Genomic DNA, 57,671 nt, shown 5'->3' on the forward strand with positions numbered 1-57,671 from the left:
CTTGACGTACTATCTGTCGCAATTGCTGAATCAAGTGTATATGGGTCGCTACTAATATTTGTTACTAAGCGATCTCCTTTATCTGCACTTGCCTTTGACGCTTCTTTTTTACCGCAGCCGACAGAAGCAATCGCTAAAACTGTCATAATGGCAAAAAGTAAAAACTTCTTCATTCTACATTCTCCTTTAGCCTGAAATTTTTGGTGTCGATTCTAACAATGTTTTTGTATAAGAGTGTTGTGGATTACGAAATACTTCATCCGTATCTCCAAATTCAACAAGTTCTCCTTTGTATAAAACAGCTACTTTTTCACATAAATAATGAACCATCGGTAAATCGTGAGCGATAAATAAATATGTATAGCCCTGTTCTCTTTGAATTTGCTGCAAGAGATGAACAATTTGAATTTGTAAGGAAACATCCAATGCTGAAATTGGTTCATCTAGTATTAACACTTCAGGCTCACATATAAGCGCCCTAGCAATAGCAATCCGTTGACGTTGCCCGCCGCTAAATTCATGCGGATAGCGATCGATATACCCTCTATCTAATCCGACGCGTTCTAACGCATCACCAGCAACTCTATCCTTCTCCTTCTTATCGCCTAACCCAAATGAAATATATCCTTCTGTAACACTATCTCGAACTTTCCACCGCGGATTTAAAGCCGCGGTAGAATCTTGAAAAATAAATTGTACTTTTTGTAAAAAATCTCGCTTTTCTTTTCGATTCAGCGCATGGACAATTTGACCGTTATACGCAATCTCTCCTGATGAAGGTTTTTCAATACCAGCTATTAACTTACCAAGCGTTGTTTTCCCTGAACCACTTTCTCCAATAATGCCAAGTGTAGTTCCCTTTGGAATGGATAGTGATATATCTTTCAGCGCCGTAAGCTCCTTCTCCTTACTCCCATATGTTTTCGTCACCTGTTTTACTGTAATTAGCTCTGTCGTCATGAAGCGCTCACCTTCTCTTTCGCTTTCTCTTTACGCTGCTCAATAATATGTTTCCAGCAGAATGAACTATGTTCCGGCGAAAATACTGTTTTCTCTGGGAAGCGATGAACACATTCTTTCATCGCAACTGGGCAACGGTTCACAAACGGACATCCAATGCTATTTAATATTTCAAGCGATGGTGTTGTTCCATCGATCGCCCGCAATATCTTCTCTGAATCGTCCATATTCGGAATAGCTTGTAATAAACTTTTCGTATACGGATGCTTCGGTGACTCAATGACTTCTTGAATCGTTCCTTTTTCTACAACACGGCCGCCATACATCACAACAACCCGGTCAGCTACTTCACGCACAAGCGCAAGATCATGTGTAATTAATAGAATACTTGTATGTTGTTTTTCTTTTCTCTCTTTTAATAACCCCATAATTTGTTTTTGAATTGTTACATCCAGCGCTGTTGTCGGCTCATCCGCAATTACGAGCTTTGGGTGACAAGCGAACGCAATTGCTAAACAAATGCGCTGCCTCATACCGCCACTTAGTTGATACGGATATTGCTCGAAACGCTTTTCTGCTTCATGTATGCCTAAATCATTTAATAACTGAATCGCAATTGCTTTTGCTTCTTGCTTTGATTTCTTTTCATGCTGCAAGATCACTTCTGTAATTTGTTTTCCTACTTTCATTGTTGGATTTAATGAAGAAAGCGGGTCTTGAAATATAAAAGAAATATCTTTTCCCCGTATGTGATTCCATTCAGCTTCTTGCAAGTTTGTTAATTCGCTATTCTGAAAGGAAATTTTTCCTTCCTCAGTGCGAATTGACTCTTGATTTAAGCCAATAATCGATTGCGCTGTTACACTTTTTCCCGAACCACTTTCTCCTACAAGTGCAACAATTTCACCTTCATGAATGGAAAAAGAAACATGTTTTACAATCGCTTGTTTACGATCCTCTTTTTCAACGGCTAACGTTACGTTTTCTAAAGATAAGAGCTGTCCCATGTTTTTTCTCCTTCCGATTTTGTTTCACAATTTTTGGATCAATCGCATCCTGCAAACCATCTCCAATCGCATTAAAAGCAAACATAATTAATGCAATCAGTAACGCTGGGAAAAACAGTTGCCACCATTCCCCACTTAACAATGTTCCTAGTGCATCGTTTGTCATCGTTCCCCAACTTGCTGCTGGCGATTGTACACCCAATCCGATAAAACTTAAAAATGATTCTGAGAAAATAGCAGATGGAATCGTAAAAGATAAATTCACAATAATAATTCCAGTTAAATTCGGAATTAGGTGTTTATAAATAATTTTCATATGAGATGTTCCTAATCTCTCAGCGGCAATGACAAATTCTTTTTGTTTTAATGACAGCACTTGCGCTCGTACAAGTCGTGCCATTCCAATCCAACCTGTTAATGCAAGAGCAAGAATAATTGTAAAAAGTCCTGGCTTCATAACAATTAATAGTAAAATAACAATTAATAAATACGGTATACCATACATCACTTCGATTCCTCTTACAATCCACTCATCAATTAACGTACCGAGACGATTACGCCCTCTCACATATCCACTAAAACCACCAATCAGTACACCTAATCCGATATCAAGAGCTGCTGCGATCAATCCGACTGCTAATGAAATTTTCCCACCAGCCCATGTTCGTGCCCAAATATCCCTTCCTAAATCATCTGTACCAAACCAATGTTCACTACTTGGTTGGAGGTTTGTTGCTTCTTTTATTTGCTCATTTGCACTATATGGCGTTAAACTTTCTCCAATAAGAGAGAAAATAACGATTAAAAGTAAAGTGACTCCCCCTATCATTGCTATTGGGTTTGATATGAGTTTTTGAAATACTTCCTTTTTCCGACTAATCGTTTGCTGTTCTTTATTAGCTGTTAATGTTTTCTTATCTTCAGCCGTCAATAACTGATCATCAATTTCGTAAGCCCCCATTTTAATTTTCCTCCTCACGTAATAGAACGAATGCGCGGATCAATCATACGATGAATGATATCCGTAACGAAAATGCATATAATGAGCAGTGCACTATAAAAAATAGTGGTTCCCATGATAACTGGATAATCTCGGTTAAAAATACTATCTACAAAATATTTTCCTAACCCTGGAATGGAAAATATTTTCTCAATCACGAATGTTCCTGTTAACAAACCAGCCATAAGTGGTCCGACAAAAGTAAGAACCGGAACAATCGCATTTCGAAGCGCATGTCTTATAATAATTGCTCGAATCGGTATTCCTTTTGCACGTGCTAGTTTAATATACTCACTTTGTAAAACTTCAATCATATTCGAACGAACAAATCTTGTAATAACGGCAATCGGCCCAAGCGCTAACGCAAAGGAAGGTAATATAGTATGAGCAAATGTTCCCCAAGAGGCAACCGGAAGCAACTCAAGCTGAATTGCAAACAACTGAATAAATAACGGCGCTAAGATGAAACTTGGGATTGAGATCCCTAAAATCGCCAGTAGACTCACACTATAGTCAATTATTTTCCCATGATATAAAGCCGCAAACGTTCCAGCTGCAATTCCAACTAACAACGAAATAACAAATGCTTGTAATCCAATAACAGCAGATGGACCAAAGCCAGTTGTTATGATTTCTGCTACTCCTTGACCCGTGGACTGAACAGATTCTCCAAAGTCAAAATGAATAACCCCTTCCAAGTAAGCTACATATTGATTCCATAAAGGTTCATCGAGGTGATATTTAGCCCTCATATTTTGGACAACTTCCTCAGGAAAAATCTTTGCATCTGATGAAAACGGATCACCAGGTATAATATGCATAATTAAAAAAGTAGCTGTAATAATAACCCATAGTGTAAACACCATAACTGATAGTTTTTTTACAACATACACCAATATAACCCCCTAAACACATAAATTTACCTTGTTTTATTCGCAAATTTTTGCCAATTCCTCTCCTTATCCCGCAATATAAAAAGCCTTGATCTTAAAAAATAAGATCAAGGCTTTTTAATCTATTCTATGCCTATCACTTATCTTTCAAGCTTTGGTTGCTTGCTGGAATTAGCACGGTATTCTTCTTTCAGAACCCGCTGCTGAGGTTTCATAGGGCCAGTCCCTCTACCTCTCTGGATAAGTAAATTACTATATTATTCTGTAGTTCGAATTGTATATTTTGAATTATAATTCTGAAAAAACAAAAAGTCAATCCAAATGGATATTTTTAGAAAAATCAGTTTTTGCATTTTTACTTAATAGGAATATCTATCTTTCCATTCTATCGACGTTTCGACAAGAAATAATCTGCCATACACAAAACTAACCTTGCAATATGCAAGGTTAGTTTTGTGCTTCTTTTTGAAAACGTTTATAGTATGTAGAAGCTGTTGAAAAATGAACTTCTATATCACGAATTAATGATGAGTCTTCTTCTTTTGCTAATTGATCTAGCTTTTTCATCGCTTGTTCTGTTTCGTTTAAGAACCCTACATATAACTTATGCTCTTGTTCTTTTGACTTTGGTACGCGAATTTCTGTGCGAATATGCTCAATGTCTTCTAACATGCTCTTTGTTACTTTCTGAACATCTTCTTTAAATTGCTTGTTGGATATCGATTTCCCGCCTTTTTCCTTCGCTTGTCCCCATAATTGCAAAGATTGATTTAATTCCTTATTCATTTTCTCATCATACTTTTCATGTACACCTTGATATACCTTCATAGCTTCTTTTTCATCTGCTGATTGTTGCACATTTTCTTTTGTTTCCTTTGTATGTTGATTTCCACCGCACCCTGCTAAAAGCAGCATGCTCCCAAGTAAGGCTATGCCCCATATTTTCTTCATCTTTTACTCTCCTTTTATCTACCTGACAATCTTTCTATAGAAACTTACGTCATATCTCCACTTGTTATTATAACGAGAACACTTCACACTTTGCACTTTTGACCGTCATTTTCTATGCACATACCATCATTTTTGTCACAGTATCGTCACTTTATGCAGCCAATCTCACCATAGTTATCATGCGAAAAGAGGTGATTCAATTTATGTTTGAATCACCTCTTTTTTATGCGTCTATATCTTGTTTTTCCTGCAATACAAGTTTTCTTTCACTAGGCTTTGCCATGAGTAAATAACATAAAACGGCGCCTACTTCACATAACGCAATAACAACACCCATAGGAAACGCTGTATTACTTCCCCCGATACCTACTAAAGGTGCAACAAGTGCCCCGGAGATAAATTGTAGTAGACCAAGTAATGCAGAAGCTGTTCCAGCCGCTTGTTTTTGATTTCTCATCGCAAGCGAAAAACCTGTTGTTGATACAACGCCGACACTCGACACAACAAGAAATAAAGAACATAATACACCGATTAATCCGATTCCAAATACAATCGTAAGTAGTAAGGAAATGCCTCCAACAGCCGCAATTCCAATACCTACTACAAATAGTGTTTTTTCACTTAACTTTCCTGCCAAGCGGCCCGTAATTTGACTAGCAATAATAATACCGATTCCGTTAATCGCAAAAAATAAGCTAAATGCTTGTGGCGATGCTCCATATATATTTTGCAGCACAAACGGCGATCCAGAAATATAGGCAAACATCGCCGCTGAAACAAATCCCTGTGATACGGCATATCCCATAAATAAGCGGTCTTTCAATAACTTCCCATATATCGATAGCGTCCCTGCTAATCCGCCTGTTACTCTTTCTTCAAATGGCAGTGTCTCATGTAGTACAAAAACAGCTGATATTAACATACAGATACTGATTGCACCAAGAACAATAAACACACCATGCCACGAAGTAAATTGCAACAATTGTCCACCAATAATAGGTGCCAAAATCGGTGCTACTCCATTTACTAACATAAGCAATGAAAAGAACTTTGTCATCTCAGGACCTGCATACATATCACGTACCATCGCACGCGATATGACAATACCCGCTGAACCTGACGCTCCTTGTAGAAATCGTAACAGAACTAGAGTCCAAATAGATGGAGCAACCGCACAAAGTAAAGAAGATACAACATAAATAATAAGGGCAATAATTAAAGGTTTACGCCGTCCATAAATATCACTAATGGAGCCAACAAATAATTGCCCTACTGAAAGCCCCAGTAAACATGCTGTTAATGTAAGCTGAGCAAGGGAGGCACTCGTTTGCAAATCCCCCATTAATTTTGGCAATGAAGGCAAGTACATATCAATAGATAATGGGCCAATTGCTGTGAGTGTCCCTAAAACAATAATCATCCAAAACCTGTTTGTTTTTACAGGCTTATATACACCATGATTCATTTCATTCACTTGTAACATTCATCCTTTCTACTATAAATATAAGATAAAATTGATATATTTCAAACAAACGTAACAATTATAGTTACATCAATAAAGATACGTCAAGTATATGCTACTTTCCTTTTTATAACATAAAAAAGCGATAGAAAATCTATCGCTCTACTTTTTTAAATTTTCATTTGTGAATTTAGATACTGAAGACATCGTTTCCCCTGTGTCCAAATACGTCATTTTAATGGAATCTCCTACTTCAGTAAACATCGCATACGGGAAGTCTTTTGCAGAAACCATAAATACTTTGTTCTCATTTTCTAATAAGATGAAGACAAGCGTATTTTCTCCCGATTTCTCCTTATAAACACGCTGTACAATCCCTTCTTTTTGAGCTTCTTTCCCGCTAGAAGTCGGACGGAATGAACCTCCACTTCCAGTTAGCACACTCTTATATTTCTCTAGTGCTTCTTTTTGAGTGGAACCTGTCGCAAATATTTTTGCATTGGAAGCATAAATCACTGTATGTGCTCGCACTAAACCGCCATCATCAATAACAGGCACGATCCAAGAAGGCTTCCCATACACGTTATAAATAACCGGCATCGTTCCGTGCCATTTCTCTCTCTTAAAAGAATTATCTACTACCTCTGTCGCAGCTGAGCCATCCATAATTCCTTTTACTTCTTTTCCATTATAGTAATACAGCTTCCCTGTACGTGCATCTACTAAAGAATAACCTAAAGCAGAATCGACCCCTTCTTTTGGAGAAGTAAAATCAGTAAAGTAATATAATGTTCCGTCCTTCCCAAAGATTGGTGTTACTCCTTCTTTTGTTCCCCATTCAGTTGGAATCTTCACATCACTTTGAGAAAATTTCGTATTCCAAAAACCATGCACAAACTTACCGAAGTACGTATTTAATATGGATGCCGTTTCATGATTTAACACACCATCAATAAATTTAGGTGCTTTTCCTTTATCATATCGCTTTACATCACCTGTTTGTGCATCCACAACGACAACGCCTTTTACTTCAAATCCAGATCGCCCAGAAATAAATTCACCGTATGTCATTGTATAATACGGTTTTCCTTTATCATCTATTTCAAACTTCGGTTTCCCTTTAAAAATAAGATTTGGCTCTGCCTTTCGAACAACACGTTCTAAATGATTACCAAAAAACATACTTGGTACATATTTCATTTTATACCCAAGATGTAATTTCGCCTCCGCATCAGGATTTGTACCTGACATCGTCACGTAACCAGGAATCGTTCCTGCCTTACGTGCCTTAAAAAATCCTGAAACCTCAATTGGAGCCACATACAAAGCTTTCCCATCTACCATTTGTGGAGTAAGTTCTCCTAATTCAAAGTAGGCTACTTTTGGAATATCACCAAATACCTTCTTCATCTTATTTTCCGCTGTTTTCGGTGGAACGGTAAACGGCTGATCATTTTCTGTGAAAGGCTCTGAAATATCTTTTTCTACCTTTATAACAGAATCATATTTATTTTGTGAGATTACGATATCATGTACATAAGTAAAATAACCGTAAGCTAAAAGTAAAACTAGCATTACACTTGCTTTCACCTTAACTTCTAATCTCCCTCTTCTACCTTGCAACACGAGAACCATTCCAATGAGTACTGCAATAACAACCGTGTAATGCGTAAGAATCGAGTCTACACGGTCATCGATTAGCCAAAAATATTCATAGATTGCAATGCCAATCCAAAGAAAAACGGGAATGGCTAAAACAGGTGCAGCCTTCTTTTTTATAACTGTCTCAGAATCTTTTTTATCCACGGTACGAAGTGCTTTTCTCCCTCTTGTCCATGGAATTAAAAATAATGTAAGAATCACTAAAACTAAAAATTTAATCAAAGGCAATATCCCCTTTTCTTTTGTTATTCCTTTCAGTATAACAAATTAAGGAAATGTGAAAATCAAAACTTTAGATATATACAAAAAAAGACTGCCTATCAATGAATTTGATAGGCAGCCTCTTTTCATTTCTTATTTATAAAATTTTACGCGATTTTCTAATGGTTGGAATTCTTTTTCTCCAGCTGGTGCTACTGGTTTACCAAATGGCATTTGTGCAATGAGTTTCCAGCTTCCTGGAACATTCCATTCTTTTTTCACTTCATCATCAATTAATGGATTATAGTGCTGTAGTGTTGCACCGAATCCTTCGATTTCTAATGCTGTCCAAATGGCAAATTGTAACATACCTGATGATTGCTCAGACCATTTTGGGAAATTGTCTTTATATAATGCAAATTGTTCTTGAAGCCCTTCCACTACTTTGCTGTCTTCAAAGAATAAAACAGTTCCATAACCGCTTTTAAATGCGTTCATTTTTTCTTCAGTTGCTCCAAAATTGTTTTCAGGAACAATTTTTCGCAATGTTTCTTTTGTCAGATCCCATAATTTATCATGCTGTTCTCCTAGTAAAACAACAACACGTGCACTTTGAGAGTTAAAAGCTGAAGGTGTATGCTTTACAGCGTGCTGAATTACCTCTTGAATTTTTTCGTCAGAAACTACTTGTTCTTTACTAATTGCATAAACAGATCTTCTGTCTTCAATTGCTGTATAAAAATCTTTTGCCATCTTAAGTCCCTCCAATTTTTATCTTAAAGCTAAAAAATATGTAGATTAATACTAAAAATAAATTACTTATTAATAGTAAGTTTATAATTTAATTATATATACAAACAAAAATAAAATCAAGTTATAAAACCCATTCTTTTTGTCTATTTATTAAAATAACAAAACCCGTAGAGTAAAGAAATCATCTCTGCGGGCTTGTTATTTCAAGAGGATTGACCCTCTTTCATTTTTTATCCCACATTAACGGGCAGTAAGACTCCCACCTCAAGATTCAGAGAGAAGCAAAGAAGATAGGTGGGAGATTAACTGCCCGTAACAGCCCGATTGGTGAGGGCTCATAATCAGTGGGGGATGAAAAAAACCCCCACTGATTAAAGTTTCACTTTATAAATCAACCACGTCCAGCTTGGAATGATGGATATAGAGTCATTCCGCCATCAGCAAATAATGTAATTCCTGTTACATAGCTAGCTTGCTCGGAAGCTAACCACGCTGCAACCGCAGCAATTTCTTCTGATTCTCCAATATGTCCCATCGGAACCATGCTTTCAACATCTGCACGTTTTTCTGGATCTGCAAATTTTTCAGCATTAATTGGTGTATTGATTGCACCTGGACCAATAGCGTTTACACGAATTCCTTTTGGTGCATATTCTAAAGCTAGCGTTTCTGTCATTAACTTCACGCCACCTTTACTTGCTGCATAGTGTACAAATAATGGCCATGGAATTTGTTCATGAACACTAGACATGTTAATAACGCTACCCTTAATATCGTGCTCAACAAAATATTTAATTGCTTCTCGGCTTCCTAAGAAAGCACCTGTTAAATTCGTATCAATTACTCTCTGCCAATCGCTTAGCGGCATTTCATGGGAAGCCACTGGATTTTCAATACCAGCATTATTGATCATGATATTTAATGTTCCAAACTCTTTCACTGCTGCCTGAACCAGATGAATCATATCTGATTCCACTCTGACATCCCCTTGTACAGCAATAGCTTCTCCTCCTGCTTTTTTAACTGCCTCTACTACTTCATTTGCTTCTGCTTCATTTGAATAATAGTTAACGACAACTTTTGCTTTTTCCTCTCCAAAACGAATTGCCATCGCTCTTCCTAATCCTGTTGATGCACCTGTAATAACAACTACTTTTCCTTTTAAATCTGTATACATAATATATTCCTCCTTTTTATCCTTTCGCGATTCCTAACATAATTCCAGCTGCGACAATGAAAATAATTCCAATGATAATCGCAATGAATTGCTGTTTTGTTTTCTTCTCACCTAAAATGAAAATTCCACCTAAAGTTGAGATCACAATCCCCATTTGAGAAAGGGAAAAACTTGTCGCTACCCCTACCCGTGGCTGCGAAATAAATAAAAACATATTTCCAGCTGCCCAAATTAAACCAGGTATAATATTGCGAACTGCATATTTATTAAACGGTTTATGTTTGAATGTTAATACAATTCCGCCTAATACCATTCCTATTGCTTGCGGCAATAACGCGGACCATCCATCTACATTAAGTAAACGTATGATCACGACATATACTAAATAGCCAAATGTAGAAACGAGTAAAATCAAAATACCTTTTTTAAAATTCCCTGCTTGTTCTGCATTCTTTTCTTCTTTACTTGGTAACGATGTGAGAACGATTCCAACAATGATAGAAATAAGTGCAAGAACACCTAATATAACAGACATTGTTGTTGACCATTCATGGAATACAATCACCCCGAATAAAGTAGCTGACACCAATTGCAATCCTGTTGAAATAGGCATTGTTTTAGAAACTCCCATTAAATCAACACTTTTCAATTGATTCGCTTGTCCTAATGCCCAAAATAAACCTGATACAATTCCTACTCCAATCACCAAAGGTGTTAACGTAGGCTGAACAAAAATATAAATACCTATGGAGAAAATCAGTGCGCCAAGAGTCGTTCCAAGTATTTGACTATACGGCCCACCACCAAGTTTAACGTTAAATAGCACAATACTTCCCCAAAACAGCGCTGGTAAAATTGCTAACAAAATATCCATTGTTCCAAACCTTTCTAGATGAAGTTTCATCTTTGTTTTCTATACCTCATAAAAGAGGAGAGTTTAATTTTTCTATATAAAGAAAAATGCTAAAAACTTTTTTTCAATACTTTTTATCTCTTTATCTTGTTATTTGTGTCTCTTTGCAATTAGAAAGAGCGAGGAAATTTTTTCTTCACTGACTCCAAATAAGACAACGATGATCTGTTTCATTCCTCCCTTAAATAGAAAACATTTGTTTAAAACACTTCCTTATCATAATCTAAAAACAAATGTTTATCTAATAACTTTTTTATAGTTTAGTTACTTTATGTAACCAATAATAACTTTACGCGAATCCTTTGTCAATAAATATTTGGTGGTAATAAAATCCAAACCACATATAAAGTGTGCACATTCAAATCAAATGCCTATTTTCATTTCAGTCCTTTCTACTATATTGCTAAAACATATACTTTTTCTTCAAATAAAAAACCGCCCTCTAAATGTCCATATTAAAAATACAAATTTGGGCGTTGTTTTTGTTTCTATTATCTTTTTCTTATTTTCCAGCACCGTTACTATCCATTTCACTTGATGCTTTGCTGCAGTTTCCCTTTGTTAACATCTGTCATTATTGATATAATTTCAGAAGCATATATAAATTTTGGTTACCATGAATACATAAGAAACTTACTATCATAAACTACGTGTAAGGTGGTGTGAGAAATGAAGGAACAACCTGATGTGGGGTCTAAATTAAAAAATAGTTTCGAACTAATCGGAAAAAGATGGACGGGATTAATTATTTATGTGTTAATGAGTGGTCCGAAACGCTTTAGTGACATTCATGCAACAATTCCAGATTTAAGTAAGCGCATGCTAACAGAAAGAATGAAGGAACTTGAGGATAATGGCATCGTCATTCGCCGCGCAACAGAGGAACGTCCTGTACGAATAGAATATCTATTAACAAAAAAGGGAATTGAACTAGGGAAAATTCTTGGTCCGATTAATCAATGGGCTGAAAGCTGGATGCAAGAGTAAGGAATATATGCACAAAATCATATAGCTTTTTCAATGGGTCCAATCATTGGACAATACCTATAAAAGAACTTACACTGTTGAATATAAAAATTGACCCCGTTTTAGAAAGGAAGGAATAAATGGCAAATCTTCTTTATATTACAGCACATCCGTTTGATGAAACTCGGTCATACAGTATGGAAGTCGGGAAAGTATTCCTTGAATCATATAAAGAACTACATCCCAATGATGAAATTGTTCATCTTGATTTATACAAGGCGGATATTCCTTACCTTGATACTGATGTATTCAATGGTTGGGAAAAGCTCCGATTAGGCATACCACTTCATGAGTTATCACCAATTGAAATTTCAAAAGTTGGACGTCTAGCTGAACTAGGTGGACAATTTATTTTGGCGGACAAGTATGTATTTGTCACACCGATGTGGAATTTCTCTATTCCAGCTATTTTGAAAACATATCTTGACGCTGTAGCTGTATCTGGGAAAACGTTTAAATATACAAAACAAGGTGCAACCGGACTATTAACAGGAAAAAAAGCACTACACATTCAAGCACGCGGTGATATTTATTCGGAAGAACCAGAAGCACATAAAGAAATGGGACACCGTTATTTACAAGTGATGATGGAATTTTTCGGAACCTCTTTCTTTGAAGGAATATTTATCGAGGGACATAATAAATATCCAGAGAAAGCAGAAGAAATTAAAGAAAATGCTATGAAAAGAGCGAAAGAAGTCGCACGCTATTTTTAACTTTGTTTAAGAGGAGAACGTTTAAAAGTTCCCCTCTTAAGTAGAGTTTCACCTTTTTTCATTCTCGTTTCCCAACACTAATGAAATCCATAAACATATCTGATTTAAGAAAGCGGTCCATTAAAAATCATTCCGCCCCCATTTATTTTAATAATTTTAAGGCGATTCGTATTTTTAATGAATATTGTTTTATATTGCTTTTGGCCATCCTTATCAAGAATGTGAAGAACACGTTTCCCCTCGTTATCTGTTACCGTTTGAAAGTTATAATCTTCGTTGCCAATTTGTTCAACAATCTTATTATATTCAGGTAATGAAGCCCACTTCTCATGATTTTCATTTTCTTTCGGATTGTTTTCGGATTGTTCTTTCGGCTCTTCCTCCTTTACTTGCTCTGCCGTTTGTTCATCTTTTGTTTGGTCTATATCTTTCTTCTCTTGTTGTGAGGACTCCTCTTTTTTCACTGTAACATCATGATTGTCTTTAGCTGTTTCCGCACGGTTGCAAGCTGTTAACACTGTTAACATAGCAATTAAGGCAAGAATGATCTTATACACTATTTTTCAGCTCCTTTTTTATTTCATTGTAACAACAAATGCTTCTTATTATCTAGAAACTCATTCACAAAACATGCCTCTCAACTAAATATGTAATGATATAACACCAAAATGAATATACCCGTCCCCTTCCAGCCTATGCCACCTACTAAATCTACTTTTACTCCATCATTTAGAGAGCCTGTAGGGTTATGTTTTCATTCTTTTTGCCTTAAGTGTTCTCTTTTTTCCTTTGAATCCATGTCATCCCCCCACGGTTCATTCATCCTTTGCTTCATTATATATATTTAGGATTCATTTTATATTCCCTTCATTTTCTTAAGGGATAAAGTGAAACTTTAATCTAATAGGGGAGTTTCCTCCTCCCTCGCTGATGATGAGCCCTTACTAATTGAGCTGTTACTTACTTTTTTCTGAATCTTGAGGTGGACCTAAAATGGCGAGAGAAAGAAAAGCAGTAGGTTAATGGTGACTAACAATCTAAAAGAGGGAGTTATTATGTTTGGTACTGTAAGAACTATGAGGCTATTTTATAAGAATTTCTCGATTTTATTGACATAGACTTTAAAAGAAAATAACTTCTCTGTCTGAACATCCTGCAATAATGAACTACTGACATACAAGGGGTTCCACAACCCAAAATGTTCAGTCCAAATGCAAAGAGAGGGTTACATTCAAAAAATAAATTTGTAGAAAGATTAAGGCACAAAACATGATAGATACATACAATATTTCATAATCATAGGAATATATAGGAGGTTTTTTATGGGTTATAATAAAAAATCGAATCCACCAGATCCTTGTAAAAAATTTTGGCCGCCTTATGTTTCTTCTTGTGATACTAGCAATTGTTGTACACCTATCTTCTTGTCACTCTCTCAACAACAAGACTTATTACAAATCATAAACTTGTTAAATCATGCTATTCTTTCCTTTTTCACAACCCCAAACCCAACAACGGCACAAGCACTTCAATCTGCCTTACAGTCATTATACGATTTATTAGCAGCAGTAAAACCAAATACTCCCCAACAAAGTTTAGTTCTACAAACCATCCAACAACTAATCCGTTCCTTACTCACTGCCTCTCTCACTCAAATCTCAGCATTATTTAAATTTCTATTTCAAAACTTATCTTTACTTGTTGGTTGTTCAAATATATCGAATACTTCATTGCATCAAATATTTGAATTGATTTTACAAGGAATCTTAAACAGTTCACTCATAAATAGTACGGGGCCAACTGGACCGACCGGTGCTACAGGACCGACTGGAGCTACGGGACCAACCGGTGCTACGGGACCGACCGGTGCTACGGGATCCACCGGTGCTACGGGACCAACCGGTGCTACGGGACCGACCGGTGCTACGGGATCCACCGGTGCTACGGGACCAACCGGTGCTACGGGACCGACCGGTGCTACGGGATCCACCGGAGTTACGGGGCCGACCGGAATTACGGGACCGACCGGTGCTACGGGATTCACCGGAATTACGGGGCCGACCGGAATTACGGGACCGACCGGCGCTACGGGATCCACCGGAATTACAGGACCAACCGGCGCTACGGGATCCACCGGAATTACGGGGCCAACCGGAACAACAGGATCCACCGGAATTACGGGACCGACCGGTGCTACGGGATTCACCGGAATTACGGGGCCAACCGGAACAACAGGATCCACCGGAATTACGGGACCGACCGGCGCTACAGGATTGACCGGAATTACGGGGCCGACTGGACCAACTGGACCAACTGGACCAACTGGACCGACTGGGCCGACTGGGCCGACTGGGCCGACTGGGCCGACGTGTAATTTTCTTGTTTATGTCACCAATGCAGGAGCTATGGGTGATCCAGCAAATGATACCGTATCTGTCATTCATTCAGTAACAAATACGGTAACCGCTACAATTCCTGTAGGAGATGCGCCCCTTGAAGTAGCGGTTTCACCAGATGGAACAAGAGCTTATGTTTCAAACATTTTCTCTAATACAGTCTCCGTTATTGATACTACTACCAATGCAGTTATTGCTACGGTTGCCGTTGGAGAAGATCCACTTGGTGTAGCAATTTCTCCAAACGGAGCAACTGCTTATATTTCAAATCATGGCACCAATACCGTTTCCGTTATTGATACTGCTACCAATACCGTGATTGGTACAATTATCGTTGGGAATGCTCCACAAGGAATCGCTTTTTCTCCAGATGGTACTCGTGCTTACGTGGCAAACGAATTAGATGATACAGTCTCCGTTATTGATACTACTACCAACACCACTATTGCTACGATTGCCGTTGGAGATCGTCCTAGATCTATCATCCTTACACCAGATGGAACTCGTGCTTATGTTACAAATCAAGGTAATGATATAACCTTAACTGATACAGTCTCCGTCATTGATACTGCTACCAATACGGTTATCAATACCATTGACGTGGGGAACGCTCCTGTCGGTGCAGACATTACACCAGATGGAACTCTTATTTACATTGTAAATAAAGAGAGTAACAATGTATCCGTTATTGATACTGCTACGAATACAGTAATTGCTACTATCCCTGTTGGACTATCACCTGACCAAGTAGCTATTTTGCCAGATGGATCTCTTGCCTATGTTACAAATCAAGGTGATGATACAGTCTCGGTTATTGATACTACTACCAATACGGTTAGTAATATCATTCCAGTAGATGATGCCCCAACTGGTATTGCAACTGGAACGGTTTGCGAATAACACTAAGATTTTAGAAGACATCATCCGATAATGAAAAAAGTCCAAACGAGCAAATTACTAGTCTTACATTAAAATCTTTCAAATTCTCATGTACTATACAAAACAATAATTTTCTCCCTCTAAGACTAGATCTACAACTGAACAACAAAAAAATTTATTTTTATAAAAGGTGAACCACTTCCTAAAAATTGAAGATTCAGCAATTTTTCCAACTAACTTTCCATCAATATCTCCCAAATTAGGTATCCAACCCGTGACTCCTAATACAATGAAAAATAGCTGTGACAATAAAAATTAAATTATAATATTAGTATGAATCTTATCATGTTAAGTATCTACGGTTTATCATCTGAACCTCAATCTTATTTTTAATTTTAAAAATACCCCTTTAGATAGGATGATCTAAAGGGGTAAAATAGTACGACTTTATTTTTAAAACTACAGCAACTATTGGTTTAAAAAATTCGTTCAAAAACATTGATCTTGCTATTTTAGAGCAATAACAGCCCAAATGGTGAGGGCTCATAATCAGTGGAGAATGAAGCTCCTCGATAAAAGATTCATTAAAAAATGTCTTACTTTGCTTATTATGAGAAGATATCCTCTTCTTTCGATTAACGTGCCGTATAGCCACCATCAACAAGAAGGGTTGTACCATTCACAAAGCTAGCGTCGTCACTTGCTAAAAATAGGACAGCTTTAGCTATTTCCTCTGGTTTTCCAAGTCTACCTTGTGGATGAAGAGAACTTAAATATTCTTTCTTTTGAGGATCAACACTTGCAAGTAAAGGAGTATCAATATACCCAGGGCAAACCGCATTAACACGAATGCCATCTTTCGCATAAGCAGTACATAAGTTTTGAGTTAATAGCTTCACACCACCTTTTGCAGACGAATAAGCTGTTGGAGCTGGTAATGAAACAAAACTATGAATGGAACCAGCATTAACAATGACACCGCCTGTTCCTTGTTTAAGAAACTGTTCAATTGAATATTTATCAGAAAGAAACACTCCTGACAAGTTAATGTCAATAATTCTTTTCCATTTTTCATAGGATAATTCATTTGCTGGTGCATCATCAGCAATACCAGCATTTGCATACATAATATCTAACTTACCGTATGTATTCACGGTTTCATGAATCATCTGTTTTACATCTTCTTCTTTTGTTACGTCCGTTTTAACAAATAACGTATTATATCCATTCGCATTTAATTCTTCTGATAAATCTTTACCACGTTCTGAAAAATCAGCAATAACTACCTTTGCTCCTTCTTCAACAAACAGGCGAACAGTCGCTTCACCAATTCCACTTGCGCCACCTGTTACAATTGCTACTTTATCTTTTAATCTCATCGCAATCTCTCCATTCTCTTCCTTTTAAACATTCTTACATTTATCTAGCTGCTCCACCATCAATTACAAATTCTGCACTTATCGAGTAATCCGATTATACCGCTAGTTTTTTTACTGATCCTTGCATACTCACCTGTTATAATAGCTACTTTATTTTCTAGCCCATAACAAAGTACGCATCATTACAACGATGTTTATAGTGTAAAATAAAGAATCTTTTTGATCATTTATAATCAGATTCAAAAAGATTCACTAAGCTATACTCTTCCATTTTACTGCTTTCATTTTGAAATACTATCCTATAAGATGCTGTATAATAATAAGATAAACATCCTCCATTTATAGGGTTATTTTATGTAAAGGAGAAAAAGTTCTTATGACTCAACCATTTCATCCTTATGAAGGCATTACGTTTCAAGAATTTGTATTGTTTATTAAAACTCATCGCAAACAGATCGAAGAAAATATAAATATCTACCTCAATCTAGAACCTTCCATTTCCGAGTCAGATCGAAACATAACTGATGTGTTGCTACATTCATTTTTTCAGACTTTACATCTCTCGAATATGGAAGATATAAACGAAGATTATACGAATCACTTAGATACTTGGCTGCAATCCCAGTTATCGATTTTAAATATGAAAAGTTTTAACCTGTTTCAATTGATTTTCAAAAAAGCTTTGATCACACTCATGATTCAAATAAAATATGACAGAATGATTGCTATACTAATGTTTTTATTATCCATCTTCACTCACCTTGTCCATCGTTATAACAATTGGATAGATGAAAATATAACAGACCTTACTCAGAAACATTCCCATAACAATAAGGAGCTTAAAAAACTCCAATCGTTGGACAAATTAAATAAACTCCTTATTCGCTCTTCAGGAGTTCAAAATCTAGCCTATATATTAAAAAAATGTGAAGAGTATTTTCATTATAAACGATGTGTTTTTTACGCTTATGTCCCTTGGTCAAATCAATTCTATGGTGTGATTGGCGCAGAGCTTCCAAAAGTACAGAGTATGAAAGGACAGCTTAATGAGCAGAATACTGTTTTTCACTTCAAAAAACCTATTTATCTAAAAAAACCGAAAAACTATATAAAAGAGGAACATATACAATTATTTAATCTATCTTCCATCATCTTTATACCGATTACCTATCAAGACCAATTGTTTGGATGGCTTACTTTTGATCAGTTAGGAGAAGAATTTGACTGTTCGAAAGATGAGTTAGATTTACTCGAACAAGTAGGAAAACGTCTCGGCTTATTTTTATCGAGAAAAGGTGAAAAAGTACAAAAAACTTCAGAGATTCACTTAACAGAAAGAGAATCCACAATTCTTGATTTACTAGCAGAAGGGTACGACAATAAAAAAATAGGCGGATTATTGTTCTTAAGTGAGCATACAGTAAGAGATTATGTAAGCAGTTTAATGACCAAACTAAAAGCAAAGAATCGCACACAAGTCGTCGCTTCTGCTTTTCGATTAGGGTTATTACATTGATTCATAACTACTCAGCCACCCTAAGTTGTTAATGGTTTAGCACTTTAATGCTCATATTCACCTCCACAAATCAATCCGAATACCCTTAAGTAAACGATCATAAAAAAAGGGTTATCAAGACCTTAATCGTAAAAAGTCAAAAAATAAAGATCGATATATATTAGACATAACTAATATATATCGATCTTTTACTTCTTTTCCTAAATCGTGTCCTTTAACGGGACAACTATGATATCACTCAACAGTTCTTTAATCCAAATTATTGTTACTATTGTTGATTTGAAATAAAGTACATATTTCGGAAATTAAAAACTTGATTCTAGTACGTTAAAGGTTGCAATTAAAATGAATATTTATGTTACATGAATCGTGTAAAAATTATATAGGCAAATATGTAATATTGCATATTCAATTTCAAAATTAAAAACACCCTCCTTCCTTAAGTGAAATTATGTTAACATTCAGAGATTAATATCATTTTATCGTTATATTAATCTATTTTAGGAGGAAATTAGAATTACTATGGAGACCATTATCAACAGCCACATGGATTAATGAATATAAGAAAAAAGGGTGGGTTAAAGTTTACCGATTAAGTAATAATAGTTTAGCAAGACAGGCCGCATCTTGGGCTGATAGAAATTACTATTCTACTACAGGAAGTGCTAAACAAAATATTTTTCCTAGATATGGAATAGATCATCATTTATATAGTAAGAATCCTACCTATTGTTTTAAAATCGTTTATCAAGCTTACTATTATGGTACTGGATCAGCTCCAGTAATGATTCCTTCGAGTGGATTTGTAGCTCCATATGGTTTAATCGATAAATTTCAAATGAAACCTAGCTTAGTTAAAACATACAATTAAAAGGGGTTAATATGTCCAAAAAAATGATTATTTTACTAGTTTTGTTACTATCACTAGGAGTCATTTTTTCTTATTTCTCATATCATCGTTACAAAGCTTCAAATTCTATTCATGAATACATGGATAAACAGGGTATTAAGAAAGAAGATATAGTGATTGAAGACTTTAATAAAGATTGGAAGCAAGGTGGTTATTGGTATTGTGTATTTATAAAAGGAGAAGATTCCAATATTTATTATCAGTATCAATACCAAGATGGAGTAGTTTATTTTTCTGCTTATCATAGCAAAGCAGATGTTATTCAGAAGAAAATATGGGGTGGTAATGGACTTACCTCAAAAGAATTAAAAGATTTAAAATATCCACCTTTAAAGTGATAAATAAAAAAGTCGATTCCTTATAGGGTTATCACTAATCAAATATCTGAACGTGAGTTTTATGTCTTTTGCTTGACGGAACCTCCTTTAGACAATGTGTATCTAAAAGGATAAACGGTACGACTTTATTGCCATTCCATAGTAGAAATAAATAGCCATTCTATTATTGTATAAAAGAGCCGACACTGAATATTTTTAGAGTCGGCTCTTTTCTTTAGATACTACAGAAACTTTATTTATTTTTAAAAAACATCGTAACTTTATTTCAAATCACAACATGTAAAATAACAATATAGCCATGTAAATTAGATTGTTTATTCGGCCCGAATTATTTAATTTTTCGTTGCCTTATTATCCCAATAACAATTGGAATAACTGTCCCGATTGTTGAATAATTCTATTTTTATCTAATACTCTACACCCTATAAATAATCCAGGCTATTCAAAATCAGGAGAATTCCAACTATACACATAATCCACGAAAGAGCCGATCCTGTATGATTAGCGATTTTCACTCGAAGCTTCTCGAGAGATGTTTGCATTCGCCTTCCAAACAGGAGATAGAAGAGAAACAGCACAAGGGAAGGAAACACCATAATAAAGTTGTATCCAGCTAAAATAGAAGACCATTCCACCCACGATAGATTAGAAGTAGTCATTATGCCAATTGCTGCAAAATAAGGAAGTGCAGTACCTACTTCAATGAATGAAGTAGTGAATCCTAGAGCTACCATTGAAAGAATACTTTTTGATTTTGGTACAGGTAGGTCTGAACTTTTCTTTGTTGGAACATAAAAACTCGCTATGAACAATATTACCCCAATAATAAAGAACGCCCAGCTTACGATTCGATTTTGAAATACGCCAGAAATCATCTCAAGCAAGAAATCTAACCCTAACATGAGTGAAACTCCAACAGCAAAATAAAATCCTGCTACCGTCAATACATAAACCAATAAACGTTTAGTAAGTTTCTCTTTATCTGTTAAAAGCAAATATACTGTTACCCCTAATGTGGCTGGGCTTAGCGTATCCAATAAAGCCAATCCCCCTATTAGGAGAAGTAGTTCTGTACTCATCCTTCTTTCCCCCTTATTCCGGTTGGGGATTATTCTTTTCAGCGATAAAAATGGCATATGCCTGATCCATAAACTCAAGCACATCTTGGTCAATTGGATATAATCTCAGTTTCTCTGATTGTTTTGGCGACATCCTTATTTCCCAAAGCTTATCTAAAAATTCATCCTCACCTTCAAATTCCTCTAAGCGCTTTTCATCCATTCTTCTAATGACATTTTGGACTTTGGTTGCTTTTGGACCATCCTTCATATAACGCTTTAACTGACCTATCAAAGCAATCCATTCTAGTGAATCAGCGTTCTCACTTGTCATATTGGGAACCTTTTCCCATAGTTTCATTTCTCTGTCTTTAAATACAGATTCAAGATAATATTGCTGTATTTCTTTATCTTTTTTACTAGATAGTTGCATAATCTTCTGAATCGCAGCCCAGTTTTCTTCTCCTTCTATCGCGATTCCATGTATCATTTCACGTAAGGATAACTCTATTCTCTTTAAATTTTCCTGTTCTTTTATTACAAAAGATAATTGTCTCCTTAAACTATCTGACCAATCCCATGCACTGGAAGCAAGCATATTCTTAATCTCATGTAACGAAAATCCAACCTTTTTTAAAAATTGAACCTGCTGTAATTTTTTTATTTCTTCATTCGTATATAAACGATGGCCACCCTCTGTTTTGGACGCAGGTTTTAATAATCCGATTTGATCATAGTAACGCAGTGTTCTTACTGTAACACCTGTCAGCTCCCCAACCTTATTAATGTGTATCAACGGATAAACCTACCTTTCTGTACGTTATCGTTAACCATTATTTTATTCATTCCACATTTATTCTTCTTTACCAAAAAAATTTTTAATTAAGTATCCTGCTCCTAAGCCAATCAGTACACCAGGAAATGCATGATCCAATGTCAGTCCGATACCTGCACCTATAATGACACACCCATAAATAATAATATCTCCCTGTTTCATCTAAAAACCTCCTATTCTCCTAATCCCTTTTATCTAAGTATCTCTAAATATATAAATACAAATTAAAAAACGATATAAAGCTCTTCTTTTTAGGCGGAGAGTGCATTCGTTCATGTATAGAAGCGATTAGATCCTTTTTCCGTACCCCATACCAAGAGAAAAAACAAGTGTAGGTTATCTTTTGTTATCCATAGCTGCAACTTATATGTCGAAAGACAATATGGATATATATAGTAGTTATTGAACAGTATATAAAATGACGCAACGTAAACTTCAAGGCTTTTTAATTTTTATTAACAAATTTATATAAAATTTGATTTTAAGGCGGTCTCCACGTTTTGTCCCATCGTTACTTCCTGTCCCATATATGTGCTGAAGTTTTTGAAGGAAATCGTGTTTGATAAATGTCGAAATCACAATGGTGATGTAAAGCCCTTTTCTTACAAAAACATCTGCTATGCCTAAAAAAATTTTTGATTCGGTATGCTAACATTAATAAAAAAAGAATAATAGTTCTTTTTTTATAAAAAATATCATTTAATATGTAAGCTAATTACTTTCATTCGTTACCTTATCATAATATAATATTTATGTTCATTAAATATTATATTCGTTAATAAAGGGGACATCGATATGAACTATAAAAATATTACTGTTGCTGGTAGCGGCGTTTTAGGTAGTCAAATTGCGTTTCAAACAGCTTTTAAAGGATTCCATGTATTTGTATATGACATCAATGATGAAGCATTAGAACGTGCTAAAAAACACTTCAATCAATTAATGATGAACTATCAGAAAGATTTAAATGCGACAGAGGAAGATGTACGTGTAGCTTATAACCGTCTTTCTTTTACCTCTGATTTAGCAACAGCAGTTGCAGATGCTGATCTTGTGATTGAAGCAATACCAGAAGTCGCTCAAATTAAAACGGATTTTTACACGAAGCTAGGAAATTTAGCACCTGAGAAAACTATTTTTACAACGAACACTTCTACATTGTTACCAAGCCAGTTTGCAGAAGCAACAGGACGCCCAGAGAAATTTTTAGCTTTACACTTCGCTAATGAAATTTGGAAAAATAACACAGCCGAAGTTATGAGACATCCAAAAACAGATATGAAAGTATTTGATGAAGTAATCGAATTTGCAAAAGCTATTGGAATGGTTGCTTTACCTTTACACAAAGAACAACCAGGTTATATTTTAAATTCTTTATTAGTTCCATTTTTAGAGGCAGCTCAGATGCTTTTATTAAACGAAGTAGCTGATCCAGAAACAATTGATAAAACATGGATGGTTGCAACAGGAGCACCAAACGGCCCATTTGCAATTTTAGATATAGTAGGAATTACTACCGCTTATAATATTTCATATGAAAAAGGAAAAGCAGGGGACAAAAAATCTGAAAAACTAGCTAAACTCTTAAAAACCGAGTACATCGATAAAGGAAAACTTGGAATCGCAACTGGAGAAGGATTCTATAAATATTCAAACTCTCAAGACAAGACATCCGTTCGTTAAAGATGAATGAACTAGTATTGTATAAAACAAGATATTAACAAAAATAGAAGAAGTCCCATAAGTATTTTAACCTGTGGGACTCCTTCTATTTTTTGTTCTCTATAACAGTGATCTCTTTTGATCTCACCATATCAAAAAGAAAATTGTAAGCAAGCTGTTATAAGCTGAGCCTGATGACGATGTAGCGGTACTTCTTAATTGAAAAGATAAAGCATGGTATCTTTTTTTAGAAACATCGCGACTTTCTTTCAAATCTACAAGAGAGGAAACACCTTAAATATTTAGCCACAGTTTATAATCTACACCAATCCCTAAACCTCGACCTTGTTTCATCCACTTTTCAACTTCAGATGTTCTTTTTCTTTTGGACATAAAAACGAGGCTGGGACATAACTAGCTTCAATTTTGCGCCCTGAGAAGACAGATTGCGTGTAGGCACATAAGATAATTTTAAGCATCATGCGTGGATGGTAGGCAGGACAGCCCTCTTTTCAAAGGAATGGTTCAAACGCTTCGGGCGGTATACTTTCAACTAAATGGTGGACATGGAAGGCAATATCATTCTTTTTTAACTTCACTTCTAAATCTAAAGACAAAACGAATTGGTTCATGTTATAATTTTTAAACATAAGGATCCCTCTTTCTGTATTATTTTGTTTTGGTGACTTAATTTTATCAGAAATGGTCCTTATTTTTTATGAAAAAAATTTCAACGGCTTTTTAGTTTAGAGATGGGTTTTGTCCCAGCCCCTATTTTTAATTATTTAAGCTTGTAAAATGTTTCGTATTTCTTCTATCCGTAAATTTGTAAACTTTGCAATATCTTCTATTGGCATTCCGTTTTTGTACATACCACGAATAAGCTGCATTTTTCCTTTTTCAATGCCCTTTTCAATCCCTTTTTGTTCTGCATACGCAAATTTTGCGGCTTCATCCATCAACACTTTTTCCCTTGCTTCATACGCTTTTCGGAAAGAAGAATCTTGACTCATACGTTCCCATTTATTCATCGCTTTTTTTAAAATTGGGTCTTGGTTCATCGCAATATCCTCCAATGTTTGGGTTAAATGTTCATCTTCATTCGCTGGAAGTAATAATAACCAGCGAACAAACGAATCTTCCCAAGGATTAACTTGTTCATTCCGCCATTGTTGCATTAATTTTGGAATTTCCACGATATGAATTTCAATATCATCACTTAACTTCTTTTGTTGCTGTTTATTCCACAATATTCCTGTCGTGTAAAACACTTCATATTCTGGGAACATCACAAAATTTAATAAATTAATCGTAATTGTTTTGTGAAGAGAACTATATGGCATTCCCTTTTGTAGTTGGGATGTATATAGCCTTCCCCAGTAGTATAAACTTCTCTTCATCATGTCATGATTGTTATTCAGCTGTATTTCTACATTTACCTTTGTTCCCGTATCTAATGTAGCAGAAATATCTAAAATCGATAATTTATCCTCTTCATGTTCTCGATGCAAATGTGGATCTTCTAATTGTAACGAAACAATGGGGGATTCTAAAGAATCTTGTAACATCGCATTTAAAAAAGCAATGAGAATATCTTCATTTCCACTTGTGCCAAATAATTGTTTAAAAGCAAAATCAATGCGTAAATTCACTAATTGTTGGTTGGACATGGGTTTTCCTCTCCCCATCTCATATGATATTTTTCTTTCATTGTACATAAAAAAGTGATACATATGCAAATAAGCCCTTATGTCAACATACATGAGGGAATAATAGGGTTGCTATCATAGACCACAAAGTATAATACAACAACACTTTCAAGGGAATCGGCAAAAACAACCTATAGACTAACCCCTATATCAAAAATAATCATCGTACGAAAAGACAAAGAAAATCCTATTTTTTAGAGATATTTCAATGCACAAAATATCAGATAAAACACCCATTTAAAAATTGCAAATTTTATAGACATATATTTTCCTATTTACAGAACACATATTCCAATCAAGAAAGAGATATGCCAATGAATAAAGAAGGAATCTACATAGTTGATAAAAAAGGACAATTTACTTTTCTTTCTCCCCGGGGCACGCAACTGGACTTAAAGGAGCAAGATCTAGACTATTTTACAAAACGATTGCACTCCTCAACAGCCAAAAAGAAGAAAATAAGCCTAAATATTTGTGCATTGAAAACGTTAAGAACTTGTTTTCAGTTAATGGAGGATGAGACTTTGCCAAGGTTCTCATTAGCCTGGATGAAGCTGGGTATGATGCAGAGTAGACGTTGCTTAACACAAAAGATTTCTCAACTGCAGCAAGACCTGTACCGCAAAACATCATAAAAGAACCCCTTATATTTTGAACAAAGATTAATCAAAAAGCGTGGGTTTAATTTTGACATGATGAAATTTTTATAAAAAAGATTGATCAAAAGTAAATTAAAAAATTACACATTTTTAATTTTCTATTGTTTGCTCTACTAAAGGTAAATCATAAAATGTGTCACAGTGAACAAATTTTATATATTGTTCAATTATGCCTATTTGCGTCAATTTATCTCTAAAAATTTCAATATCATTCTCATCGTAATAATAAACATGCCATTCTGTATTTCCATTAACACGTTCCTTAACTTCTTCAAAATATGGAAAATCAACATCACCTAAAGAATGACCAATTATAATTACTCTTTCAACAGCATCAAAATTCAATGAAGATAGTTTATATATATAATTATTTACATCTTTATATGTTTTAGAACAATAGTCAGTTAGGACATTATATATTGGTGCCCATTGTTCATCAAATCTATTTTGATAGTCTTTATACTTTTCATTAAAGTAATTTATTCTAGATGAATTTGAATGCCCTAACACTAATTCATCATCTGAATCTACTACACCGTGTATATGTAAAACATTCCGTCTTGAAATATTGTAAATATCCTCCAAAGTAGTGGTGTAATTAAAGTTTATAAATATATCTTGATGGCTTTCATTGATTAAAGATGTCCTTCTATTTATACCGTCCAACTCTTGATTTACTACTTCAATCCATTCTTTTAAATAGATAGTTAATTCTTCAATGTACTTAAATTTGCCTTCGAAGTAATAATTCAAAGTATCTTCTATACCAATATTTCCACTTTCCAGCCCCAAATCCGTAGTTTGAAACATTTGTTCAGTCAATACAATTTCATCAATATTAGCTAAATTAAATTCCAAATCATTCCATAGATAAGTTTGTAACTCTTCTCCCCAGAAATAATATTTCTCTTCGAAATCCCTCAAGAAGTCTCCTCGATGTTCTTCTAAATAGCAACGAAAATTCCAATACCTTGTATGTAAACCATGTCCTAAATCAAATCCATTCCCAATAATAAACAAATCCACTTATAACACCCTCCCAATTAAAAATCTGTAATAAGATTACAATAAAACGTACAAATTACGCTAAAAAAACAACTTGAACGTTTACCAACGGTTTATAATCTACTCCGCGTCCTGTTCCTCATCCTTCTTTTATCCACTTTTCAACTTCAGATATTCTTTTTCTTTTGGACATAAAAACACCCCTTTAGATAAAAATATCTAAAGGGGCGAAACGGTTAATCTTTATTTCTGTGTGGAGATAATAAAGTTGTTTAATTCTAACTCTATAAATGCAGTAACCACCTACTAAATTAAATTGTAGGTGGTCTTATAGTTGTTTAAAAACTGTTTACCATTTGCAATGTAAGGTAATTTAAGAACAATAAAGTTGTTTAAAATTAATTTTAAATATTCCGGTATACAATAACAATCCTTGATATTCCTAAATAAAACAATTTCCATTTAATAAATTATAACTCTTCTCCTAAAACTTTTGCTAAAATAGATTTCTTTAATTCATTCATTATTTCTTCATTATTTGTTAACTCAATAACTTCATCAATTTGTTTGAATATATCATTAACCTCTTTTACCCTTCTTAATTGTTCTGATATTGGAGGTAAAGGGACATATAATTTTTCAAAATCACTAGTTCTTACAGAAGGAGAATTATCCCCCTTAGTATATTTTTTCAAATAAGCTGTACACGTATTTGATAATAAATAATAATATAAATACTCAGGACTAATAAGCTCATTACATTTACAAACATAAAAAGCTGTTGACCCTATTAATTTGCCATCTTCAAAATCAATTAGAGCAATGTTTTTCAGATAGGGTCTAACTAATGAAATTAATACATCGTTTTTATCAATTACTCTTTTTGCACGACTCGGCGCATCTTTAACAGGAACAATTTTATATTCTCTTAAATTGTGATTTTTGTTATCAATGGCATCTACATCTATATAATGAAAGTTTTCACACTCTAATTTTGCAGGATCGATATTTTTCATTTTCTTAAGAACTTCTGTGATTTTAACCCATTTCCATGATGCCGGTATATCATATTTAAATTCAAAATTTACTTTATTATCATTATTTTTTTCAGTTAAGTCGCTAGAAAGATTTATGCGTTTTATTTTTTCATCTATCCCCTTTAATATTATAATAGCTTTATCCAAGTTACTAATAGTGCTTTGAATAAGTTCTGAAGTAGATATATTATTGTTAGTTATAAGATGGACAGTTTTTTCAATTATACCTAAATCTAATGAATCTCCATTTTTCGATATTTCTTCTCTAGAGTAATAAGTCCATCTAGGATCATCTACTTCTGAACGATCCTTTGCAGAATATGCATTTACAAAACCTTTTAAATGCTCTTTCACTAGAGGTGTTCTCACACCAAAACTAGGCATATTAGATCGTAAATCATAAAAATAAACGCCTTCAGTGTTTTTAGAATCACTTTTGCCTCTTTCAAAAAATAAAATATTTGTACTTACATCTTTTGCATAAAATATACCTTTAGGTAATCTTAATATAGTATGCAAATTACATTTATTCATTAAATCTCTTCGTATTTCAGAACCAATGGTATCATTTGAAAGAACATTATCTGGAAGCACAACAGCTGCGCGTGCATTACCATCCTTTTTTAATGAATTATAAATTACTTGTAGAAAATTTAATTGCTTATTCAATGTTTCAAACGTTAAGTCATCACGTGTTGCGCGTTCGCCACCTTTTTTCGTACCAAATGGTGGATTTGTTAACACAACATCAAAGTTTTTCATCCACTTACCATTGGCAGATAATGTATCACCTTGTTCCAGTGGCCCCTCAATATCATGTAACAAAGCATTCATAAGAGCCAGTCGATGTGTATCCTTTACAAGCTCCATACCAGTAAATGCTTCTTTCTTTTGAAATTCTGCTTGCTCAGATGTTAATTCAAAATAATCATCTGTTTTTTCTTTTAAATAGCGATCAGCCGCAATCATAAAACCAAATGTACCTGCTGCTGGGTCATTCAGTTTTTCTCCTGGCTTTGGATCGATTAATTCGACCATCACATCGATAAGTACACGTGGTGTAAAGTATTGACCTGCACCTGATTTTTTCTCACTAGCATTTTTTTCAAGAAGCCCCTCATATAAATCACCAAGACCTTCTTCTTTCGCATTGTACCAGTCTAATTCATCAATGGACTTGATAAGTTTTTCTAAGTTTTTCGGTTCATCAATGCTTGTAGATGCACTACTATAAATCGCACGTAGACGTTCATTTTCTGTTTCTGAAGATCCTAGCTTTAATAATAATGCTTGGTAAAATTCTTTTAACTCAATACCTTCTTTTGCTAATAAGTCATCCCAACGATAACCTTCTGGAATAACACTTTCTGTTTCTTGTTCCTTCATCATTTTTAAAAATAAAATATATGTTAATTCCGTTACATATTGTTGATAGGTAATTCCATCATCACGTAATACATTTGCTAATCCCCAAAGTTTTGAGACAATTTCATTGTTATTCATTCTGTTCCTCCTAGTATAAAATACTGCTTCTTATTATATCTTTTTTTATCACAAATCAAAAGGAGCCCACTGTCAGAGCTCCCTTCAATTACCCAGCATATAAACCTTCATTGATTAAATAAACAAGCTTATTCACTTCGTCTTCTCCAAGTTCATTTTTTAGTCTTGTGTAACCACCTTGGCTTTTAAATGGTTCTTCAGAAAATGCTTCTTCTGGTGTTGGTGCTAATACAGGAAACTTCAATAGCTGCGTTTCGATACGTTGGAGCCATTTTTTCTGTCTTGGTGTCCAATCATGCATCGCATACACTTTTTTCATCGCATTTTTCACACGAGTCTCTTGATCCACTAACGCTTCACCAAGTGCAGCTTGGCGGATAAAACTAATAATATCAGCTGCAATCGATTCATTCTTCGCTTGTTTCCACGCATTTCGTAGATCATTCTCTTTATAGCCTTCAGTGCTTAATAGCACAATAATTTCACGGAGGTCATCTCTCGTTAAATCTTTTGGTCGCTGACAAATGATTTGAAGGGCAGGTATTTCATTCATATTATCTCGAATATATTGAATAAAACCATCTAAATAATCGACTGGTCGTGTATTCCCTTCCCCATAACCACGATTAACAGCTGTTACTTGATCTTCATGCTTTGAAATCACTTGAAACTCTTTCTCTGTTCTATACTTCTCTATATACTCAAATAGCACGCTATGTGTTTCTACTTGTTTTTGAGTATAGTCTTGAATATCACGTGCAAATTCATCGACTGAGACACCTTTCGATAATTTCTCAAATTCTTTCTTCCCAGCTTCATCTAGCTTTTGCTTTTTACGTTGAACTTTTGCAACAAGCTGGTCTAAGAAATACTGTGCTTCATCTTTTGTTTCTGATTGTATATATGCTTCTTGTAAATCACCAATTGATACATTTTGTTTTTTCACAACAGGTTTCATATCTGTATATTTTTGAAGTTGATGATAAATACCAACTGCATCAAAAATACGGAATACCTCTTTGTTGATGTCAGGACATAATCGAGTTGCACGACCTAACATTTGGTCATATAAAATACGTGATTTAATACGACGTAAAAAGACGATATTTGTAATTGCCGGTACATCAATTCCTGTCGTTAAAAGGTCTACTGTTACAACAATATTCGGTAGCTTTTCATTTTTGAAACGCTTAATCATTTCATTTGGGCGGTAAATAGATCCTGTGATTTTCACAATCGCATCGTCCGATACTTCATCACCACGCTCCGCAAATGCTTCTTTTAATAAGCGTACAACTAAGTCTGCGTGTTGATCTGTCGCCGCAAAAATTAATGTTTTTTCATCACTTTCAGGATCAATGTAGTCTGTTAATTTTGTTAAAACAGCACGATTAAATCCTTCTGTAATGACTTTTTTATTGAAATGTTCAACTTCAAATTTCAATTCATCTTCTAATTGTTCTAAAATGATTTCGCCTTCTTCAGGGTCATACACTTCTACTTCTTCACCTTGATTAAATCTAATACCGTTTTCCTTCAGTTCTGTTTCAAATAAATAAGGTGGTTCGTGATCGACTAAATAACCATCTAAAACAGCTTCTGTATAAGAATACTTATAAATTGGATTACCAAAAATTTCAGTTGTATGAAGTGCTGGCGTTGCTGTTAGACCGAGAACTGCTGCATCAAAATAATCAATAACACGACGATATTGGCTAACATAATCATTTTGATTTCGGAACAATAGCTCTTCGTCTGTCATTTCTTTATCACTTGTATAACCTCGGTGTGCTTCATCGACAATAATAAAGTCATATTGTCCAACAGAAGGTAGTTTTTCACCATCACTATAGAATAAACGTCGAACCATTCCTTGGACTGTTGCAATTTGAACTTTTGTTTCAACATCAGGTGTCATATCTTCAAGCGTTTTTACGTCATAAATTGAAGAGAATGGCAATCCATTTTCCATTTTAGAATCTTTGAGAGCATCTTCTGTTTGTTGCCCTAACGAATTACGGTCTACTAAAAAAAGAATGCGTCGACATTTTTTCGCTTTAATCAAACGATACATTAATGCAATCGCTGTACGAGTTTTACCTGTACCTGTCGCCATTGCCACAAGCATTTTACGCGCACCTTCCATTAATGCTTTTTCAGCAGATAAAACTGCTTTTTGTTGGTAATCACGCAAACCGAACTTCGTAATATCTTCCTCTTTCAATCGCTTATCTGCTTCTTCATCATTCACATCTAATAAAAGTTTTAAATCTTCTGGTGAATGCCAACCTTCAAGTGCATGAGCACGCTTTGTTTGATGGCGTGTGTCCCAGAACCAAATACCAGATTGATCTTCTAATTGGCGGAGAAACTGGCGACCATTTGAAGCATAAATAAACGGTACTTTATATTCACCACTTGGAGGTAATAGTTGAATGCCTTCTATTTGTACGACATTACGTGCATAATTTTTAGCCTGACTTTCAAGGGCTGCAGGAATGTCACGATGTTTTGCTTTCGCTTCAACTAAACCTACTAATTGTTCACCAATAAAGAATGCATAGTCTGCATATTGGCTACCGATTTTCCATTCAGCAATCGCCTTATTTCTATTTTTTTCAGGCATTGTTTTATGTTTTTTAAAGTTGATTGTATCTGTATCAACTTCCCAACCAGCAGCACGTAATTTATCATCGATTAACGTACGTGTTTGTGCTTCTGACAGTTGATGTTTACGTAAGTGGTTACGCGATTTTTCTTTACGTTGAACACGAACTTCTTTTTCCACTTCACGTTCAGAAATCACTTCAAGTTGCTTTTCTAAAGCTTGTTCTTTCTCATCAATTTCTGCTTGTAATTGTTTAATTTTTTCTTGTAATACAGAAGAATCGGCTTCTTTAGTAGGCTCGACAAACTTCGGTGCACTAAATTCCCAATCTACGTACACTTCCATAAACCAAATAGACAGTTGATAAGCAAGTGCTAAAAGTTGCTTCGCTTCGTCCGCTGTCCCATAACTACCATCGTGAGAAGCTTTATTCCCTTTTTTACGAAGCAGGTGGAAAATATCCAAAATTTCCGGTTCTGCCAGTCCTTCACGTTGCATTATATTCAATCGATCTATTTGATTAGTATCATAAAATTCTTTAATATTATCTGAAGCGAGTACAGCTTTCGCAATAGTTTCACTGAGTAATCGTAATTTACTAATCGTTGTATTCGGATCAATATAAACATTACGCTCAGCACTCTCACCTAGCTTAGCTAATACTTCCCACTCAGCATAAAAAAACGAAAAGTTACTCATCCTATCACCACTTTATCTATAAATTTCACATTAATATATTAAAATTTTCGTACTACACTTATTATACATGCTTACTAATATATTCCACATAAAATAATAAAAGATAGTGTGAATTTATAATCTCACACTATCTTTTCATCCTTTTTGTTATTCAAAGATTATCTATCTAACTTTTATTTACATAATTATAAAATTCTTTTCTTGCTTCCTTCCTCAAATTTCTAAGGTTGATCCTCATCTGATAATTCATTATCTATATTTAAGTTATATCCCTTAATACTTTTGAACTCTAAAATTCTTATTAATTATATAAAATTAAAATCTAATGTTTTTAATTGATTATTCATTTCATAAGGACACCCCTTATTAGTAGTCCTCCCTGTCTCAGCAAATAAGAATAAATTTTTCTTAGCTCTAGAAGCAATAACATACAATAATTTATTTGCTTCTTCTTCTTCAACTTGACTATATATCGCACTCCAATGCGGTAAGTACCCTCTTAATAATCCAAAAGCAATTACAGTATGGAACTCTTCTCCTTTAATCCCTTGGCATGTATTCACAACAATTCCATCTCTAGAATTAAACATCTTTTTCATATATGTAATATCTTTAGGAATATCTTTAAAATCACTTTTCTCATAACGGCGTTTAATTCCTGTAAAAAAACTATCCCATTGTTCAATTAATAATTTATTTGAAGAATAATCAATTTCTAACCTTACAAAAACTTGTTTAAACGCTTCTCCTAAAAATCCTATTGCATCTTGATTTTTTATATCCAGAGAATTTACTACCTTTAAAAATTTTCTACATCTATCTGAATCCACATTAATAGAAATAACATCCAATGCAATTAATTCTTCTAATATCTCCTTTGCCCATTTCATTCTAATTAAAAACCTATTAGGATCTCTAGGAGATAGAATTATTCTAGTCAGCTTGTACCAAAAATTATCTCTATCTCGCGGAAGAACCGTCAACCCTGGTGCATCAAGTGGAATATCTGGTAAATGAGATTTCAATCTCCTTGCTATCGATGTAAGGAATGTCCATTGTGGTGCCAGCACGCAAATCTCATGGGGAGGAATCCCACTTTTAATTTTTTCTTGTATAATTCCTGCGATCTTTTCAACTAAATTATTCTTATGTGTACACTTGTCAAAAGTAATAATACCTTTTTCATCACAATATTCCGCCATAGATTCTATTTCCAAATCTATACTTTGAAAATTTCTATAAAAATCTATCATTCGTTGTGTTGATCTATAATTACCACTTAACTTCAACTCTTTAATAGCATAGCCGCCTATTTCTTCACTTATTTCAGATACTGTTTTAACAATACCACCCAGCGATTTAAATATTGCTTGGTCAGGATCACCAACGAGAAAAATCTTACATGCTCCTTCAGCCGCCCTAAATATTTCTCCTACAATTGCATATTGTAGATCTTGAGTATCTTGAAACTCATCTATAAAAAAATACTTAAATATCTTAGATATATTCACACTAATTTTCGGATATATCTCTAGTAAAACATATGAGAAGTATAAAATAAGATCAAAATCTATCATTTTATTTTCCAAGATTGTTTCATGATATTCTTTAGCAATATTATTTAAGCGCCCACTATCATTAAAGTAGTTTCCCTCACGATCTCTTCTAGTAAGGAAAGTTTGATACATAGGTATACCGTACTTCTCTTTTAATTCTCTTTTAAATATTTCAGCTTTAAATTCATCTAAGATACTAAACCCTTTTTCTAACTCAGGTAGATATATACCATATGGTTTAATAATCCATTGTAAACAAAAAGAATGAATTGTGCCTGTCCATAGCTTTGTACTGTCTATCCCCATATCAGATATTCTTTTATCAATTTCATCTGCTGCTCTATTTGTAAATGTTAATGCGGCTATTCTATCTGTTCTTTTACTTAACTTTTCTATTTCTCGAGCGATTTTTAGGGTTAATACTCTTGTTTTACCGCTACCAGGGCATGCTAATACCAATGCATTTCCTTCGTATTCTAAAGCTGCTTGTTGCAACGGATTCAAACTGTTTGGCATGCTTCTATTTCAACTCCCAGTAGTTGTATTAAATGAATTAAATCATCCTCATCATCATCCGATAATATTATTTCAATTAGTTCATTCAATGTTTTATTTTCCAATAAGGAACCGCCATCTACCGATAAGCTTTTATTCCCTAAATTAATTTCTTGTTCTATTCTATACTTAGCCATAGCCTTTAAATGATTTTCTGTTATATGTTCAGAAGTAAAAGCAAATGCTTCTAAAATATAACTAGGGATTTTTGTTCTAACAGAAAGAGTTTCGGTTAACAGTAAAGCAAACCATCCTTTTCCCTCTTTTTTTGCTAAACGTAAGGCCTCTTTTCCCACCACACTTGGATCATCTGAATCTAGTAACTTTTTTGAGTCTTTAATATATGTATCCTGCTTGTAAATAAAAGGTAAGGTACTTTTTACTTCGTATTCATTTCCACTTATTGCAAAGTCAATTTCAAATGTATGTGATGCATAATATATATCAACCCATGGATTATTATTATAAGTATCATCTAAAATCTGTTTTCTTTCCGCACCTGATTTTTGAGAAGCCCTCATATCTTTTTGTTCCTTAGTATCATCATTTTCGTCAGACGGTAACATTTCTATAGCTTCATCTAAATCTGTAATTATCGCACATTTTCTATGGATTCGCTGATCGTCAAATAGATTAGCAATATGCTCAAATACGGTACTACTAACGTTAATAACACTTACACCAATTTCATCTAAAGTTAGCCCAAATACTGCTTTAAACAGTTCTGGGACTAAAATCAGTTCTGCATCACCTTCCACTAAAATTACACCTTTTGCAAATAAGAGAGTAGACCTTGTAGCATCTAAATATCGTTCTATTCGTTTACAAGTACTTTCATCTAATCCCTCACTAGGGTGGCAAACCTTTGTATACGATAGATCTTTAATCAATACATTTACTGAATCAATTTTACTAGCAGAAGAAATATGTGTTGAGTGTGACGTGATAATAACTTGTGTATTCTCGAATTGATATTTATCAAACAAGGTTTTTTGAATATGAGTATGGATATGAGCTTCTGGTTCTTCAATTAATAAAAAATGAGCTGCTTTCTCTTCCTGTGTTTGATAGAATTCATACTCTAACAATTTTAAAGTTATGTATATTAAATTAGCTCCACCTAAACTTAAATCATCCAATTTACCTTGGTTGCTACTCGCATCATCTCCAACCCACAGTGTTAATGAGTGGAGTAATGTTTCTATCTCTTCAGGTAACTCCGATTTTATACTTACTTGTGGAGAATATGTATATCCTAAGGTACTGTTTAAAGATACTCTTATTTTCTTAGTTAGTTCTTCAATTTCGTTAAGTTCACTTATATCTTCATTCAATATCTTTACTTTATTTTGTATTTCTTCAGCTTCCTCTATTTCAATTTCTTTTGCAGTCCCTCGAAGAAGATTTAATAACGGACTGCTTTTTCTTTGTTTCAACTCAGTTATTACATTTCTTAGGGCTTTGACAAATGTACAAGAAACCTCTTTTTTTATTAAAGTAATATGTGGAGAAATATTCCCTAACAAACTCAAGTCTTCCTCATCAGGATTAGGAAAAATCCCCTTTTCAAAATCTCCTACTAACGTTTTGTAAGTTTCTTCATCATTAAAATCCCCATTAAGTCTACAAGTAAATACTGTTTCGTAATCATTTATAGTTATATCTTTTAATAAGCTTTTTAATTCTTCAGGGCTGCCTTGAGATTGAGTAAATTCAAATAATCGTCTTCTCATATTTTTATTAGGTCGAAAATATAATCCATATGTCCCTATTGAATCCTCTGCCGAAATATCTGCCGTATGATGTGATACAAAACTAGCCGCTTCACTTGAATCTAATTTACTAAATGTGATTTTCAGAATAATCCAATGCCCCTTCCAATCATTCAGAGATCGATTAAAATCTGTTTCTAAAAGTTTTGAAGCATTTAAAGGCAAGGTATCATCAAGTAATAATCTAATCGCATATAACGCATTAGATTTCCCAGAACTATTTTCACCTATTAATGTATTAATGCCTTCCTTAAATTTGAAAGTTGCATTTTTAAAATTTCTAAAATTGGTTACATCTAAATTTGAAATATACATTTTGTCATCCCCATATCATTTTAACTTAGCTATTATTTTATTCTTCCAATCAATTGGTGTTATATTTGTGTGCTTTACTTTGTCACACTCAATATTTAAAAGAATGTCCTTACTCCAGCTACCGCCTTGAAATACAAGCTTTTTAAGTAAAACTTTAATCTCTTTTTCATCGTCTTGGTATTTATACACTAATAGAGTAGATAATGATTTATTATCTGGAGTAGCTACCTCTAAAATATATGTAATTCGATTACTACTCTTATTAAGCACTCTAGCAATGCATACTATTCTCCTACAGCCTTCTCCTATAAATGAAAATTTTCTTCCTAAGGGTAAGTACAAAAAATTCATTGAAACTTCATACCTAGCAGTGTTCTTAGCCAGCAATTGAATCATCTTTATAAACTTCTCCAAACCTTGTCCTCTAATATCACTCGTAACTTCTAACGACTTAAACTCAATAGGTTGAATATGTCCTCCATAAATTGATTCATCTAATCCTACTACTTGTTCAGACTTAATTCCTCCACCTTTTCCATCATTAGAAATATACATATCCCCCTGATTTACTTGTTGTTCAGAGCCATAAATCTTATGTACTTTAGGAGCACGCTTGAATTGTAATTGTGTGCTAGATACATCAGTTACGGGTTGATTAGCATCTTGTTTAGATCTATTATTAGCATTTTCATTTAATACTTTTTCCCCAGTATCTTGAATAGATTTACGGTACTTTCTCTTCCCTGAAGCTGCTACTTGCTTTTTAAATGCTTTGTGCTTTACTTGTATATCTGTAAAAGGTGGTTCAGCCATGTCTGATCCTAACCATTCTAAAATTAAATAGCCATTAGCTTTTTCAATACCTCTGAAACGTATAAAGACATCTGAATTTGCAGGTAAGTTCACTTCTAACTTCAGTTCTTGCTGGTCACGTAATTTTTCATAAAGGTTTGTATATATTGACTCAAAAGATGCTTTTAAATCCATATTAAAATAAAGCCATGTAAAATATCTAATAAAATCCTTATCCCTTGCTATACCGTTAGGGATTTCATCAACTAAATCTATAGAGGCTGTATTGCCATTTAATTCTGCCCTATTCACAAGTAGTTCTAAACCATTTGGTCTTATCATAGCATTTGCCATAATTTTATTAGTTACAAATACAGCACGAACAAATTCAGTTTGAGGAAGATAATATGTTTTACCTTCTACCGAAAACTCAAAGGTCAACTGATGCATCAATTCTTTATTTGCATGTAAATAATAACTGAACTTCTTACAAGCATCTAAAGCTGAAACTACTCTATATTGATCTAAATTTGGAATCTTCACATCATAAATAATTCCTTTTCGTTGAGTATCTAAGCAAATACCATCTTGATACTTAGCCCCAATTTTTAATAATGGTATTGCTGCAATAGGAAACTCTAGCATTTCAATTTGACTGTTATATTCAAACGCTGCTCGAATAAACCATTGGTTATTTTTCAAATTAACATCACCTAGCCACGTTAAAGTAACTAATTTATTTCCGAATATCCATGGCCTTAGCTTCAAAGAAATCTCCCCCTTGTCGATAGCGCGCTACCTCATATTTAAGTGCAACTTCAACTTTGTCACCTGCATTACTTCTTAAACCTGCTAATCGACGTACTTTCCATTCCATTACCTGTTCATCACTACTTTTGTAAATAACCTTACAAGCCCATTTAATGCGCCTTATTTGATATTCTTCTCGCGTTTCTAAATGTATCTCTAAAAATCTCTTTGTTTCCGGCATTTTATCTAATAATTTCTCTAGTAGTGAAAGCTGTCCTATTTCTTTGCCTACTCGACTTTTATTGACAAAGACAGGCTTTTCTATTGCATATAATTTTTGAACTGCTTTTTTTACCATTACTAATATCTCTGAATCCCTCTTTCCCCAATCAACTCGTTGATTTAGTAATTCCTTTTTTATACCTTTGGGAGAATGCTCTTTGAGCCATTCCTTATTATTACGGTAATGCCATGCATATAAGGCTGGCGTTAATTTTCTCAATTCCGTAACAGTAAGATTAGGATTATTTTTTAACAAAGTTAACCATTCAATCTCTTTTAACTCAACTAGGTTCTTTGAAGAACTAGCTGGTTTTATTATCTCTAGTGGTTCTACTTGCACATATTTTTTGACAGTAGAAATATCACATTGTAATTCTTTTGCAATTCTATACAGACTCTTCCCTTCTGTATATAACTCTTTTAACCGTCTCTCCCATACATGACCAAATTGTTTAATTCGTCCAATTTTAAATTGATCCACTTCATTTTCATCTGGTCCCTTCCTCGAATAAATAAAGCCACATTCACAACTAAATGTTCCTACAGGTTTTCTTGTATCCGTACAATTTGTTATTTTCAAATTAGTTACAACTCGTTCTTTAAAATGCTCAGCTGCTGGATTTAAACAGTAATATGGAGATTCCCCAAACGGATGATATTGCTTGCCTACTAACTTTGGTAATTGTTCAATAGATACGCCTAAAAAATTAAGCATTACTAAATGCTGTACCGGATGAAAAGTTTTACGATGTTTTCTGGCTATACTTCGAATCCATGATGTATCTGCATCAATATCAAAGTTACAATTTACTAATGATAAAAATTGTTCTCCATAATACAATTTAAATTGCTTACATAAATACTGCTGATTTATTCTTCCAATGTGATTTGCATAACCATTAATCTGTAAAAGATATTTATAAACTTGCTGAAGATCATTAGTATCCATAACAAAATCCAGCTTCATAAGCTTTATACTCTCTTTTGAAAGATTAATTAAGTGTTCTGCCGTTTTATCAGAATAAACCGCTCTTACCTGTGGTTTATCTGAATCTAACTTTTCCGCTGAAATAAACTGGTGTTTTGGTGGATTACGTGACTTGATATTTGAATCTAGAAGTGGATCATGATGTCTATAACAATAGTATACCTTTGGTAATTGATGAAGTGTATGCCAATAAGTCTCCCCATACTTTATTTGATCTTCCTCAAAACATTTCGGACAAAATCTAATATACTGCCAACCTTTAATTGTGGAAGCAACGAGTCCAAGAAACATATGAACAGCTCCTGGTTTACCGCCATTTTGTATATATTCTAAAGCTTTATTTTGGATATTATCAGGTTGAAAAAAAGTATAGTATTTATAAAGCGTATGATTTTCAATCAACGTATTGAAACTAGGTAGATTAAAGTGCTCTATTTCTTTGTGCACTTTCACTAAATTTGAGGGTAAATCTAATACAGCTACCATATTTGTAGTCCCAAATAAATCTTTCATTGTATGTTTAGGACTTTGATTTCCAGAATGGTCATGATAACGAGCAAACCAGCTATATAAAAGTTCATTAGGATAAAGCTTTGGGAAATAAGCAATCACGCTAACCCCTCCTAGATTATAAACTCATCCAACGGTGATTTAATATAACCAGCTCCCTTTAATGCTTCATAATTAGATTGTTTATTCTTTTTCGCACTTTCAAAAATAGTAAGAAGTTCAGTTTTCACTTTAGGCTTTGATGTTTTCTTGAGCTTTTTGTTTTCTTCCGTAAGCTGAATTGCATACGTCATTAATTGCGACAAAGAACTGCCCTGTTTATCTTTGATAGCTTTAACTGCTACTTTTTGAGCGACTTCAACATCAATCCCTAACGCAATTAATGAACTCATAATGATTTCTGTTGTAGTAATATTTTTAGATTCTCGTTTTTTTGCTTGAATCTCTTTTTTCTTCTGAATTGTTGCACGTAAATCGATTTTCGATTCACGCATTACGAGATATTCTTCAATATCCATCGGCATGATGTCTGCATACTTTTCAAGTTCAGAAGTACGTCCATTCCTAAGTGCCTTTAACATTGGTTGAACAAGTTTCAGGTCATCTTTAGCTACTTGCTTAATCGCTGCTGGAGTAATTTTTTCAATACCTGTTTCAATTGCACGTCCTTGAGCTAGTGCGAATAACTTAACTGCAATATCAATAATCCCTTGGCTTTCGTTATAAAGTGTTTCATTTAATTCAGGTGTCAATTCTGTTTTATGTTGTAGCCATTGATATCCCCATAAGCTTTCGATTAATAGCTCCCAATCATCGTCTTTTTTCATCTGTTGCCAAACCATATCCCCTTGGCCACTCCCTCGACGGGCTTGTCGAAAATCTTGTTGCAATACTGCTTTAGCTCGCATTGTACCAATCATCATAACAGGTACTCCTACTTCATTAACGAGTGTAACAAAGAAATTCATCATCTTTTCAGAGTTATTATCTCTAGTTGCTAATAGATGTTGAATTTCATCAATTACAATAACCCCTATACAATGTAACCTTGCAATCTGCCCCATTCGAGTTACCATTGAGCTTATAGAATTACGCCTACTTCCGAATTTCTCATGATAGTTTGTACCAAGTAACTGATCCATTTTTAAAAAGAAATCCAAGCATAAGGACTTCAAAGAACCGTCGTGCGGACAATTCAACTTTAACCAGACAACTTGCATAAGATTTAATGGATGTTGATGCAATATAACTTGAGGATAAAGGGATAAAATCCTTTCAATAGCTGTTGTTTTACCAATACCGGAAAATCCCATCAACGTCATACTAGAAGCTGTAGAACGAATATCTTGATTACCATTTAAAGCACGATTATATTCGGGGAGTTTAGGATTTCTACTTACATAACCGTGGCGAATTGGCCTTGAAAAACGTTGCTCTAAGTCTAGATGTTGCATCACCGGTTGAAAAAATTGGTTTATCCTGGGGATAGCATGATATCGTACATGTGTAGGTAAATGTGCTTCACTTTCGTCAAAAATTGGATAGTAGCTTAATTTTTCATACGATTCTTCTGGTGAAAGTATTAGTGGTAAAGCTTCAATTAACGGATTGCCACGAAAATCAATTACATCTTGTTCGATATAGACTGCTTGCGCAATATTACGGAAGTTTACTTGGTCATTCATCTTTATCTTCCTTCCTACGCTTTAAGAATTCTCGTACATTTGGTCGTTTAAAGTCCGTTTCAACAAAAGTTTGCGGAAATTGAATTACTTCTGTTTGTTTGATTTCCTTTTCGAACAATCGTTTCGATTCATCTTTTCTTTGACGCTCTTTTTCTTCCTTGCGATTAATACGTATTGCTCCAACTTGTTCAGCTTTGCTCAATGAGGTATCTTGTTGAGATTGTTTTGCTTTTTCTGCCTTCTTTACAATGGCTTCCACATCAGCTATATAATCAATATCTTTTTGTAGTTGCTTATGATTTTGCTCTTTCTCTAAACACTTTTCTTGTTTTCGCCAATATATGATTTCATCGAGACTTAATCCTTCATAACGTTTTGACACATCTAACATATAACATTCTTCAAAATATCCTAAAGAACCATCAACAACATAAACATGACTCATATTGCGTGGATCGTATGCTAACTCAATTTTCCACGAACCTTCCATACGAGCATTCTCAAACCAAGCCTCTTTTAAAGCTTTATCACAGCTATATGAAATACCTTTAAACTGAATACCTTTATGATTTACTATAGCAATCCCTCTAGGTAGCAGTTGCAATTTCACAAGTTCTTCTGGAAATACTCTTAGTTTCCCCGTGCGATTTTGAATACCCCAATTCCATAATTCCAGAGGAATCGACTGGACATCATCTGCAACTAAATCTTTATCTCTCACATAAGATTTTAAATAATGCTTTGTATTGTACTGTAGAATTTGTTTAATCAAAATTTGCGTAAACTCTCTCAATGTCAATTTAGCATCCAGACGATAATCTTTTGCGCCTCGTTCTTGAAAATCTACATCAATGTAGCCCGGCAACATTGGCTTAACCTTTTTCTGAATTAAATCAAATTGCTTTTCAACAATCCCCTTCCAATCTGCTCGGTAGGACGCTGTATTTTCAACATGTAAATTAAATGCTTTTACCAGCCGTTCAACATTGTACCCTTCAAACTCACCTTTATCCGCTAACAAAATTTCTGGTAGATAACGACAAGGCCAATCACCTTCATTTATTTCAATGTCATACTCTGCACAATAAGCTTTTTTATCAGCTACTACATTTGTTAAAGCCATCATTGCTCCTACCCACGAAGGACCTTCTAAACCAACATACACGCCTACGGCCATTCTACTAAAAACATCCATTACTAAATACACTACAGGACGCCCTATAATCCAATTACGATTTACTCCCGAAACTAAATAAACATCTGCAATTGTTGCATCAATCTGGTAGCGTGAACCTGGGCCAAATACTTCTGACAGTGATGTACTTAACACCGCTCTATGATCCTTGTTAAATCGCTTTTCACCTTTTCTAGCTTTCAATACTTCAGGAGCGTTATATTCTTTTTGATACCAATAACGAAATTGACGTATTGAAGGAATCATATTTTCATCTTCTAAAATAATTCTCTCCACACCATTTTCATAGTAAATATCTTTAGCATAAAACCCCTTAATCATATATTTATACGCATCCGTCATTTTGTTTTGTTTAGATGCCAAATAATACTTTTCTAATGCTACCCTAAATATCTTCTTTGTTTCTTCATCCACATTAATGCCTTCAACTCCATATTTAGAAGGGCGACCTCGCTTTTTTTCATTAGATGAACGCTCTTTCCCTCTGGCACCAGAATTTTTATAATCCGGTAAAAGAGCATCTATTGTTTTACCTCTAGACCAATATTTATATAAATATTTACGAATAGCTGGGTACGAGATATTATGCTTCACACACGCTTCACGTATTAACTTTGTACGAAATGGTTTTTCATAAATATTTGGCTCATTTTCAACAACAGTTTTTATTTTTTCCCAAGCCATATCTCTTGCTTCATAGTGTTTCATTTCATAGTCCTTTGAAACATGCTGTATAAATACATCACCTTTTACTTTTATCCAATCACCAATAATAATAGCTTCCTTTAATTCTAAAATGAGCTTTTTCTCTGGAAATGCCTTTGGGTTCTCTAACTCTATTACATATAAAATCACACTATCAGGATCAATCCACAAAATCCGATATTTACTCTCTGTACTTTGCTCTTGGAGAATTTCATTTACATAAAAATGCATTATGCCCACCTCGCAGCAGCATTTTGTTTTAAAATCACTATATTTTTCACATCTTCTTGGAATCCAACAATTGGTTTAGTCATATCAATTTTAAGTAATCGCTTTGCTAGCGCATGCTTAAATAATGAAATTCCAGTTCCATCTTCAAAATTATATTTAACATCGAATAATTTTAAATTAGACAATAAATTGCCCTCAAAGTTCTCCCACTCAGACAAAAACAAAACTAGTTCATCATTATCAACTTCATATCTTTGATGCAAAAACTTTAAATTACTGAGAAGAACATTAGGGTATTCTAGCTCAGTTACAATTCCCCATTCAATGCCTTGCTCTTCCCAATACGTTCTTTCTATTTCGAATTTTTCAATAATTCTAATGTTATTTAGGTCGTTACTACATTTTATTGTCCGTGCTTTATACGCAATACCTTTGTCATCTCGAACAGTTAAAAAGAAATCAGTCGTCATAACAATAGGTGTTTGCTTATCTACAGGATGCTTAATATTTAATTTATCAGCAATTTTCAATGTAATTTCTCTATCCAATGGAAACTGTTCTCGAATATCGACTACATTTTCCGCCCAATCACATAAACAAAAATAATTAAATTCCATATCAGATAAAAAATGATGCTCTCGCTCCGTTTTCCATCCCATTACACGATGAACACGACCACTTGATGGAACATCTTGAATGGTTAACCATGGCTTATACGTTGATAATTCACCCTGTCCGCGCCCCCCTTTTACATAACGAGCTATCTTTGCTTCTGTCCAACCTGTTTGGCGTTTAGACATTCTTTTTCCTCCTCTATGCTAAGGTATCTAAAAGAGTTTACCGAACCAAGTTGATAATGCAGCGCCAATAATTATAGAAATTAAAGCAAATAACCAATGATCTTTAATAGTTTCAAATACACCTTGAGGAGTTAAGCCATAAATATGTCGCCACTTACTTTTTGTTTTAAGACTTTTATCAATAACTCTCTCAAGTATTGAGTGAAAAATGTCTACTTTTCTAAGAGTTGAACGATGTAGCTCAACATATTTCTGCTCATCAAAAGCTTTCGCTTCTTCTGCTCCACCCATAAAATCTTTTTTAGTGATTTTATTTAATTCAATTAATTTTTCAAGTCTTGGATGATCCGCATAATCAGCATAAATATCTACTAATTTTCTAGCTAAATCAAACTTCTGTGAATCAGGAATAACAGTTGGCTTTCCTCCCAACACACTAAATCTATGCTCTATTGCTTGGAATCCATAGTTAATGTCACGCATATTCCAATGAACCCAATTAAAACTCTGATGTGCCTTTACAAATTTATAAAATTCACCTAGCATAATTTTTTCTAACTGGTCATAATGACTTTCTATCTCTGTTAAAAACCCTTTCTTTTCAGCAATTTTATGAATAGAAAATGTTTCAGTTTGTCCAGTATTAAAAAAACGAACTGCAATAGATGTAATTCTAGGTGTTCGTCCATCTTTTATGTCATAAAAACTCTCACATGAGTAGTGAATAATTAATAAATTAGATGCATTATCTACTAGATTTTGAACTTCATTTAAAGCCTTACGTCGCTTTACTACCCTCTGTTTAGTATTGACCATCATTTCCCTCCAAAATTAAAAAAACATCCGTTCGCTTATTTTAATTATAAGCGAACGGATGTTAAACGTTCAAATTTTAAACAACTTTATTTGTTTTTAAACGACTTTATTGTAAATGTAATAACTTTATTGTCACGATACAATTTCTGTGTTGTTACAACATAGTTGTACATTAAGAGGCGTTCTACGCTTTATTTTCTATGTCTCAATTTCAATATAATGACAACATAGTTATTCACAATATATATTAATTCGATATCAAAAAACAAATTTGGTGACAACATAGTTGTACATCATGAAAAGGTGGATAAAAAATAGAAGCCTTTTTGAGGCTTCTATTCGCATAATTTATATCATTTGAACATTAAATTTGTTTTCATAAGAAATCATATCTCTAATTGATAATCCACTACTTTTCCCTCATGATGCTGCATACTTTCAATCAATGCATAATCTCTATCTTTATTACCACTTAAATTAGTTAGTAATTTCTTATCCATTTCAAAATAAAAATTAAATTCAGATTCTATTCGTTTCTTGAGTATATATTTAGCCACTACATTTTTTTCTTCATTATATATTTTTAATATTCCATAGCAATCTTTTTCATTCAGCGTGTTGTATATTTCTTCTTTTAGTTTATTAGTGACTATACATGTGTAGGTCTCCCCTACTTCTGCTTTATTTATTTGATTCACTAAATCTCCAAAACAAGTTAGAATTCCTTTTCTATCTTCGCTTTGATATAACTTTATTACAAACTGAAAGTTAGAAACTTTAATCGGTAAATTAAATGTAACCTCATGCTCAAAAGTTTTAGAAGCAGGATTTTTATAAAATTCTAAGGTTGGAAAATTCAAAGAAAAAAACTCCATAATATCAGCTTTATTATCAATTAAATAAGCTACATTACAAACCTCATCTATCTGAGGTAAATATCCGTTTCCTAAAGGATCTTTATTCATCCTAATTAGCTTTAGTGCAATAGATATCAACATCAACGCTAAACATACTATAGCAAAAAAAGCTACACTACCAACTTTTAAAAAGGTACCTATAGATAAACTAAATCCCTCCGCATAATCAAATCCTCTATAAAATTTAAGTGTCGTTCCCCAAACCAATATAGAAAAAAAGGTAATAATTAAATACACATAATACAATACACTTAAAAATTTATCTTCTGACAAATTATTCTCGTAGTTAATCAATGTATTTCTTAAATCTTCCCGATTTAAGGAATATGGCTTTAAAATTCTTTTTAAACTTTTAGAAGCTGTCACTAATTTATTTTCAAATGTGAATGCAATAAATAAAGCTGAGAAAGATACTAGTGACATTATCCCAGTAAATAACCAACTCAATAAATTGGTAAGGTCTTTATAATCATTATAAACTTTAATATTATAAGCATTACCTAAATCTAAGAAAAATAACAATGCAAATGGTATTAAGAAAAAAATCCATAACTTCCACTCTTTAAACAATATCACTAAGGCTTTCAATAACATGATAAACGACCTCTTCTTTTACTACATCAGGAAATGATACTACAGATTCGCTATCCAAATAAAAATATGTTTTCCGTTCATTAAAATAATAAGTAAAACTAGTTACTTCCCCATTTATAAGATGCTTTCTTAATTCTGCAGAACCTATATCATTGATTTTTACTTTCTTCACTCGCGTGCTTTCATAATCGTCAAAAGAATTTGGTTTCTTTTGTAATAAATATATGCTTACTAAATCAGATTCCCAATTATCTTCATTAATGTATTTCTTTTTACATATATCAAACAAATTTATCTTTTCTAGATGCGTTGCTAATTTTTTTTCTAACTTACTTATGACAAATCCTATATAACTTTCTGAACTTCCAAAACAACAAATAATTTTTCGTTGCACGAAATATATCAGAACGACACTTTTAGGTTCCCTTGATATTATTTTCTCTTGAACCTTAATAGGATCCAACCATTTATACGAAATTCTTATAATTTGATTATTGATATAAGAAATATCATATTTATCATAAGTAATTCTTTTTGGAGTGATAGAATGTAATTTATCTATTTGAAAATCGTTAGTTACCCTATACAATATACAATCCTTTTCCATTAAAAACATTCTATCACTCCCCAATTTTTATTATTTTACTATTGCTGTTTCTTCATCTTCAGAAAGTTCTTGTTCCTTCTCTTCTTCATCATAACCAATATATTCTTTAATTTTTAAAATATCTTCATTAGTATCATCATATCCTACCGAATCTAAAATAACTTTACTCTCTTCATAAAAACTATAAAGCATCTCTAAATTATTTTCATCATCTAAATCCCATTTCTCTAGATTTCTGGAGATGGATTTAATGATTTGTAAGGAACTGTTTTGAATTACTTCATTAACTAGTTTATCCCCATTTATAAATTTTTCATAAATTTGTTTCAATAAATTTGAAGTTTCTTGAACGTTTTTGAGACCAGCACCACATAATTCTATATACTCAGATTGAATAATGTCTATAACTTGTTGTTTAAATATATCATCATCGCTATCGATTACAACGATTTTTAATATATCTTCTTCCTTTCCTTTTAAAGAAAATAAAGTTGTAAAATCCACATCATTATACGTCATATCAACTTTAAATGATAAAATATCACTACCTAATGTGATATACTCACACGCTAATTGAGAAGATAATAAATTGCGACCATTTATGGTGATATTACGTATACCGTCTGTTGTATGTTTTTTATTTTTCGTATTAAATTTTATCTCTTTGAAACGCGAAAAAATTCCTTGCTCATGTAAACGAGTAAAAATGAAATCTAATAGAACTGCTGTTTTAAAGCTTGCACTCCCAATTTGATTTATTTGATTTATATTTTCTCTAATTCTATAACTTTGGATAGGCCATTTTAGCACTAATCCAAAATAATCTTTAATTACACTTTGTACCTCGTTATTTCCAGAGAAAATTGTTAGCACTCTTGCATTCTTATCCAAACTAATTTTTATTCTATAAACCGCAGAAAGGGTATCTAAACAACGTTCCCCCCTCCTCCAATAATCCGAATATTCTTTCAATCTAACAGTCAACTTTAGCATTGAATCCCCTTGTTCAATGTCTTCAATTGATATTAGATATTTATCTTGGAAAGGCATGTTATTTACATTTTCAATTGAAACAGCGGATTCAGCCTCCGTTAAAAAATTCAAGTGATTAACTTTATACGTATAGGCTGGTAATCCAATTGATTTAGTCATTACTGCCATTTCAACAAAATCTTCTACTTCATCAGCCTCAATTAGTTCTGTTAAAGCTAGAAATTCTTCCTTAATTTCATTTTTCTTGTAATTCTTTTTTTCTGGCTCCCAACCTGGACGCTTAAAAGCTATTATGTTAGCAACATGCTCTTTCGGTATCTTATTAAACACTCTTTCTAAAATCCCACTAACATTCATGGCAATTTCCACTCCCTGTACATTACAATTTAAGAATTCATGAGCATTGCAATGTTTTAATATTTTTTATAAGCCTCGCTACTCATTATACCAAAAAAAACAATTAATTCCTTTATTGAACCTTCCTAAATTTACAATCAATACCTATACTTATTACTACTACAAATCTTTTTTGAAGTAATAAATGTTATACTTTTAACGATGAACATAAAATTGTTATTATAATGAAGTGGCTATCAACATACATAATATTTACATTTTATGAATTATAACCTTCTTTTACAATTGCTCACTATCAAGATACCTATAATACCCTATAAGCTATATTTCTCTTTTAACCCATTCAATTCTTCCTGTAAATCTTTATTAACAAAATATAGCTTTGGTACATTTGCACGCTCCTTAATTTTAGTTTTACTTAAAACCTCTCCTCCCTCAAGCAATTTCTTTATTACAAATTTAATTCTTCTTAACCGAAAAGCTTCAATATCTTCAGCCCGATCATTTAAATAGCCTAAAGTTATTGGCGTCTTTTCTTCATAACCTGAAAAACCCTTAAGACCCAACTCTTTTGCAACACGATTTTTTGTGACTCTTACGGGGGGCTCAAGACCATAAAGATCATCTGCAATTTTTTTAACCCTATTCAAATATTCTTGATCCTTCTCCAGCCAATTCACTTCCCTATAAACATTGTTGTGCTTGCGTTTAATATTTGGCTTATTCTTCATTAGCCAATCCCTATCATGCTTATATAACCAATTAATTAAATTTTGATTAACTTTTTTAAAATGAGAAATTAAGAAATCTGGGTGTTTTTCCTTTAACTTTAAATATTTTTTTCTATTTAGCTGCTTTAATTCTTCTTGCTTTTCCTCATAATGTACATCAAGTTTTAAACAATAGTATATTTTACCTACACTTACATCCAAACGTCTTGATATCTCAGGTACTGACAATTTCTTTACATACTTATATTCATACACCTTATTTATCCAAACATTTCCATATCGTTCGATTTTCCAATAATCTTTTTCATCTCCTATATGATCCGGCACTAATTTAGAATAGCTAAAGCCACATTCACATTCAAAGATACCTTTTATTTGACCTTTAAATTTTTTTATTTTCATACTTCTTATTACTGATTCACCATAATGTTCGGCTGCTTTATTTAAACAAATATATGGTCCTTCTCCAAAAGGAGTTATTAATTTCTTATTATGCTTAGGTAACTGCTTTACAGATTTCCCCAAAAAAATAACTAATAATAAATGTCGAATAGGGTGAAAAGAATTATAATAAGTTCTAATCATCTTAATGAGCCAACATCTATCGCTATCTTCTATTGTCGAATTCATAAGAACTAATAACTCTTCACCATAAAATTCAAGAAAGTCCCTATATAAAATGTATCTATTAATTAAACCATTATTATCTATATATCCTTTTTGCATTAACAAAGAACGATATATTTGATATAAATCTTCGAACTCATATTCTTCATTAGCAAGGAAAAAACTTTCTTGAGCTATCTGTTTAAGATGATTTTTAGTTTTATCAGAAAAATTCACACACTCTTTTGTTATTGGGCAATTTTCTATACTAGCCGCTTCTAAATATTGTGAATTTGTATACTTGCATACCACAGAACTATTTAACAAATAAGTTTCATGCTTCTCGCAAATGAAGACACCGGGTATTTGATGATTTAACCTCCAGTATGTTTCCCCATATCTTTCATAATCATTAACTATACAACTTGGACAGTATCTAAAGTATTGGTTTTCTAGTGTAGGATATACCCTTGATCCCATCAAACTTTTTATATTTACGTTCCCCCCGTTTAACATAATATCCCATACCTTTTTCTTTATTACTTTGCTAAAAAAATTAGTATAGTAGTAATACATCGTATTTCTTTTTATCCAATCATCTACAGAGGGATATAAAAATATATGTAGCTGCTTCGCTAGGCTGTTTAAAGAGGTCGGTAAATGCGGGCTAATTGTCCAGCTCTTTCCTGGAATCAACTCTTTTCTTCTTATATTCAACTTCTTACTTGGATTCCCTGTATGATTATAGTAACGCGCAAACACACTATAGATAAGCTCATTCTCATATAAATAAGGAAAATAAGCTAACAAATAATCTCCTCCTTATGACTAATACATTTTAGCCATTTTTTCTATGGATACGTGCCAATATTTCATCTTGTAAACTCTTATCAATATCAGCTCTTAATCCTACCATTCTTAAAACTTTCCAATAAGCTAAATCATCTTCTTTTTTTATAAGTTGTTCAAAGACCCATTCAATTCTGCGCTTTTGAAACTCAATAACTGATTCAGTAACTGAGTGTAATAACTTTCTTGTTAAAGGCAATTTATTGAGCTTTTTTTCTAATAGGGATGACTTCTTTATTTCCCTTCCTATCCTCCCGATCGTTAAGCGGATTGGTTTTTCTGCATTCATAAGAGATTTGATTGCTATATTTACTTCTTCTACAATATCCATATCTCTCTGTCCCCAATCCATTCTATTCTGCACCTTCACTCTTTTCTTTAGCTTAGGAGAATATTCCCTCAACCAATCTTTATCATTGCGATATAAACGCATATACAAGTTAGGATAAAGATTTCTCAATTCGGTTTTCGTCATATCAGAATTTTTATTCATTAAACTTTTCCATTCATCCTTCCATTTATCTAACAAGTTGTTCTCTTGCATTTTCTTGCTATTAGATAACATATCCTTAGAGTACTTAATGACAGTATTTACATCTACCTTTAGTCTTCTAGCACACTCACGATAACTTAAGTTTTGAATAAAAATATACTCATGCAATCTTTCTTTCCAATAATATCCGAATGATTTAATACGACTAATTTTCATTTTATCTTCTTCAAATTTATCGGGCCCTTTACGAGAATATATAAAACCACAAGTACAACCAAAAGTTCCTATGGGTCGTTTTGTTCTACTACATCTTGAAATTTTCACTTCCTTAATTACTGGTTGAAGATAATGTTGAGTAGCAGGATTTAAACATGGATATGGCCCTTCTCCAAAAGGCTTATAAGATTCTTGACTATAGTTACTAATACTGTCAACTGACTCTTCTAAAAAATAAATCAATAATATATGTCTAATTGGATGAAAAGACTTTCTGTGTTTCCTAGTAATAGCTTTTAACCAACAACTCTCATCAGATTTCAACATTGACTGCATACAATGCAGTATTTTCTCCCCAAAATATGAAATAAAATCCCGCGCTAATTTACCTTGTTTTACGTTGCCCTTAACTGAAACATACCCCCTTTTTTGTAACAAATATCGATAGCCTTTCTGTAATTTATTCAAATCGTATAGATAGTCTGTGTTTACTAATTTTCGGCTTTGTTTAGCGATATAAATTAAATGTTCCATTTCTTGTTTAGACCAATCATGATCGTTATTGTTTATCGTTCTCTTCATATGGACTGTATCTAATGGTGCAACAAGGGTTGAACACCCTCTCCGAAATTGTCCAGAGCTCTCTTGAAGTAAACATCTATGCTTTAAGCAAACAAAAACACTTGGCAATTGTTGATAAACACGCCAATAAGTTTCTCCATATCCCTGTAAATCTTCTTGTAAACATTGTGCACAAAACCGAAAATATGGAGTTTCCTTTACTGTACTTGTTATATAACCAATTTGATAATGCACATTTACTCCCTGCTCATTACTTAATATTGCTTTTTTTACCTTATTACGAACCTCAGCATTCAAAAAATTTGTATAATAATGAAAGAATGTATGCTGTTCCCAACAATCATTAATATTAAATTGATTAAAATATTTAAGCCTATTTTGTAAAACTTTTAAATCTGGTATTAAATCTGGCATAATATATATTCGCGTATCACCATATAAATCCCTTAATGTATCTTTAAATTCCTTATTGCACGAACGGTTATGATATCTAGTCAATGCGCTATACAATAATTCTTCCTCATATAAACTTGGAAAAAATGTCAACATAATCTCTCTTCCTCATAAAAAGATTCTTCTAATGGTTTTTTAATATAACCGTTATCATATAATGCTTCATAAGCCGATTGTTTGGTCTTCTTTCCTTTATTAATGAGAAGCTGTAACATATTCATATTCAATGCCTTATTATTTTTCTTTCTCTTGTCCGTTTCACGTTCATTAATACACTTCAAAGCTTCTTTCATTAGTTCTGCAATCGTTAAATTTGGAAGTTTATTCAGTACTCTTTTAGCTATCTTTTCTGCATGCCTTTCATTTACATCTAAATTAATAAGGGATAAAATTAACTTTTCTAACTTACTTGATTCATTTGCTTCACTATCTTTTTTAATTTTTTCCTTTTGAGCTTGAATCCTTGCTCTCATATCAATTACTGGTATTTTATTTAACATGTATTCTTTTATATCTAAGGCAATAATATCTTCATACTTTGCAATTTCTGACTCTACTCCAGATTTAAGTGCTTTCAACATTGGCTGAACAAGTTTCAAATCTTCTTTTACTACTTTTTTTATTAATTCTATTGAAATTTTCTCTGCGCTTGTTTCAATTGCTCTCCCCTGTGCCAATATAAAAATCTTTATAGCTATATCAATAATTCCCTGACTCTCCTCATAAATTAGCTTAATCAATTCTTGATTAAGTTCGACATATTCTTTTGTCCACTGATAATCCCAAATACTTGTAAGTAACACTTCCCAATCTTCCGAGTTATCCATTTGTTGCCAAATCATATCTCCTTGTCCACTTCCACGACGTGCCTGCCTAAAATCCTTCTGTAAAATTGCTCTTGCTCTCATTGTCCCAATCATCATAACAGGTATACCAATTTCATTAATAAGTGTCACAAAGAAATTCATCATCTTTTCAGAGGCATCTCCCTTTGTTGATAAAAGGTGCTGTATCTCATCAATAATTACGGCTCCGACACAATGCAACCGTGCAATCTGCCCCATCCTTGTTACCATTGAGCTGACCGAAATATGCGACTTACCGTATTTATGTAAATAATTTGTTCCAATTAATGTATCTATCTTTTCAAAAAAATTTTGACATAAAGATTTTAATGATCCATCATGTGGACAGTTTAATTTTAGCCAGACAATTTGAATTGTATTAATGGGATATTGATGAACAATTAGCTGTGGATATAATGAAAGAACCCTCTCTATAGCTGTAGACTTTCCAACACCAGAAAATCCCATCAAAGTAAAACTAGAAGCTGTTGCTCTTATATCTGGTGATAAACCTAACTCTTCTTTTTTCACCAACTTTTGATGTAACTCATTTAAAGCTTGAATATGCTGTTTTTGTAATGGATTCCGATTAACATATCCATAACGTAAAAAACGAGAAAACCTTCTCTCTAAATCTAACGTTTGTCCAATTGGCTGAAAAAAACGGGTTAATCGTAACAGGGCGTGGTAACGATGATGCTCAGATAAGTTTTTTTCTTTTTCATGATACTCAGGAAAAAAACTAAGTTGATCAAATGCTTCTTCATAGGAGAGTATCGGGGGTAGTGCTTCAATTAAAGGATTTCCTTGATATTCAACTAACTGTTGTTCTTTATAACTAGCAAGTAAGGCGTATGTCCCATTTTCTAATTGAACCATGTCGGGGTTCTTACTCATTTTTTCCCTCCTCTACGCTTATTAAACAAATCTTTAACTGAATGACGATCATATATATTTTTTTGATTTTCATTTACCAAAATTACATTTTGTGGAACACCATTTTTCATACCGTCTAATTTAAACGCTTCTTCCTTTCTTCTCATTTCTTTTTCAAATTTGGTATGTTCTTTTATTTTCTCTATGTTTTTTGATTCGCTAAAATTTACCGTTTGTTTCTCATCTGCTTCTTTGATTGCTTCATTGACAATAGACTCTATACTATCAAAAAGATTAATGTCATTTTGTAACAAAACATGCTCTTCTTCCTTGAATTTTTCACTTTCTACTTTATGCAGCTGTTCCACTTCCTCAATTGATTTATCTTTATATCTTTCTTGGTGTTCTAGTAAATTGCATGTTTCAAATATTTTTTCATCCTTTGTATGAATATAAATCTGATTCATATCACGAGGATCAAAAGAAATATCTACCTTCCAACTTTTCTTTGTTCTAGCAATAGCAAACCATGAATTTTGCAATGCTGTTTCACAACTATATAGCATTTTTTGAAATCGAATTCCCTTTGCCGTTACCGTAGCACTCCCTCTAGGCATTAAATAAAACTTCATGATATCAGGTTGTACAATTCGTAACTTTCCAGCACGATTTTTAATACCCCATTTCCATAATTCGATAGGAGTTGGTTTCACATTATCCATTATCATATCCGAATCTCGTATATAGTCTTTCATATAGAAATTCTTGTTGTAATGTAAAATAAAACGAATGATAATTTTTGTATATTGCTCTATATTTAATTTCGCTTGTAAGCGTGGATCTTTAGCCCCTCTCTTCCCCCAATCTTTTGCTACATAACCAGGTAAAAAAGGACGTATTTTTTCTTGTGATATATCAAACAATTTCTCCACAATCCCTTTCCAATCTGGACGATAGGCTGGATTGTTCTCAACTGTAACATTAAGACCTTGTATTAAGTGATTAACATTAAATCCTTCTAATTCTCCTCGATCTCCTAAAATAACTTCAGGCAAATGAGCTGCTGGCCAACAATCTTCTGTAATATGAACACCATATTTCTCACAAAACACTTTCTTATTTGTGGTTGCATTAAGAAGAGCCATCATCATACCCAGCCAAGATGGACTTTCTAATCCTACATAAAATCCTGCTATTAAATGAGTATATACATCTGTAACATAATAAACCGTCGGTCTCTCTAAAACCCAATCTGAATTATACCTAGATACTATATATACATTAGCCTTTGTAGCATCAATTTGATATCTAGAACCTGGACCAAATACTTCAAAGGATGAAGAACCTAAAATTGCCCTATGATCTCGCTCGAATTTTTTCCTTCCATACTTTGATGAAATAATTTCTTCTGTCCCATATCTCTTATTAAACCAATAACGAAATTGCCGAAGTGTAGGAATATTATTTTCATCCTCGATAATAGTGTAATTTACCCCATCCTCATAGTAAGTATCCACTTGAAAGGATTTCCTAATCATCATCTTATAAGTATGTGTTAACGTATTATCCGGATTTACAAAATAATAATTTTGAACAGCCTTTTCAAACAGTTGTTGAATTTCTGGCGTCACATTTATACCTGCACTATTTCTCATTCGTGGTCTACCAGTCTTATTCTCTCCCCAATTTTTTTCAACTCCCTTATTGCCACAATTTTTATAATCAGGGATTAATGCATCCTTCACTTTTCCACGTTGCCAATATCTCTTTAAATACTTATAAATTGTCTTATTAGAGACATCTTGTTGGTCTATTATTCCCTTAATTAAATTCCCCCTTTCTTTCCTCTTATAAATTTCCGGTTCTCTCTTAACTAATTCCTTAATCTTATTCCATGCTTTATCTCTAATCAAAATCTCCTTTTCACTCAACTCTTCACAGGCTATAACTGAAATAAGGTTAGGTGCTACTACTTTTGAAAATCTACCACTCACGAAACCATCAAAGAGATTTTTCATACTCTCTCCAAAAGGCAGAGCATTGTCATGATATATATCAATTAAATATGCGATTACATTTCCATCATCAATCCAAAGTACCCTATATACCTTTGAGCTATCTACATCCTGAAATACTTCATTTACTGATAGCATAATCACAGACCTCATACTCCCCTTTTACAAAAAATAAATTCTTAATATTCAGATTTCTTAGATTAACCCTTTTTGTTAATATATCTATAAATATATATTTTCTAGCTACTAAATGCTTAAAATAAACCATAGCTTGTCCCTGATCCAAGTTATACTGACTATCAAATTGATTAAGAGCATCAATTAGGGTGGTATTAGACGAAGTGTTCATAAGAGATTTAAGAAGAAGCTTAATAAAGCTTACATCCCTTATATCCTCTACATAAAAAGACTTATGAAGCCAAAAAATATTATCTGCCATTTCTGCAGGAATATCCTTTTCCGTTACAATACCCCAATCAATATTTTTCCTTTTCCAATATTCCCTTTCAATCTCAAACTTTTCAATTACCCTCTTATCTTCTAATTCCTTACTTGATTTTACAGTTCTAGCTATATATTTAATTTCTTTCTCCTTATGAATCGTCAATAAAAAATCTGTAGTCATTACAATTAGTGTTTTATTCTTTGGATCAATAGGATGTGATATACCT

The 57,671-nt window shown here is 33.5% G+C and carries 43 protein-coding genes, 4 pseudogenes and 1 riboswitch (2 of these 48 cut by a window edge); of the genes and pseudogenes, 7 read left to right on the forward strand and 40 right to left on the reverse strand.

The window, feature by feature from the left end; all coding sequences use genetic code 11:
- The 11 genes from MR063_RS15310 to MR063_RS15360 all read right to left on the reverse strand — a co-directional run.
- A protein-coding gene (locus MR063_RS15310) for a peptide ABC transporter substrate-binding protein (RefSeq protein ID WP_242199125.1) crosses the window boundary here: on the reverse strand, positions 1-173 show its beginning. The gene continues 1,429 nt to the left of window position 1, outside the view; only the first 173 of its 1,602 coding nucleotides appear in the window; the start codon lies at positions 171-173; the stop codon falls past the left edge of the window.
- Positions 174-186: 13 nt separating this feature from the next.
- Positions 187-960, reverse strand: a complete 774-nt coding sequence (locus MR063_RS15315) for an ABC transporter ATP-binding protein (RefSeq protein WP_242199127.1) — start codon at positions 958-960, stop codon at positions 187-189.
- The gene (locus tag MR063_RS15320) at positions 957-1,967 is read right to left on the reverse strand and encodes an ABC transporter ATP-binding protein (protein ID WP_242199130.1); all 1,011 of its coding nucleotides are present in this window, start codon (positions 1,965-1,967) and stop codon (positions 957-959) included. Before MR063_RS15320 ends, MR063_RS15315 begins: the two co-directional genes overlap by 4 nt.
- Positions 1,924-2,928, reverse strand: coding sequence for an ABC transporter permease (locus MR063_RS15325; RefSeq protein WP_242199132.1), 1,005 nt, complete (start codon positions 2,926-2,928; stop codon positions 1,924-1,926). The genes MR063_RS15320 and MR063_RS15325 overlap by 44 nt, the downstream gene beginning before the upstream one ends.
- 14 nt (positions 2,929-2,942) lie before the next feature.
- Positions 2,943-3,860 carry an ABC transporter permease gene (locus MR063_RS15330; protein ID WP_242199134.1) on the reverse strand — a complete coding sequence of 306 codons (918 nt, stop codon included), beginning with the start codon at positions 3,858-3,860 and terminating at the stop codon, positions 2,943-2,945.
- Positions 3,861-3,997: 137 nt separating this feature from the next.
- Positions 3,998-4,107, reverse strand: a riboswitch (SAM riboswitch).
- A gap of 200 nt (positions 4,108-4,307) precedes the next feature.
- Complete coding sequence (locus MR063_RS15335; protein ID WP_242199137.1) at positions 4,308-4,811, reverse strand: hypothetical protein; 504 nt, start codon at positions 4,809-4,811, stop codon at positions 4,308-4,310.
- A 223-nt stretch (positions 4,812-5,034) separates the two neighbouring features.
- The gene (locus MR063_RS15340; RefSeq protein WP_242199138.1) at positions 5,035-6,294 is read right to left on the reverse strand and encodes a multidrug effflux MFS transporter; all 1,260 of its coding nucleotides are present in this window, start codon (positions 6,292-6,294) and stop codon (positions 5,035-5,037) included.
- A 141-nt stretch (positions 6,295-6,435) separates the two neighbouring features.
- On the reverse strand, positions 6,436-8,154 hold the full coding sequence (locus MR063_RS15345) for a DUF3981 domain-containing protein (protein ID WP_242199198.1): 1,719 nt from the start codon (positions 8,152-8,154) through the stop codon (positions 6,436-6,438).
- A gap of 135 nt (positions 8,155-8,289) precedes the next feature.
- Positions 8,290-8,889 carry a nitroreductase family protein gene (locus tag MR063_RS15350; protein ID WP_242145397.1) on the reverse strand — a complete coding sequence of 200 codons (600 nt, stop codon included), beginning with the start codon at positions 8,887-8,889 and terminating at the stop codon, positions 8,290-8,292.
- 391 nt (positions 8,890-9,280) lie between these two features.
- A complete protein-coding gene (gdh, locus tag MR063_RS15355; RefSeq protein ID WP_242145398.1) occupies positions 9,281-10,066 on the reverse strand; it encodes a glucose 1-dehydrogenase in 786 nt (261 codons plus the stop codon).
- Between the two features lie 16 nt (positions 10,067-10,082).
- Positions 10,083-10,940 carry a RhaT/GlcU family sugar-proton symporter gene (locus tag MR063_RS15360; protein ID WP_242145426.1) on the reverse strand — a complete coding sequence of 286 codons (858 nt, stop codon included), beginning with the start codon at positions 10,938-10,940 and terminating at the stop codon, positions 10,083-10,085.
- A gap of 708 nt (positions 10,941-11,648) precedes the next feature.
- Here MR063_RS15360 and MR063_RS15365 point away from each other — a divergent pair.
- Both MR063_RS15365 and MR063_RS15370 read left to right on the forward strand, forming a co-directional pair.
- Entirely contained in the window at positions 11,649-11,966 is a 318-nt protein-coding gene (locus MR063_RS15365; RefSeq protein WP_242145399.1) for a winged helix-turn-helix transcriptional regulator, read from the forward strand.
- Positions 11,967-12,085: 119 nt separating this feature from the next.
- Positions 12,086-12,721 carry an FMN-dependent NADH-azoreductase gene (locus tag MR063_RS15370; protein ID WP_242199139.1) on the forward strand — a complete coding sequence of 212 codons (636 nt, stop codon included), beginning with the start codon at positions 12,086-12,088 and terminating at the stop codon, positions 12,719-12,721.
- A gap of 104 nt (positions 12,722-12,825) precedes the next feature.
- Here MR063_RS15370 and MR063_RS15375 read toward each other — a convergent pair whose 3' ends face one another.
- The gene (locus tag MR063_RS15375) at positions 12,826-13,278 is read right to left on the reverse strand and encodes a hypothetical protein (protein WP_242199140.1); all 453 of its coding nucleotides are present in this window, start codon (positions 13,276-13,278) and stop codon (positions 12,826-12,828) included.
- 80 nt (positions 13,279-13,358) lie between these two features.
- Positions 13,359-13,520 (reverse strand): annotated as a pseudogene (locus MR063_RS15380) (DUF6366 family protein).
- A 523-nt stretch (positions 13,521-14,043) separates the two neighbouring features.
- Here MR063_RS15380 and MR063_RS15385 point away from each other — a divergent pair.
- Positions 14,044-16,017, forward strand: coding sequence for a beta-propeller fold lactonase family protein (locus tag MR063_RS15385; protein WP_242199141.1), 1,974 nt, complete (start codon positions 14,044-14,046; stop codon positions 16,015-16,017).
- A 93-nt stretch (positions 16,018-16,110) separates the two neighbouring features.
- Here the strand turns inward: MR063_RS15385 and MR063_RS15390 are convergent, their stop codons facing one another.
- Positions 16,111-16,305, reverse strand: a complete 195-nt coding sequence (locus MR063_RS15390; RefSeq protein ID WP_277927889.1) for a YfzA family protein — start codon at positions 16,303-16,305, stop codon at positions 16,111-16,113.
- A gap of 326 nt (positions 16,306-16,631) precedes the next feature.
- Positions 16,632-17,375: an SDR family NAD(P)-dependent oxidoreductase gene (locus tag MR063_RS15395; RefSeq protein ID WP_242199143.1), complete on the reverse strand. Its 744-nt coding sequence runs from the start codon at positions 17,373-17,375 to the stop codon at positions 16,632-16,634.
- Positions 17,376-17,751: 376 nt separating this feature from the next.
- On the opposite strand from MR063_RS15395, the gene MR063_RS15400 reads away from it, so the two are divergent.
- Both MR063_RS15400 and MR063_RS15405 read left to right on the forward strand, forming a co-directional pair.
- Positions 17,752-18,891 (forward strand): LuxR C-terminal-related transcriptional regulator, encoded by a 1,140-nt coding sequence (locus tag MR063_RS15400; protein WP_242199144.1) that lies wholly within the window; start codon positions 17,752-17,754, stop codon positions 18,889-18,891.
- Between the two features lie 882 nt (positions 18,892-19,773).
- Positions 19,774-20,139 (forward strand): DUF3139 domain-containing protein, encoded by a 366-nt coding sequence (locus tag MR063_RS15405; RefSeq protein WP_242199145.1) that lies wholly within the window; start codon positions 19,774-19,776, stop codon positions 20,137-20,139.
- A gap of 422 nt (positions 20,140-20,561) precedes the next feature.
- On the opposite strand, the gene MR063_RS15410 is transcribed toward MR063_RS15405, so the two are convergent.
- The 3 genes from MR063_RS15410 to MR063_RS15420 are packed head-to-tail and all read right to left on the reverse strand — an operon-like array spanning position 20,562 to position 22,194.
- On the reverse strand, positions 20,562-21,218 hold the full coding sequence (locus MR063_RS15410; RefSeq protein ID WP_242199146.1) for a GAP family protein: 657 nt from the start codon (positions 21,216-21,218) through the stop codon (positions 20,562-20,564).
- 13 nt (positions 21,219-21,231) lie between these two features.
- A complete protein-coding gene (locus MR063_RS15415) occupies positions 21,232-21,993 on the reverse strand; it encodes a MerR family transcriptional regulator (RefSeq protein ID WP_242199147.1) in 762 nt (253 codons plus the stop codon).
- Between the two features lie 57 nt (positions 21,994-22,050).
- Positions 22,051-22,194 (reverse strand): hypothetical protein, encoded by a 144-nt coding sequence (locus tag MR063_RS15420; protein WP_242145406.1) that lies wholly within the window; start codon positions 22,192-22,194, stop codon positions 22,051-22,053.
- Between the two features lie 633 nt (positions 22,195-22,827).
- On the opposite strand from MR063_RS15420, the gene MR063_RS15425 reads away from it, so the two are divergent.
- The gene (locus MR063_RS15425) at positions 22,828-23,715 is read left to right on the forward strand and encodes a 3-hydroxyacyl-CoA dehydrogenase (protein WP_242199148.1); all 888 of its coding nucleotides are present in this window, start codon (positions 22,828-22,830) and stop codon (positions 23,713-23,715) included.
- 395 nt (positions 23,716-24,110) lie between these two features.
- Here the strand turns inward: MR063_RS15425 and MR063_RS22205 are convergent.
- Positions 24,111-24,344, reverse strand: a pseudogene (locus MR063_RS22205) (transposase); the annotation flags it as partial.
- A gap of 135 nt (positions 24,345-24,479) precedes the next feature.
- The gene (locus MR063_RS15435; protein WP_242199150.1) at positions 24,480-25,364 is read right to left on the reverse strand and encodes an Rpn family recombination-promoting nuclease/putative transposase; all 885 of its coding nucleotides are present in this window, start codon (positions 25,362-25,364) and stop codon (positions 24,480-24,482) included.
- Between the two features lie 403 nt (positions 25,365-25,767).
- On the opposite strand from MR063_RS15435, the pseudogene MR063_RS15440 reads away from it, so the two are divergent.
- Positions 25,768-25,974, forward strand: a pseudogene (locus tag MR063_RS15440) (DNA cytosine methyltransferase); the annotation flags it as partial.
- 178 nt (positions 25,975-26,152) lie between these two features.
- On the opposite strand, the gene MR063_RS15445 reads toward MR063_RS15440, so the two are convergent.
- The 20 genes and pseudogenes from MR063_RS15445 to MR063_RS15540 form a co-directional block, all read right to left on the reverse strand.
- Positions 26,153-27,088, reverse strand: a complete 936-nt coding sequence (locus MR063_RS15445) for a bacteriophage abortive infection AbiH family protein (RefSeq protein WP_242199151.1) — start codon at positions 27,086-27,088, stop codon at positions 26,153-26,155.
- Positions 27,089-27,537: 449 nt separating this feature from the next.
- Positions 27,538-28,251: a restriction endonuclease subunit S gene (locus MR063_RS15450; protein ID WP_277927896.1), complete on the reverse strand. Its 714-nt coding sequence runs from the start codon at positions 28,249-28,251 to the stop codon at positions 27,538-27,540.
- A gap of 71 nt (positions 28,252-28,322) precedes the next feature.
- Positions 28,323-29,607 (reverse strand): annotated as a pseudogene (locus MR063_RS15455) (class I SAM-dependent DNA methyltransferase); the annotation flags it as partial.
- An 88-nt stretch (positions 29,608-29,695) separates the two neighbouring features.
- Entirely contained in the window at positions 29,696-32,914 is a 3,219-nt protein-coding gene (gene hsdR / locus MR063_RS15460; RefSeq protein ID WP_242199153.1) for a type I restriction-modification system endonuclease, read from the reverse strand.
- A gap of 305 nt (positions 32,915-33,219) precedes the next feature.
- The gene (locus MR063_RS15465; protein WP_242199155.1) at positions 33,220-34,986 is read right to left on the reverse strand and encodes a UvrD-helicase domain-containing protein; all 1,767 of its coding nucleotides are present in this window, start codon (positions 34,984-34,986) and stop codon (positions 33,220-33,222) included.
- Positions 34,971-37,112 carry an ATP-dependent nuclease gene (locus MR063_RS15470; RefSeq protein WP_242199158.1) on the reverse strand — a complete coding sequence of 714 codons (2,142 nt, stop codon included), beginning with the start codon at positions 37,110-37,112 and terminating at the stop codon, positions 34,971-34,973. The genes MR063_RS15465 and MR063_RS15470 overlap by 16 nt, the downstream gene beginning before the upstream one ends.
- A gap of 15 nt (positions 37,113-37,127) precedes the next feature.
- Positions 37,128-38,672 carry a Tn7-like element transposition protein TnsE gene (locus MR063_RS15475; protein WP_242199161.1) on the reverse strand — a complete coding sequence of 515 codons (1,545 nt, stop codon included), beginning with the start codon at positions 38,670-38,672 and terminating at the stop codon, positions 37,128-37,130.
- Entirely contained in the window at positions 38,641-40,536 is a 1,896-nt protein-coding gene (locus MR063_RS15480) for a TnsD family transposase (protein ID WP_242199163.1), read from the reverse strand. The genes MR063_RS15475 and MR063_RS15480 overlap by 32 nt, the downstream gene beginning before the upstream one ends.
- Positions 40,537-40,547: 11 nt before the next feature.
- Positions 40,548-42,119, reverse strand: a complete 1,572-nt coding sequence (locus tag MR063_RS15485) for an ATP-binding protein (RefSeq protein ID WP_242199165.1) — start codon at positions 42,117-42,119, stop codon at positions 40,548-40,550.
- Positions 42,112-44,250 carry a Mu transposase C-terminal domain-containing protein gene (locus tag MR063_RS15490; protein WP_242199167.1) on the reverse strand — a complete coding sequence of 713 codons (2,139 nt, stop codon included), beginning with the start codon at positions 44,248-44,250 and terminating at the stop codon, positions 42,112-42,114. Before MR063_RS15490 ends, MR063_RS15485 begins: the two co-directional genes overlap by 8 nt.
- Positions 44,250-45,050: a TnsA endonuclease N-terminal domain-containing protein gene (locus MR063_RS15495; protein WP_242199169.1), complete on the reverse strand. Its 801-nt coding sequence runs from the start codon at positions 45,048-45,050 to the stop codon at positions 44,250-44,252. Before MR063_RS15495 ends, MR063_RS15490 begins: the two co-directional genes overlap by 1 nt.
- 27 nt (positions 45,051-45,077) lie before the next feature.
- Complete coding sequence (locus MR063_RS15500; RefSeq protein WP_242199171.1) at positions 45,078-45,866, reverse strand: hypothetical protein; 789 nt, start codon at positions 45,864-45,866, stop codon at positions 45,078-45,080.
- A 386-nt stretch (positions 45,867-46,252) separates the two neighbouring features.
- Positions 46,253-47,377: a hypothetical protein gene (locus MR063_RS15505; protein ID WP_242199172.1), complete on the reverse strand. Its 1,125-nt coding sequence runs from the start codon at positions 47,375-47,377 to the stop codon at positions 46,253-46,255.
- A complete protein-coding gene (locus MR063_RS15510; protein ID WP_061663586.1) occupies positions 47,346-47,993 on the reverse strand; it encodes a hypothetical protein in 648 nt (215 codons plus the stop codon). The genes MR063_RS15505 and MR063_RS15510 overlap by 32 nt, the downstream gene beginning before the upstream one ends.
- 21 nt (positions 47,994-48,014) lie before the next feature.
- Positions 48,015-49,334 carry a hypothetical protein gene (locus tag MR063_RS15515; protein WP_061663585.1) on the reverse strand — a complete coding sequence of 440 codons (1,320 nt, stop codon included), beginning with the start codon at positions 49,332-49,334 and terminating at the stop codon, positions 48,015-48,017.
- Between the two features lie 314 nt (positions 49,335-49,648).
- Entirely contained in the window at positions 49,649-51,481 is a 1,833-nt protein-coding gene (locus tag MR063_RS15520) for a TnsD family Tn7-like transposition protein (protein WP_242199174.1), read from the reverse strand.
- Positions 51,482-51,509: 28 nt separating this feature from the next.
- Positions 51,510-53,360, reverse strand: a complete 1,851-nt coding sequence (locus MR063_RS15525; protein ID WP_242199176.1) for a TnsD family transposase — start codon at positions 53,358-53,360, stop codon at positions 51,510-51,512.
- Complete coding sequence (locus MR063_RS15530; protein WP_242199178.1) at positions 53,354-55,006, reverse strand: AAA family ATPase; 1,653 nt, start codon at positions 55,004-55,006, stop codon at positions 53,354-53,356. The genes MR063_RS15525 and MR063_RS15530 overlap by 7 nt, the downstream gene beginning before the upstream one ends.
- Positions 55,003-57,153, reverse strand: coding sequence for a Mu transposase C-terminal domain-containing protein (locus MR063_RS15535; protein WP_242199181.1), 2,151 nt, complete (start codon positions 57,151-57,153; stop codon positions 55,003-55,005). Before MR063_RS15535 ends, MR063_RS15530 begins: the two co-directional genes overlap by 4 nt.
- Positions 57,122-57,671, reverse strand: partial view of a TnsA endonuclease N-terminal domain-containing protein gene (locus MR063_RS15540; RefSeq protein WP_242199184.1) — the 3' portion only. The gene runs 290 nt beyond the window's last position; only the last 550 of its 840 coding nucleotides appear in the window; its start codon lies beyond the right edge, outside the window; it ends in the stop codon at positions 57,122-57,124. Before MR063_RS15540 ends, MR063_RS15535 begins: the two co-directional genes overlap by 32 nt.

The sequence above is a fragment of the Bacillus cereus group sp. BfR-BA-01492 genome (assembly GCF_022662815.1).
Taxonomy (GTDB): domain Bacteria; phylum Bacillota; class Bacilli; order Bacillales; family Bacillaceae_G; genus Bacillus_A; species Bacillus_A cereus_BD.

Bases quoted from the DNA above. Each gene is read 5' to 3' on its own strand.
- MR063_RS15470 (WP_242199158.1), bottom strand. From the start codon at position 37,112: ATGTATATTTCAAATTTAGATGTAACCAATTTTAGAAATTTTAAAAAT.
- MR063_RS15395 (WP_242199143.1), bottom strand. From the start codon at position 17,375: ATGAGATTAAAAGATAAAGTAGCAATTGTAACAGGTGGCGCAAGTGGA.
- MR063_RS15350 (WP_242145397.1), bottom strand. From the start codon at position 8,889: ATGGCAAAAGATTTTTATACAGCAATTGAAGACAGAAGATCTGTTTAT.
- MR063_RS15505 (WP_242199172.1), bottom strand. From the start codon at position 47,377: ATGTTATTGAAAGCCTTAGTGATATTGTTTAAAGAGTGGAAGTTATGG.
- MR063_RS15465 (WP_242199155.1), bottom strand. From the start codon at position 34,986: ATGCCAAACAGTTTGAATCCGTTGCAACAAGCAGCTTTAGAATACGAA.
- MR063_RS15435 (WP_242199150.1), bottom strand. From the start codon at position 25,364: ATGTCCAACCAACAATTAGTGAATTTACGCATTGATTTTGCTTTTAAA.
- MR063_RS15340 (WP_242199138.1), bottom strand. From the start codon at position 6,294: ATGTTACAAGTGAATGAAATGAATCATGGTGTATATAAGCCTGTAAAA.
- gdh (WP_242145398.1), bottom strand. From the start codon at position 10,066: ATGTATACAGATTTAAAAGGAAAAGTAGTTGTTATTACAGGTGCATCA.
- MR063_RS15515 (WP_061663585.1), bottom strand. From the start codon at position 49,334: ATGAATGTTAGTGGGATTTTAGAAAGAGTGTTTAATAAGATACCGAAA.
- MR063_RS15410 (WP_242199146.1), bottom strand. From the start codon at position 21,218: ATGAGTACAGAACTACTTCTCCTAATAGGGGGATTGGCTTTATTGGAT.
- MR063_RS15500 (WP_242199171.1), bottom strand. From the start codon at position 45,866: ATGGTCAATACTAAACAGAGGGTAGTAAAGCGACGTAAGGCTTTAAAT.
- MR063_RS15510 (WP_061663586.1), bottom strand. From the start codon at position 47,993: ATGTTTTTAATGGAAAAGGATTGTATATTGTATAGGGTAACTAACGAT.
- MR063_RS15400 (WP_242199144.1), top strand. From the start codon at position 17,752: ATGACTCAACCATTTCATCCTTATGAAGGCATTACGTTTCAAGAATTT.
- MR063_RS15525 (WP_242199176.1), bottom strand. From the start codon at position 53,360: ATGTTGACATTTTTTCCAAGTTTATATGAGGAAGAATTATTGTATAGC.
- MR063_RS15320 (WP_242199130.1), bottom strand. From the start codon at position 1,967: ATGGGACAGCTCTTATCTTTAGAAAACGTAACGTTAGCCGTTGAAAAA.
- MR063_RS15485 (WP_242199165.1), bottom strand. From the start codon at position 42,119: ATGAATGACCAAGTAAACTTCCGTAATATTGCGCAAGCAGTCTATATC.
- MR063_RS15425 (WP_242199148.1), top strand. From the start codon at position 22,828: ATGAACTATAAAAATATTACTGTTGCTGGTAGCGGCGTTTTAGGTAGT.
- hsdR (WP_242199153.1), bottom strand. From the start codon at position 32,914: ATGAGTAACTTTTCGTTTTTTTATGCTGAGTGGGAAGTATTAGCTAAG.
- MR063_RS15405 (WP_242199145.1), top strand. From the start codon at position 19,774: ATGTCCAAAAAAATGATTATTTTACTAGTTTTGTTACTATCACTAGGA.
- MR063_RS15490 (WP_242199167.1), bottom strand. From the start codon at position 44,250: ATGCATTTTTATGTAAATGAAATTCTCCAAGAGCAAAGTACAGAGAGT.
- MR063_RS15335 (WP_242199137.1), bottom strand. From the start codon at position 4,811: ATGAAGAAAATATGGGGCATAGCCTTACTTGGGAGCATGCTGCTTTTA.
- MR063_RS15495 (WP_242199169.1), bottom strand. From the start codon at position 45,050: ATGTCTAAACGCCAAACAGGTTGGACAGAAGCAAAGATAGCTCGTTAT.
- MR063_RS15315 (WP_242199127.1), bottom strand. From the start codon at position 960: ATGACGACAGAGCTAATTACAGTAAAACAGGTGACGAAAACATATGGG.
- MR063_RS15530 (WP_242199178.1), bottom strand. From the start codon at position 55,006: ATGAGTAAGAACCCCGACATGGTTCAATTAGAAAATGGGACATACGCC.
- MR063_RS15360 (WP_242145426.1), bottom strand. From the start codon at position 10,940: ATGGATATTTTGTTAGCAATTTTACCAGCGCTGTTTTGGGGAAGTATT.
- MR063_RS15420 (WP_242145406.1), bottom strand. From the start codon at position 22,194: ATGAAACAGGGAGATATTATTATTTATGGGTGTGTCATTATAGGTGCA.
- MR063_RS15370 (WP_242199139.1), top strand. From the start codon at position 12,086: ATGGCAAATCTTCTTTATATTACAGCACATCCGTTTGATGAAACTCGG.
- MR063_RS15535 (WP_242199181.1), bottom strand. From the start codon at position 57,153: ATGAGGTCTGTGATTATGCTATCAGTAAATGAAGTATTTCAGGATGTA.
- MR063_RS15385 (WP_242199141.1), top strand. From the start codon at position 14,044: ATGGGTTATAATAAAAAATCGAATCCACCAGATCCTTGTAAAAAATTT.
- MR063_RS15365 (WP_242145399.1), top strand. From the start codon at position 11,649: ATGAAGGAACAACCTGATGTGGGGTCTAAATTAAAAAATAGTTTCGAA.
- MR063_RS15325 (WP_242199132.1), bottom strand. From the start codon at position 2,928: ATGGGGGCTTACGAAATTGATGATCAGTTATTGACGGCTGAAGATAAG.